This is a genomic window from Sorangium sp. So ce145, from assembly GCF_051525985.1.
Classification (GTDB): Bacteria; Myxococcota_A; Polyangia; order Polyangiales; family Polyangiaceae; genus Sorangium; species Sorangium cellulosum_B.
Window position 1 is genome coordinate 11,378,913 of the sequence record NZ_CP150315.1, and the last position, 57,671, is coordinate 11,436,583.

Genomic DNA, 57,671 nt, shown 5'->3' on the forward strand with positions numbered 1-57,671 from the left:
CCCGGTGCGGTACAGCCGGCCCCCGGGGACGCCCCCGAACGGATCCGGCACGAAGCGCTCCGCCGTCAGCTCGGGGCGCGCATGGTAGCCGCGGGTCACGCCAGCCCCGCCCAGGTAGAGCTCCCCGGGCACACCCACGGGCACCGGTTCGAAATTTACACCAAGGACATACGACTGGGTGTTGGGGAGCGGACGGCCGATGGGCACGGTCGCTCCTGAGCGGCTGGCCGCCGGGTCGACCTGCCATGTGAGCGAGCCAACGGTCGTCTCGGTGGGGCCGTAGTGGTTCACGACGGTGCAGCCCGGCGCGAGCGTCCGGATCCGCTCGATGAGCTCCCAGCTCGACGCCTCCCCGCCGACCACGAGGCAGCGCGCCGGCAGCACGCGCTCGGGGCGCGCGGCCTCGAGGAGCGCGCCGAGGTGGCTGGGGACGATCTTGAGCGCGTCGACCCCGTGGCGGCTCATGTACTCGGCGGTCGCGTCGGGATCGAAGATCCGCGCCTCGGACAGGACGTGCAGCGCGCGGCCCGAGCAGAGCGCCCCGAAGAGCGACGTGTGCCCGAGGTCCGCGGCCACGGTCGAGACGAGCGCCATGCCGCCGCCCTCGGCGAGGGGCAGCCGCGCGAGCACGCCGCGCACGTAGTTCACGAGGTGCCGGTGCTCGACGGCCACGCCCTTCGGGCGCCCGGTCGAGCCCGAGGTGTAGATGAGGTAGGCGAGGTTGTCGGTCCGGGCCGTCTGTCCAAGCGGCGCGCCGGGCTCGGCCGCGAGGGCGCCCGCGTCGCGGTCCAGGAAGAGCAGCGCGGGCCCCGGCCCGTCGAACGCGCCGGCCCACCGCTCCTGCGTGACAACGACGCGCGCGCCGCTGTCCTCGACGACGGCGCGGAGCCGATCGCGCGGGAACTTCGGGTCGACGGGCACGTACGCGGCGCCGGCCTTGAGCGCGCCGAGCAGCGCGAGGACCATCTCCGCCGAGCGCTCGATGCACAGGACGACCCGGTCCTCGGGCCCCACGCCGAGCGCCCGCAGCCTCCGCGCCAGCTGGTTCGCCTTCCGGTCGAGCTCCCCGTAGGTCAGCGCGGTCTCCTCGCAGGCGACCGCGAGCGCGCCGGGCCTCGCGGCGGCGTGCGCCTCGAAGAGCTCGTGGACGCAGGCGGTCGGCGGGGAGGCCGTGGCCGTCGCGTTCAGGTCGGTGACCAGGCGCCGCCGCTCGGCGGCGCCCACGAGGGGCAGCTCGGCCAGGCGGGCGTGCGGCCGCGCCACGATCGCCTCGAGCAGCGCGCGGCACTGGCCGAGCAGGCTGGCCGCGGCCTCGTGCGTGAGGCGGCGGCGCTCGTAGCACAGGATGAGCCCGAGCTCGCGCGACGGATCGACGATGAGCGACAGCGGGTAGTTGTTGCGCCCGACGGTGAGCAGGGCGCCGGCCTCACGCCCGCCGCTGGGCTGGGGCAGGGCGCGGACGCGCACGTCGCGCACGTCGCGCAGCGCGTCGCCCACGCCCCCCTCGGGATAGCTGTCGAACACCACGAGCGTCTCGAAGAGCGAGCGGCCGCCCGGCACCTCGCTCCAGCGCTGGACGAGCGACAGGGGGGCCCACTCGCGCTGGCGCAGCTCGCTGTTCCGGTCCTGCAGCCGCGAGAGCCACGCGGCGAGCGGCTCGTGCTCGTCCACGCGGACCCGCACCGGCAGGGTGTTGATCAGCAGGCCGACGATCGCTTCGGAGCCGGGGAGCTCCGGGGGGCGGCCCGAGACCGTGGAGCCGAAGACCACGTCGGGCTCGCCGCTGTGCCGCGACAGGAGGAGCGCCCACGCGCCCTGCACGAGCGTGTTCACCGTGACGCGCAGCCGGCGCGCGCAGGCCGCGAGCGCGTCGCCCTCGGCCCGCGAGAAGCGCAGCTCCTGCTCGCCGAAGGGGAACGCGCCGCCGCCCGCGGCGGCCGCCCCTGCCGCGGGCGCGGCCTCCAGGGGGAGCGGCGTCGGCGTCCGGAACCCGGCCAGCGCGCCGCGGAAGAACCGCTCGGCCGCCGCTTCGTCCTGGGCCTGCGCCCACGCGAGGTACTCCCGGTACGGGCGCGGCCGCGGCAGCTCGGGGGTCGTGCCCCTCACGAGCGCCCGGTAGATGACAAGGGCCTCTCTCAGCAGGAGGCCGAAGCTCCACCCGTCCAGCAGGAGGTGATGATGGCTGTTGATGAAATAGAACGCGTCCTCCTCGACCCGGACCAGCGTGAGCCGCATGAGCGGGGCCTTCAGCAGATCGAAGCCGCCGCGCCGGTCGGCGGCCAGGAGCTCGGCCAGCGCCGCCTCGCGGTCGCCCGCGGCGAGCCCGCGGAGGTCGTGGTGCGCCACCGGGATCGTCGCCCGCGGGCGGACGACCTGCACCGGCCTGGCGACGCCCTCCCAGACGAAGCCGGTGCGCAGGATCGGGTGCCGCTCCGCGAGCATCTGCCATGAGCGCTCGAAGGTGCCGACGTCGAGCCGCCCCTCCAGCACGAAGGACGTCTGGACGAAGTACGGGTCGGCGGACCGGTCCGAGACCGCGTGAAAGAGCAATCCCTGCTGGAGCGGGGAGAGGTAGTGAATCGACTCAACGTCTTTCTTGTGGTTCGCCATGGTCTCAGTCCAGTCGTTCGAGGATGGAGTCCAGCTCGTCCGCCGCGAGCGCGACATCGGTGAAGTCCGCCGGCGTGTAGCCGCCGGCGCCGGGTGACAGGCAGTGGGCGATCAGCCCTCTCAGCGCGTCGCGCCACATCGCGCCGACCGCCGCGATCGTCTCCTGCCGGTAGCGCGCGGCGCTGTAGCGGAAGGTCGCCTCGAGGCGGCCGCCGTACACCGACGCGTCGATCTCGATCTCGTACGGGAGCAGGCTTCGCGGGTCGTGCTCGGGGCCGGACGACTCCGCGGCCACGGAGACGCGCGCGCCGGCGCCGACCACCTGGTCCCACTGCCCCAGGTAGTTGAAGCAGACGCCGGGCGTCGGCAGGCGGCGCAGCCGGTCCGCGAGCGCCCCCGCGCCGAGCTCCCGCACCGCGCCGTAGGGGAGGCCGCGCCGCGGGATGCGGCGGACCTGCTCCTTCACCGCCTTGAGCACGGCGCCCGGCGCCGCGTCCGGCGCGACCTCGAGCAGCACGGGATAGACGCTCGTGAACCAGCCGACGGTGCGCGACAGGTCGAGGTCCTCGCCGTCGAGCTCCTCGCGCCCGTGGCCCTCGACGTCGATCGCCACCGCGCCGCCGCCGGTCCATCGCGCGAGGGCCAGCGAGAGCGCCGTCAGCAAGACCTCCTCGATCCGCGTCCGGTACACCTCGGGGACGTCCTCGAGGAGCGCGCGCGTCTCCACGTCGCCGAGCGCGATCGCGACGCTGGACATGACCGCCTCGGACCGCTCGCCCGAAGGATCGTCCGGGACCGGCGAGGCCACGCGATCCCACGGCAGATCGAGCCAGAACGCCGCCTCGCGCTCGAGCGCCGGGCCCTTCGCCGCGGCCTCCAGGCGCTCGGCCCACCGCTTGTACGAGCTCGTCTTGGCGGGCAGGCGGATCGGCTCGCCTCGCCGCGCCTGCTCGCAGGCGGTCTCCAGATCCTGGAGGAGGATCCGCCACGAGACGCCGTCGACGACGAGGTGATGCGCGATGAGCAGCAGCCGCCCCGGGCGGCGGGGTCCAAGGTCGAACCCGATCACACGGAAGAGCGGGCCGCCCGTCAGGCTCAGGTCGGCCTGCCACCGGGCGGCGCGCTCCGCGATGGCCGCCGGCAGCTCCGCGTCGGGCACCGCGGAGAGGTCCTCGCGCTGCGCGACCTGGGCGAGCTCTTCAGACGCATGGACCTGCCGCCACCCCGCCCCGTCCCGCAGGAAGCGCAGGCGGAGGGCGTCGTGGTGGTCGAGCAACGCCGGCACCGCCGCCGCCACGGGCGCCCAGTCGAGCGGCCCCAGCAGCGCGAGCAGGACGGACTGGTTCCAGTGGTGCGGGTTGGGGAACGGCTGCGCGAAGAACCAGCGCTGGATGGGCGTGAGCGGCGCCTGGCCGGTCACGCGCCCCTGCTCCGCGGTCGGGCCCGTGGCCGCGCGCCCCGCGACGGGGGCCAGCGCCGCGATGGTCTGGTGCAGGAAGATCTGCCGCGGGGTGATCTGCAGCCCGGCCTCGCGGGCGCGCGCCACGACCTGGAGGCTCAGGATGGAGTCGCCGCCGACCTCGAAGAAGTTGTCGTGGATGCCGACCGTGTCGTGTCCGAGCACGTCGGCCCAGATCCGCGCGAGCTCTGCCTCCACGGCCTCGCGGGGCGCGGCGCGCTCGGCCTCGTTGCGCGCCGGCGCCGGGAGCGCGCGCCGGTTCACCTTGCCGTTCGTCGTGTGGGGGAGCGCCGGCAAGAAGACGAAGGCCGACGGCACCATGTAGTCGGGCAGCCGCGCCTGCAGGAAGGCGCGCAGCTCGTCCGCGGCCGGGGCCGGATCGGAGGGGACCACGTAGGCCACGAGCCGCTTCGCGCCCGGCTCGTCCTCGCGGGCCAGCACCGCGACCTCGCTCGCCGCGGCGTGCTCCGCGAGCCGCGCCTCGATCTCGCCGAGCTCGATGCGGATGCCGCGCAGCTTGACCTGGTGATCGACGCGCCCGCCGAACTCGAGCTGGCCGTCGGCGCGCCAGCGGGCGAGGTCGCCGGTGCGGTAGAGCCGAGTGCCGGGGCGGTCCGAGAACGGATCGGGGACGAAGCGCTCCGCGGTCAGCTCCGGGCGCGCCCAGTACCCGCGCGCGAGCCCCTCGCCCCCGAGGTACAGCTCTCCGACCACGCCGGCCGGCGCCGGCTGCCCCGTGTGATCGAGCACGTACGCGCGCGTGTTCGCGAGCGGCCGGCCGATGGGGACCGCCCACGCGTCGCGCGGGTCCGCGGCGGCCGACAGGTCGCTGACCGTCGCGGTCACCGTGGTCTCGGTCGGGCCGTAGGCGTTCAGGAGGCGGACGCGCGAGGCCTCGGGCGACGCCCGCCAGGCGCTCACCCGCTCGGGCAAGGCCGCCTCGCCGGTGATGACGATCTGCCGGAGGCACGGCGGCAGGGCCGCGCCCGCGCCGAGCTCCGCGACGACGCGGTGCCAGTACATGGTCGGCAGCACCGCCGCGGTCACGCCCCACGCGCCGCACGACGCGAGGAACCCGGCCACGGACTCGAGCATCGCGTCGGTGCGCAGCACGAGCGTCGCGCCTCGGGCGAAGCACGGGAAGATCTCCTCCGCGCTCGCGTCGAAGCTCAGCGACGCGAACTGCAGCACCCGGTCGCTCGACGAGATCTCGTAATCGACCGCCGCGACGTCGACGAAGCTCGCGAGCGCCCGGTGCGGGATCACGACGCCCTTCGGCGTCCCCGTCGACCCGGAGGTGTAGAGGATGTAGGCCGTCTGCTCGGGCGCCGCCTCGCCCGGAGGCGGCGTCGCGGGCTCGCCCTCCAGGCATGCCCAGCCGGGATCGAGGCGGACGAGCTCCAGACCGCCGGGCAGGTCGCCGGCCGTCTCCTGCCCGGCGAGGACGACGCGGATGCCCGCGTCGGCGACCATCACGGCGACGCGCTCGTCCGGGGTGCTGGGGTCGATCGGGACGTAGGCGCCGCCGGCCTTGAGCACCCCGAGGACGGCGGCGATCATCTCGGCCGAGCGCGGCAGGCACACGCCCACGCGGACCTCCGGCCCGACGCCGCGGCGCCGCAGGACGTGCGCGAGCTGGTTGGCGCGCCGATCGAGCTCCGCGTATGAGACGGACCGCTGCTCGTGGACGACGGCCACGGCCTCGGGCGCGCGCGCCGCCTGCTCCTCGAACCGCCGGTGCACGGGGCGCGGCGCCCGGTCCGGCGCCGCGGCGCTGCCCCACTCGAGCACGCGCGCGCGCTCCGCCGGCGCGAGCATCGACAGCTCGGAGAGGCGCGCCGCCGGGCGCGCGGCCGCCGCCGCGAGCAGCCGCTCGAGGTGCTGGGCCATCCGCTCGATCGTCGACCGATCGAACAGGTCCGTGCTGTACTCGAACGAGCCGCTCAGCTCGCCCGACGCCAGCGTCATGTCGAGCGAGAGATCGAACTGAGCGCTCCCGGGATCCACCTCGAGGGGCCGGACCTCGAGGCCGGCGATCGGCGCCGCCTGCGGCGGCGGCTGATGGAGCGTGAACATGACCTGGAACAGCGGGCTCCGGCCGAGATCCCGGGCCGGGCGCAGCGCCCTCACGAGGTGCTCGAACGGCAGGTCCTGGTGCGCCTGCGCGCCCAGCACCTCCTCGCGGACGCGCGGGAGCAGGTCCGTGAGCCGCGGGTCGTCGGACAGGTCGGCGCGCAGCACGAGCGTGTTGACGAAGAAGCCGATCAGGTCCTGGACCTCGAGGCGGGCGCGGTTGGCCACCGGCGTCCCGAGCCACAGGTCGGTCCGGCCGCTGTACTTCGCCAGCAGCGCCTGGAACACGGCCAGGAGCAGCACGAACGGCGTGACGCCTTGCTGCCGCGCGAGCGCGAGGAGCTGGGCCGAGAGCTCGGTGGGGAGCGCGAAGGCGTACCTGGCCCCCCGGTAGGACTGCGCCGCGGGCGGCGGCCGGTCGGTGGGGAGCGACAGCGCGGCCGGCTCGCTCCCGAGCCGCTGCAGGAAGTAGGCGAGCTGCTGGTCGAGCGCGGGCCCGTCGAGCCACTCGCGCTGCCAGCGCGTGTAGTCGCCGTACTGGACCGGGAGCTCCGGGAGCGCCGCGGCCCGGCCCTCCGCGCCGGCGGCGTAGAGCTCCATCACCTCGTCGACCAGGAGGCTCAAGGACCACCCGTCCGACACGATGTGGTGGAGGACGACGAGCAGCGTGTGCTCGCGCTCGCCGAGGCGGAGCAGCGTGATCCGGAACAGCGGCCCCTCGGTCAGGTCGAAGGCGCGGCTGGCTTCCGCCTCGAGCGCTCGCCGCGCCGCTGCCTCCCGCTCCTCGGCGGGCAGGGCGCGGAGGTCCGTGATCGAGAGCGCGACAGGCTGCTCCGCGCGGACGATCATCACGGGCCCGCCGTCGATCTCCGCGAACGTCGTGCGCATCGACGCGTGCCGGCGGACCACCGCCCCGAACCCGCGCCTCAGCCGGTCCACGTCGAGCGGGCCGGTGAGGCGCACGGCCGCCGGGATGTTGTACGAGGCCGCGGTCGGCTCGAGCTGGGCCAGGAACCACAGGCGCTGCTGGGCGAACGAGAGCGGCGGCGCGCCGTCATCCGGCTGCCCCGTGAGCTGCGCGGTGATCGGCGGCAGCGCCACGCCCTGCTGCTGCCGTACGGCCTCGTCCACCGCGCGGGCGAGCGCGGCGACGGTCGGGTGATCGAAGAGGGACCTGAGCGGCAGCTCCACCTGGAAAGCGGCGCGGACGCGGGAGATCACGCGCGTCGCGAGGAGCGAGTGCCCTCCGATCTCGAAGAAGCTCTCGTCCACGCCGACGGCCTGCTGGCCGAGCACGTCGGCCCAGATCCCCGCGACGGTCTCCTCCGTCGCCGTGCGGGGCCGATCGCCCGCCGCGCGCGCGGCGGCCCCCGGTGCGGGCCCGGCCTTCCGGCGCCGCTCGCCGTCCGGCGACAGCGCCGGATCGCCGGCCTGCCGCGCCGCGCGCCACGCCGCGGCGAGCCGCTCCTGCTCCCCGTCCCCGAGGGCCGCGACCTCCAGGAGCCGCGCCTCGGGGTGACCGGCGATGCGCTCGAGCAGGCCGCACATGTCCGCGGCCAGGCGGGCGACGGTCCCCTCGTCGAGGCGCCGCGTGTCGAACGAGAGCGACAGCGCGAGCTCGTCGCCGGGGACGACGGCGACGGTGAGCGGGTAGTTCGTCCAGGCCTCCGCCGTGCTCACCTCGATCCCGAGGGCGCGCCGGTGCTCGTCGACGGCCTCGTCGATGGGGTAGTTCTGGAACACGAGCAGCGACTCGAAGAGCGGCGCGCCCCGCGCCACGTCGCTCCATTGCTGCACCTTCACGAGCGGGCTGTGCTCGTGCTGGCGCAGCTCGAGGTTGAGCTCCTGGATCCCGCGGAGCCACGCGGCGAGCCCCGCCTCCGGGTCGACGCGGAGGCGCAGGGGGAGCGAGTTGATGAACACGCCCATGATGGATCCGGCCTCGGGCAGATCGGCGGGGCGGCCGGCCACGGTGACGCCGAAGAGCACGTCCGGCGCGCCGCTCTCGCGGGCCAGGAGCAGCGCCCACGCGGCCTGTACGGCGGTGTTGAGCGTCACCCCCTGCGCCTGCGCGAGGCCCTGGAGCGCCCTCGTCGCGCCGGGCGTGAGCCGCGCGCGGTGCTCGCGGAACCCGGGCGCCGCGGCGTCGGCCCGCTCGACGTGACCCGCCGGCAGCGGGGTCGGCGCCGTCAGCCCCTTCAGGTGAGCCCGGAAGAAGGCCTCGGCGGCCGCCATGTCCTGCCGCTCGAGCCACGCGACGTAGCGCTTGTAGGGCGGCGCTTCCTCCCGCGCGCGGAGCGCGCCGCGGCGCGCCTCGTCGTAGCAGGTCAGCCACTCCTCGAGGATCAGCCCCTGACACCAGCCGTCGAGCAGCGCGTGGTGGACGCTCCACACGATCTGGTCGACGCGCTCCGGGAGGCGCAGCACCGAGACCCGCAGGAGCGGCGGCTCCTCGAAGCAGAGGCCCCGCCGGCGATCGTCCCGGAGGAAGCGCTCGAGCGCCGCCGCCTGCTCGGCCTCCGGGATCTCGCGCCAGTCGAGGACCTCGAGGGGCAGGCGCGCGGCGCGCCGCACGACCTGGTGCGGCTCCTCGACGCCGGTGAGGAAGCCCGTCCGCAGGATGGCGTGGCGCGCGCCGAGGACCTCGAAGGCCCGCGAGAAGGCCTCGACGTCCAGGCCCTGCGTGAACCGGCAGACGATCTGGTTGAAGTACGGGCTGTCCTCCGGCGTGAGGAGCGAGTGGAAGAGCATGCCCTGCTGCACCGGGGACGCGGGGACCACGTCCTCGATGCCGTCGTCGGCCTGCAGCAAGGCGTCGAGCTGCGCCCGCTCCAGCCGGGCGAGGCTGAACGGCGCGATCTCGACGGGCGGGGCGGGCGGCAGGGGCGCGACCTGCGCCGCGGCGAGATCGCCGGCGAGCGCGGCGATCGTGCGGCGCGTGAAGATCTGCTTGGGCGTCAGCCGCAGCCCGCGCTGGGCGGCGCGCGCGATGATCTGCAGCGTGACGATGGAGTCCCCGCCGAGCTCGAAGAAGTCGTCTTCGACGCCGACCTGCTCGCGGCGCAGCACCTCGGCCCAGACCTCCGCGAGGAAGCGCTCCGGCTCGGTCCGCGGCGCGACGTGGGGGCGATGGGCCGGCGCGTCGAGCTGCTCGGGGGCGGGGAGGGCGCGGCGGTCGACCTTGCCGTTGGGCGACAGCGGCAGCCGCTCGAGCACGAGGATCGGCGCGGGCACCATGTAGGCCGGGAGGGCCTCGGCGAGCCAGGCCCGGAGCGACTTCGGATCGAGCGCCGCGCCGTCGCGGCCGGCGACGTAGGCGACGAGGCGCTTTCCGCCGTGGGCCTCGTCGCGGGCGAGGACGACGGCCTCGCCGACGCCGGGGTGCTGGAGCAGGCGCGCCTCGATCTCGCCGAGCTCGATGCGCAGGCCGCGGATCTTGACCTGGTGATCGAGGCGGCCGAGGAACTCGATGGCTCCATCGGGCCTGTGGCGAGCGAGATCGCCTGTCCTGTACAGGCGCCCTCCGGGGGCGGAGCCGAACGGATCGGGCACGAAGCGCTCCGCGGTCAGGTCGGGCCGCCGGTGATAGCCGCGGGCGAGGCCGACGCCGCCGATGTGGAGCTCGCCGGCGACGCCCGCGGGCACGGGCTGGCCATGGCGGTCGAGCAGGTAAATCTGCGTGTTGGCGATGGGGTACCCGATGGGCACCGAGGCGGAGGTGTCCTCCCGCTGGCAGGCCCAGAAGGTGACATCGATGGACGCCTCGGTGGGCCCGTAGAGGTTGTGGATCTCGGCGTCCGGCAGCCGCTCGAAGCACCGCCGCGCGAGCTCCGCCGGCAGCGCCTCGCCGCTGCAGATGATCCTGCGCAGCGACCGGCACGAGGCCACGTCGGGCGTCTCCAGGAAGGCCTGGAGCATGGGCGGGACGAAGTGCAGCGTGGTGACGCCGTTCCGCGTGATCAGCTCGACGAGCCGCTCGCCGTCGCGGTGATCGCCGGGCCTGGCGACGACGAGGCCGGCGCCGATCATCAAGGGCCAGAAGAACTCCCAGACCGAGACATCGAAGCTGAAGGGCGTCTTCTGCAACACCCGATCGTGCGGGGTGAGGCCGTAGCGCTCCTGCATCCAGTGCAGGCGGTTCAGCAGGCCACGGTGGCTGTTGCCGGCGCCCTTGGGCCTGCCGGTCGAGCCCGAGGTGTAGATGGTGTAAGCGAGGTTGTCCGGCGAGACGGCCACGGCGGGATTGGTGGCCGGCTCCTTGTCGATCTTGGCGCGATCCGCGTCCAGGCACAGCACCTGGGCGCGGTGGGGCGGCAGGCGCGAGGCCACGGGCCGCTGGCTCAGCAGGACCGGCGCGGCCGCGTCCTCGAGCATGTAGGCGATACGATCGGCCGGGTAATCGGGATCGATGGGCACGTAAGCCCCGCCGGCCTTGAGGATGCCGAGCAGCCCGACGACGAGCTCGACGGAGCGCTCCGCGGCGATGGCGACGAGCACGTCCGGCCCCACGCCGCGCTTCCCGAGCGCGTGCGCCACCCGGTTGGCGCGCGCGTTGAGCTCTCGATAGCTGAGCCGCCGCTCGCCGAAGATCACGGCCGCCGCGTCGGGCGTCCGCGCCGCCTGCGCCTCGAAGAGCTCGTGGACGTGCCGCTCGCCCGGATACGCGCGCTCGGTCGCGTTCCATTCCGTCACGACGCGCCGCGACTCCAGCTCGCCGACGAGCGACAGCTCGCCGACCCGCGCCTCGGGGCGGCTGACGATCTGCCGGAGCGCCACCTCCACGAGGCCGAGGAGGCGTGAGGCGACCTCCTCGTCGAACCGCCGCCGATCGTAGGACAGGCGCAGCTGGAGCCGAGCCCCCGGCAGGGCGGCCAGGGTGAGCGGGTAGTTGGTCTGGTCCGCGAACGCGACGTCGCGGACCGCGAGCCCGGGCAACCCCTGCTGGGTCCGAGGATCGGTGGGATAGTTCTCGAACACGACGAGGCTCTCGAAGAGCGGTTGTCCCGCCGGCACCGCGCTGAAGCCCCGCGCCTGGGCCAGCGGCGTGTGCTCGTGCGGGCCGAGATCGGTGGTCGTCCTCAGGAGATCGCGCAGCCAGTCGGCGACGGTCGCCGCCTGCGGCACCGCCACGCGCAGCGGCAGCGTGTTGATGAAGATCCCGACCATCGCGTCGATGCCGGCGAGCGGGGCCGACCGCCCTGCCACCGTGACGCCGAAGACAACGTCGTCGGTGCGGGCAGCTCGGCTGAGCAGGAGCGCCCAGGCGGCCTGGACCAGCGTGCTCAGCGTCACGCGGTGCTGCTGCGCGAAGCGCTGGAGGCGCGCCGTGACCGGCTCCGGCAGCGACACGATCGTCGCCCCGTGGCCGCTCGCCTCCTCGGCCTCCGGGACGCGCTCCAGGGGGAGCGGCGTCGCCGCGCTGAAGCCTGCGAGCGCGCCCCGCCAGAACCCCTCGTCGGCGCTCGCGTCCCGCTCGCGCAGCCAGCCGATGTACTCGCGGTAACGCGGGCGAGGCGACAGCGCGGCCGGCCGGCCGGCGCGCAGGGCCTCGTACGCGGCGAAGGCGTCCTGCAAGACGAGGGACGCCGCCCACCCGTCGAGGAGGAGGTGATGGTGGCTCCAGAGGAACTGGTAGGCCTCGTCGGCCACGCGCAGGAGCGCGACGCGCATCAGCGGGCCCCGGGCGAGATCGAAGCCCCTCGCGCGATCCGCTTCGATCCGGGCCTCCAGGCGCGCCCGCTGCGCCTCGGCTCCGACGTTACGCGCGCCGCGCCAGTCCTCGATCTCGACCGCCACCGCCGCCCCGCGCCGCACGACCTGGAGCGGCTCGTCGGCGCCTTCCCACGCGAAGGTCGTGCGCAGGACGCCGTGGTGCAGGGCCACGGCCTGCCAGGCCTCGCGGAACGCATCGACGTCGAGCGCCCCCTCCAGCCTGCACGTCACCTGCTCGACGTAGACGCCGGAGCCGGGCTCCCACAGGCTATGGAACAGCAGCCCTTGCTGGAGCGGGCTCAGGGGATAGACGTCCTCGACGTCGTGGCCGGGCCCCAGCAGGCGGTCCAGCCTGGCCTGATCGAGCCGCGCGAGGGGGAAGTCCGAGGGGCTATAGGCGCCGGCCTCGGGGGCGGCGCCGCGCGCGACGAGGGCGCGCAGCCGCGCCGCGAAGTCCTCGAAGAGGCGCGCCACCGTCTCGGGCCGGTAGCGGGCGCCGCTATGGCTCCACATCACCCGGAGGCGCCCGCCGACGATGGCCGCGTCGACCTCCAGCTCGTAGCCCCGCGGCGCGCGCGGATCCTGGTTGCGCCCCACGTCGCCCTCCGCGTGCGCGAACAGCGGGCTCGACGCGAAGAGATCGTCCCAGCGGCCGAGGTAGTTGAAGCGCACCTGCGCCGCCGCGCGCTCCCGGAGCGGCGCCGCCTGCGCGTCCTCGCTCAGGTACCGGACCATCCCGTACGTGGCGCCGCCCTGCGGGGCCGCGCGGAGCTGCTCCTTCAGCGCCTCGAGCGCGCGCTCGGGCGCCGCGCCGGCCGGGATCTCCAGCCGGACGGGGAAGATGCTCGTGAACCACCCCACCGTGCGGGAGAGATCCAGGTCGTCGAGCGCGTCGCGCCCGTGCCCCTCCAGATCGAGGAGCACCGCGGGATCACCCGTCCACTGCGCGAGCGCTCCGGCGAACGCCGCGAGCAGCACCTCGTCCACGCGGAGCCGGTACGCGGCCGCGGTCTGCAGCAGCGCGCGCGTGTCCTCGGCGTCGAGGAACCGGGTCAGCGAGACGGTGTCCGCTTCGAGCGACGCGCCGGCCGGATCGTCGGCGGGCAGCGCCCTCGCGGGGCGGCTCGCGGCGAGCCACGCCTCTGCCTGTCGGGTCACCTCCTCGGACTGGGCCTGCGTGAACAGGCGCCAGGCCCATTCACCGAACGAGACGACCTCCTCGGGGAGCCGGATCGCTTCGCCGCGCGCGTGCTGCTGGCAGGCGGTCTGGAGATCCTCGATCAGGATCCGCCAGGAGACCGCGTCGATCACGAGGTGATGGGCGACGAGGAGGAGCCGGCCGGGGCGCTCCGCGCCCAGATCGAACAGCACCGCGCGGAGGACCGGCCCGTCGGCCAGGTGGAGGCGCGCCTGGTGCTCCGCTGCAGCGCGGGCCAGCGCCGCGGGTTGCGCCTCGGCGGGCAGGTCCGAGAGATCGACCCGCGCGACGGCCGCGGGGGGCGAGTCCGCGAAGTACTGGCTCCACCCGCCCTCCTCGCGCGTGAACCGCAGCCGGAGCGCGCCGTGATGCTCGACCGCCGCCTCGATCGCGGCCGTGAGCGCCTCGACGGAGACCCGCTGCCGCAGCTCGAGCAGCACCGTCTGGTTCCAGTGGTGCGGGTTCGGCCCGCCGAGCTCGAAAAACCAGCGCTGGACGGGCGTGAGCGGCGCGTCGCCGGGGAGCGGCGTCGCGGTCCGCGCGTCCGCGGCCGGCGCCGAGCCCGACGCCGCGGCAGCGGCCAGACCGGCGATCGTCTGGTGCTGGAAGACCTGCCGGGGCGTGAGCGAGAGGCCCGCGGCCCGCGCGCGCGAGACGACCTGGAGCGCGAGGATCGAGTCGCCGCCCAGCTCGAAGAAGTTCTCCTGGACCCCGACGGCCTGCTTTCCCAGGAGCTCCGCCCAGATCCCCGCGAGCGTCGCCTCGGCCTCCGTGCGCGGCGCCGTGGCCTCGCCGCTCGCCTCGATCGGCGCCGGCAGCGCGCGCCGGTCGATCTTGCCGCGCGGCGTGCGGGGCAGCTCCTTCAGCGCCACGAGCGCCGAGGGCGCCATGTAGTCCGGCAGCCGCTCCTTCAGCGCGCGCCGGAGCTCCTCCGGCGCCACGTCCGCGCCGGCCGTGACGTACGCCACGAGCCGCCGCTCCTCCGGCCGGTCCTGCCGCGCGATCACGACCGCCTCGCGCACCCCGGGCAGCTCGGCGAGGCGCGCCTCGACCTCCCCGGGGTCGATCCGGAAGCCGCGCAGGCTCACCTGGTGATCCACGCGGCCGGCGAGCTCGAGCTGCCCGTCGGCCCGCCACCGCGCCCGGTCCCCGGTCCGGTACAGCCGCTCTCCCGGCTGATCCGCGAACGGATCGGGGACGAAGCGCTCCGCGGTCAGATCCGGGCGCGCCCAGTACCCGCGCGCGAGCCCCTGGCCTCCGAGGTACAGCTCTCCGACGACGCCGGCCGGCACCGGCTGACCGGCGGGGTCGAGCACGTAGGCTCGCACGCCCGCGAGCGGCCGGCCGACGGCGACCGCCCACCCATCGCGCGGGTCCGCGGCCGTCAGATCACACGCCGCCGCCGTCGCCGTGGTCTCCGCCGCGCCGTAGGCGTTCAAGAGCCGGACCCGCGCGGCCCCCGGCGACGCGCGGAAGGCGCGCACGCGCGCGGGCAAGGCCGCCTCGCCGGTGATGACGACCTGCCGGAGGCACGACGGCAGCGCCAGGCCCTCGTCGAGCCCCGCGACGACGCGGTGCCAGACAAGGGTCGGCAGCACCGCCACGGTCACGCGAGACGCTCCGCACGCCGCGAGGAGCCCGGCCGCGGACCCGAGCGCGGCCGCCGTGGGCAGCACGAGCGTCGCGCCCCGCGCGAGGCACGCAAACATCTCCACCGCGCTCGCGTCGAGGCTCGGCGACGCGAGCTCCAGCACGCGGTCGTCCTGCGAGATCTCGTAGGCCGCCGCCGCGGCATCGGCGAAGCCCGCGATCGCCCGGTGCGGCACCACGACCGCCGCGCCGGAGGTCGCGCGCACGCACGCCGCCTGCTCGGGCGCCGGCTCGCCGGCCGGCGGTGTGGACGGCTCGTGGAGCACGCACGTCCAGGCCGCGTCCAGGTGGACGATGTCGACGCCGGGGGGCGGCTCGGCCGCCGCGTCGCCCTGCGCGATCACCACGCGGACCCCGGCGCTGCCGATCGCCTCGGCGATCCGCTCCCGGGGGAGGTCCGGGTCGAGCGGGACGAAGGCGCCGCCCGACTTCAGCGCGCCCAGCACGGCGGCGATCCTCCCGATCGAGCGCGGCAGGCAGATGCCCACGCGGACCTCCGGCCCCACCCCGCGCCGCCGGAGGAGCTGCGCCAGCTGGTTGGCCGTCCGATCGAGCTCGCCGTACGTGATCTGCTGCGCCTCGTGGACCACGGCCGTCGCCCCGGGCGCCCGCGCGGCCTGCTCCTCGAAGCTCCGGTGTGCAGCGTGCGCGGCGCGCGCCGCCCGCGGGGTTTCGCCGGGCGCCCCCGCCGTGCCCCACTCGAGCACCTGCCGCCGCTCTTCGGTCGCGACCAGCGGCAGCTCCGACAGGCGCGTCGCCGGGCTCGCCGCCGCGCCTGCGAGCAGGCGCAGCAGCTCATCGGCCATCCGCGCGATCGTGCCCGCGTCGAACAGGTCCGTGTCGTATTCGAGGGCGCCTGCCAGCCCGTCCTCGTCGGGCGCGAGGTTGAGCGAGAGATCGAACTGGGCGCCGCCCACGTCCAGATCGAGCAGGCGCACCTCGAGGCCCGGTATCGCGAGGGGCCGCCTGAGCGCCGGCTGGAGCGCGAACATCACCTGGCAGAGCGGCGCGTGGCTCAGGTCCCGGACCGGGCTCACGGCCTCCACCACCTGATCGAACGGCACCTCCTGGTGCGCCTGCGCCTCGCGCACGGCCCCCGTGACCCGGGCGAGCAGCGCCGCGAACGGCGGATCCCCGGAGAGGTCGGCGCGGACCACGGCGGTGTTGGCGAAGCAGCCGACCAGCCCTTCCAGCTCGGCCCGGCTCCGGTTCGTCACCGGCGTGCCCACGCTGATATCGAACGTCCCCGCGCGGCGGGCGAGGAGGGCCTGGAACCCCGCCATCAGCACAGCGAACAGGGTCGTCTCCTCGCGCCGCGCGAGGGCGCCGAGCGCCGCGGCGAGCGCGCCCGGCACGCGGAAGAAGCGCCGCGCCCCCCGGAAGCGCTGGATCGCGGGCCGCGGCCGATCCGCGGGCAGCGCCAGCAGCCCGGGCTGCCCCCCGAGCTGCCTCTTCCAGTAGGCGACCTGGGCCTCGAGCAGCCCGCCTTCCACGCGCTCGCGCTGCCAGTGCGCGAAGTCCGCGTACTGCAGCGGCAGGTCGCCGAGCGGGGCGGGCCGGCCCGCGGAGAACGCCGTGTACAGCGCGGCGAACTCCGCGAGGACGAGGCTCGTGGACCACCCGTCGAAGACGAGGTGGTGCACGACCCAGAGGAGGATGTGTTCTTCCGATCCGAGCCGCAGGAGCGTGAGCCGGAGGAGCGGGCCGCTCGCCGTGTCGAACGGCCGCCGCGCCTCGCGCTCGATCAGGCGCCGGACCTCGGCGTCCCGCTGCGCCGCGGGCAGGGCGCCGAGGTCGATCCGCTCGATCCGCGGCGCCCCGTCGGCGTGGACGATCTGCGAGGGCTGCCCGTCGACGACGTCGAACGTCGTGCGCAGGACCTCGTGCCGGCGCACGATCTCGGAGACGCACCGCTCTACCAGGGAGACGTCGAGCGACCCGGCGAGCCGCACGGCGGTGGCCAGGTTGTAAGAGGCGCTCTCCGGCTCGAGCTGGGCGAGAAACCACAGCCGCTCCTGGACGAAGCTCATCGGAAAAACGAAGACATCCTCACGCATGAAAGAACCTCAGGAGGCTTTGGCCCGGTACGGCTCGGCCATGGCTACAAGGACCTTGCGCGGGCCGCGGTAGGGCGCGCGCCCGTGGGCGACCAGCATGTTGTCCGCGAGGAGCACGTCCCCCTCTTGCCAGGCGAACTCCACGGCGAGCTGCCTGTACACCTCGCGGATCTCGTCGAGCGCGGCGCCCTCGATGGGCGATCCGTCTCCGTACATGGCGTTGCGGGGCAGGTCTTCCTCGGCGAAGATCGAGAGGAGCGCCTCCCGCGCGGCCGGGTCCAGGTTGGAGACGTGGAACAGGTGAGCCTGGTTGAACCACACCTGCTCTCCGGTGCGCGGGTGGGTGGCCACGGCCTGGCACACCTGGCGTGTGCGCAGCTCGCCGTCGGCCTTCCACACGCACTCGATGCCTGCCGCCCGGCAGAAGCGCTCGACCTCGGCCCGGTCGTCGGTGCCAAAGACCTTCTGCCACGGCAGGTCCAGGCCGTTACCGTAGTTGCGGACGTACATCACCTTCTTCGCCGCGAACCGCTCCCGTATCCGGGGAGGGATGCGCCGGAAGACCTCGCGGCTGTCCGCGATCGGGGTGCTCCCCCCCTCGGGCGCGGCCTGCGCGCAGTGAAACCAGATCTTGAGCGGCCAATCGAGCGTGTACGACTGCTCGTTGTGGAGGGGGATGTGCTGGTGAGCCGGGTACTCCGTCGACGTGTAGATCCGGTCCTGCACGTGGGAGCGCGGCGTCGACCCGAACGTGTAATCGAGGAGCTCCGGCGTCACGATCCGGACGAAGGCGTGGAAATCGGCGAGCGACTGGACAGGGAAGCCGCGGAACAGCACAGCTCCGTGCCGGATCAGCTCCTCTTCCGCGCACGCCCGGATGGCCGCGGCCAGCGCGGGCACGCCCGCCGCGTCGCCGCGGCCGAGCGGGCTAACGACGAGCGGCAGGGCGTTGCCCGGGAAGAACGATCGCGACAGGCCTGCCGCCTCGCTCCGCGCCGCGCCCTCGGGCGCCTCGCGCTGTGGCAGAGCGCTCGAGGCGGTCACGACGGCCGGCCCTCCTCCCTCTGCTTGCGCAGGCTGAGCGGCCGCATGTCGGTCCAGACCTCCTTGATGTGCTCGAGGCACTCGGCCTTCGTGCCGGTCTTGCCCGCGTCGCGCCAGCCGAGGGGGTTTTCGCGGTACTCGGGCCATATCGAGTACTGCTCCTCGTGGTTCACGACGACTTTGTAAATGGTGTTGTCTTCGCGTTCATCGTTGGCCATGGACTCCTCCGTTTCGAGATGTCGTGATGACGTCAGCGTCGCTCGGGAACGAGCGTGATCGTGTGTTCGGCCGGCCCCGCCAGGAGCGGCAGCGGGCGCCCGTCGACCCAGGCGCGCTGCTGATCGCGGTAGTGGGGCGACAGCGGGTCGCCTGACTGGCCTGCTGGCATGTGCAGGATGCCGTCCTGCTCGTGGCCCGGCGAGACGACGAGCCGCTCGCTCGCGGCGACCGTGCGGCTCGAGAGGCGCACGCAGACGCTGCACCCCGGGAGCGGCTCGTCAGGCATGTTGAGGAGCGCGGCGAGCTCCGGGCTCGCGCCGAGCGGGTGCGCGATCCGCACCCGGCTCACCGCGCCCCACTCGAGCTGGTCGAGGGGCCGCCCGCCGTTCTCCTGCTTCACCGCCATCATGGCCTTCTCCAGCGCCCCGAGGACGAACGCGTCCCAGCCGCCCGCCGGCGCAGGCACCAGATCCGCTGAACGCGCCTCGAGGGCGCGCTGGAGGGGCGTGTCGATGTCGGGCGGCGCGAGCGTGAGGTCCGGCTCGGCGGCGCGGCTCGCGCCGAGCCACGCGGCGAACACGTCGTCGGTCAGGACGCGCCGGAACCGCGCCAGGAGCGGCAGCCCGACGCTGGACGCGTCCGCCCGGCCGTCCCACGCGGCCGCCGCGCGCCGCGCCTCGGCGAGCGCCGGCCGCCTCGACACGGCCTCTTCGGTGAGCACGCGCAGCGCGAGGTCGCGGTAGAAGCCGAAGAACTCGGCCCGCGTATCGAGCTGCAGCTGGAACATGTCCGCCTCGGCGACCGGGTGCGTTTCGCGCAGGCGCTCGGTGATGCGGTAGGCGCGGTAGCCGTTCGCGTGGTCGTGAGCGAGCACCGGCGCGCCCTGGGCGAGCGGCATGCGGTGGTTTGCGTTGACGACGAACCCCGACGGCGGATCGACGATGCGCGGCAGCGCGGCGGGGGCCAGGTAGCCGTCCCAGCCGGCGCGCCCGTCCGCCCAGGAGACGCTGACCGAGCCGTCGAACCCGCGGCGCCGGGGCATGCGCCCTGTCACCGTCCACGCCACGCGGCCGTCCCGATCGGCCAAGAGGACGTTGCACCCGGGCCCGCCGGCGGCGCTCATCACGGCGACGGCCTCGTCGACGCTCCGGACCCGATCCATCTCGAGGATCCCGAGGTCGACGCCCTCGGGATCGAGCGCCGTCCAGCGGATCGCGACCGGCGCTCCGAGGAGCGGCCGCGCCGCGACAGGCCCCCAGATCGTCCTGCGGACGGTGACGATCGCGTCGGGCCCGCCGCGGACCTTGATCGTCTCCTGCGCGACGTCGAACCGCTTCCACCCGGAGGGCGTCCGGTACTCGCCCGGGCGCTCGGGCAGGGTCTCGAGCCGGACGAGGTCCATCACGTCGCCGAGGAGGCTGGTCAGCCCCCAGGCGACATGGCGGTTCGTCCCCACGATGACCACGGGCACGCCGGGCAGCACGACGCCCGCGACGTCGCGCTCGCCGTAACGGAGCTCGGCGCGGTACCAGATGTTGGGGACGCCGAGCTCGAGGTGCATGTCGTTGGCGAGGATGGCGCGGCCGTCCCGCGTCCTCTGGCCGGCCACCGCCCAGCCGTTCGAGCCGATCGGCGCCTCGCCGGCGTCCTCGCCGAGCACGCGCTGGCTCGGCGGGCTCGGCAGGCGCTGATTCCGGCGATGCGCCACCAGCGCGCGCAGCTCCTCGGCCGGCAGCGGCGGAGGCGCGGTGTCCTGCGCGCCGAGCAGCGCCCTCGTGTACGGATCGACGCTCTCGAGCAGGAAGGACATCACCCCTCTCGGGAGGCTGTGTGTCAGGACCGTTTGTGTCCGCTCGCTGTCCTCGCTCTCGCTGAGGGCGTTGAACATCCCCAGCACCACGAGGACGCTGTCCTCGGGGCGCCACGGCTCGGGCCGGTAGCCCAGCTTCTGGAACTCGATCGGCAGCGCCTCCGCGCTCCGGAGGTACGCGTTGACGCCCTCGGCGTACGCGTCGAGCGCGGCGCGCTGGCTCGCCGGAAGGCGCGCGAGGATCGCCCTCGCGGCCTGCGGGACGCCGTGCTCGCGCTGCCGGGTATCGGCCTCCAAGAGGCCGCGTCCGAGGATCTCCGCGAGCCGTCCTCCGTTGCTGCGGCGGAGCAGGTCCAGCTGGAACATCCTGTCGCGCGCCGTGATCAGGCCGAGGGCGCGGAGGGCGTCCTGCCGCGAGGCGGCGCTGATCGTGGGGATCCCCAGCCGATCGGACGTGACCGTCACGGGGCCCTCCAGGCCGGGCAACGTCGTCGCGTTGCCGGCGCGCGGCGCCGGGGCTCGGGTCCCGCCCTGGGCGCCCTCCGCGCAGCCGGCGGCCGTCAGCGCGACGAGCGCCGAGAGGAGGAGTGATCGGATGTCCTGCTTCATGCCTCTTGCTCCGTTGCTCTGATCGCCTCGTGGCCGTGGGCGCCGGGCTCCAGCGCGGCCTGCCGCTCGACGGCGAGGCGGTGGACCTGCGCCGATCGAGCGCGACTGCCCTCATCGACACGGGCGCTCGCGCCGTTCTCTCTCGGCGCCGATCGCGGCTCGGCGGCGGTGGCGGGCAGCTGCGACAGGCGGCCGAAGTCGAGCCGCAGGCAGCGATCCGCGAGCGCGAAGTACTGGTCGTCGTGCGTGATGACGAGGGCTGTCTTGCCTCTCGCCCGGAGCTCGGGGAGCAGCTCGGTGTAGAAGAACCTCCGGAACTGCGGGTCCTGATCGGACGCCCACTCGTCGAACACGTAGAACGGCCGGTCCTCGAGGTAGGCGGTGATGAGGGCGAGGCGCTTGCGCTGCCCCTGCGACAGCCCGGTCACGTGGAGCGCGCCCTGCTCGACGCGCACCCGGTGATCGAGCTGCAGCCGCTCGAGGTAGCGCCGGGCGCGCTCGTCGAGGTCGGGGCCGTGCAGGCCGAGCAGGTGCTCGAAGAGGTGGAAGTCCGCGAAGACGACCGAGAAGAGCTGTCGATACCGCTCGCGGCTCGCGTCGTCGACGGCCGCGCCGTCGAGCCGGATCTCGCCGGACTCCGGCGCGTAGAGCCCGAGCAGCAGGAGGGACAGCGTCGTCTTGCCGCTGCCGTTGCCGCCGACGAGGTACACGATCTCGCCGGGCCGGAACGTCAGATCGATGGGCCCGAGCTGGAAGCTGCCCTCTTCCTTCTCGCGGTAATAGCGGTGCGTGACGCCGGCCAGCTCGATGCGCTCCCACGTCGCGCGCGCGCCCTCCGCGCCGGCTCCGCGCTGCGGCGCCTCGGCCTCGGGCGCCAGCGAGAGGCCGAGCTGGCTCGCCTTCTCGAGCGCGATGCTGGCCCGCCCGACGGACGGCATCAGCTCGACGAGCTGAGCGAACGGCGTCATCAGGAACAGCATCGCCAGCACCACGCCGGACCGCGCAGGCGTCGTCAGGCCCGCCCAGGCGGGGAGGGCGAACAGCGCGATCCCGAGGACGGCGTAGAAGAGCAGCGTGCCCCAGCCCATCGCGATGGCGTACTCGGTCGTGCCCGCCACGAACGCCCGCCGGTACGTCGTGACGCTGCCGCCGAGGACATCGGACACGAACGCCCTGCCGCGCCCGCTGTGCATCTTGAGCTCCTTGATCCCGCCCGTGAGCCCGCGGAAGTGCTTGAACAGGGCGTCGCTCGTCTCGCGGGCGCGCGTGAACGCGCGCATCGCGCGCCGCTGGTGCGTCCGGAAGAGCAGGGCGCCGAGCGCCATCGCGCCCAGCACGATCGCCAGGGCCGACCACGCGATCCGCCCGATATAGGCCAGGCAACCGAGGACGGTGGCCAGGTTCACGCACAGGAGGGGCAAGTGGATGTAGGCCTCCGAGATGACGGCCGGATCGTCGTTGAGCGTCGCGAGCAGCCGGTGGGCGCCGAGCTGCTCGATGTGGCGCAGCGGCGCTTCGAGGATGCGCTGGCTGAGCTGCACGCGGAGCTCGGCGATCAGCGCCTGTCCCAGCCGGGTCAGGAGCACCTGGGAGACGGCCCTGCTCAGCACGCCGACGACGGCGAGCCCCGCGAAGGCCCACGCGATCTGCGCCGCGGGGCGGCCCTCCGCGGAGAGCGCCTCATGGACGAGCGCGATGACGCCGGCGGCCGTGAGGCCGCTGATCACGCCGGCGGCGATGGCGAGCAGGAGGGACCGGCGCGACCGGCGCACGAGGAAGCCGAGCACGCTCATTTTCGTTCCTTCGCCTTCGAGCCGCCCGGCTCGCCGTCCGGGCGCGCCGGCGCCTCCGGGCCTCCGGCGCCGGGGAGCCGCCGCGCGGTCCGCGGCAGCGCGACCAGCGCCGGCTCGGGCCTCGGGCCCGCGGGCGCCTGGCCGCGCGCCTCGTGGATGCGCTCCGCGAGCGCGGCCACGGTCGGCCGCTCGAAGAACGCGCGGAGCGGCACCTCCACCTGGAACGCCTCGCGGACGCGGTTGAGGATCTGCAGGGCGAGGAGCGACTCGCCGCCGAGGGCGAAGAAGTCCTTCCTGGGATCGATGGGATCGATGCCGAACGCCCGCGCCCAGATCGCGGTCACCTGCGCTGTGATCGCCTCGGGCGACAGGCCCTCGGCTGCGCTGGCGGCCGCTGCCCCGGCGCGCCGGGGCGGCTCGTGGCTGCGGCCTGCCGCGGCGGCGCCGCCGGCGCCGAGCCGCCGCGCCAGGGCGGCGCCCTCGTCGTCGCTGGGCAGGCCGTGGAGTGGGCGTACCGAGACGATCACCTGCGGCAGCGCCGCCTGGCTCAGGACGCGGTGGAAGACCTGCAGGCCTTCTTCCGGGCTCATCCCGTCGCGGATCACGTCGTCGATCCCGAGCGCGAGGAGGCGCGCCTCGGCGCGGGCCGCCATGCCGACGTTGCGCCACCGATCGAGGTTGACGGAGACCGTGTACGGCCCGGCCCTGCGCGCGCAGGCCTGCGCGTACGCGTCGAGGAACGCGTTGGCGGCCGCGTAGCCTGCGTGGGCGAGGCCGCCGCTCAGCGCGGTGATCGAGGAGCAGAGCAGGACGAAATCCGGCTTGAGGGCGCGGGCGATCTCGTCGATCGCCAGCGCGCCGAGCGCCTTGGGGCTGAGCTCCGCGTCCAGCGTGTCCGCGGTCAGCCGGTCGATGAGCCCGCCGGCGGCGACCCCGGCCGCGTGGATCACGCCGTGCAGGGCGCCGAACCGGTCGATCGCCTCGCGCGCGGCGGCGCGCATCTGCGAGGCGTCGGCGGCGTCGGCGCGCAGCGCGATCACCTCGGCGCCGGCCTTCTCGAGCGCGAGGAGCCGCGCGCGTTGCTCGTCGGTCGGGGCCGAGCGACCCGTGAGGATGAGCCGCGCGCGCGCCGTGCGGGCGAGGTGGTCCGCGAGCCGGAGGCCGATGCCTCCCAGCCCACCCGTGATGAGGTAGACGCCGCGCTCTCGCAGCAAGGGGGGCGCCGCCTGGGCTGGCCTCAGCGCGACGGGCTCGACGGCCGGCGCCCAGCGGTGGTGGCCGCGGTAGACGGCGACGGTGTCGGCGGCGTCGGAGCGCGCCTCCGCGAGGATCCGCTCGACGACGCGATCGGCCTCGGAGGCGTCCGGGACGGGGGCCTCGAGGTCGATCACGCGGCAGCGCAGGTGGGGGTACTCCAGCGGAACGCTCCTGCAGACGCCGAGGAGCGGGGCGTGCTCGGGGCGCAGGGATTCCCGGCCGGTCAGGTCGTGCAGGCCGCTGGCGAGGGCGATTAGGTGGGCGGCTCCGGGCTGCTGGCCGAACGCCCGTGCCAGCCAGAGCAGGCTGGCCGAGCCGCGGCGCTGCGCTTCGCGGAACGCGCCCGGGTCGAGCTGCGCCTCTCGTGTGGCGTCGTGGTGGCCGCGCGGATCGCCGAGGCTGAAGGCGTGCACGACGCGCGTGGGCGGCCCCGCGCTTGCGCCGAGGTCGCGGAGGAGCGCGGCGTAGTCCTCGGGCTGGTCCAGGCGGAGCGTGAAGGAGCGCTCCGCGGCGCGCTCGAAGCGCTCGCCGCTCCGGACACGGGTGACCCGCCGGCCGGCGCGCTCGATCCGCTCGACGAGCCGGGAGCCAATCGCCTCCTCGTCCGTGAAGACGAGCCAGTGCGCCTCGTCGGCGTCCGCCGCGGGTGCGAGCGGTTCCAGGGGGGAGCGCTTCCACGATGGGACGTAGAAAATTCCATCCAGATCGGACGATGCCCGCACCGAGGTTGAGGTCGAACCGACCGAGGTTGAGGTCGAACCGACCGGGGTTGAGGTCGAACCGACCGAGGTTGAGGTCGAATCGACCGAGGTTGAGGTCCCGACCGAGGTTGAGGTCCCGACCGAGGTTGAGGTCCCGACCGAGGTTGAGGTCGAACCGACCGGGGTTGAGGTCGAACCGACCGAGGTTGAGGTCGAACCGACCGAGGTTGAGGTCCCGACCGAGGTTGAGGTCCCGACCGAGGTTGAGGTCCCGACCGAGGTTGAGGTCGAACCGACCGAGGTTGAGGTCGCCCCCCTCCCCTCGGGCCGCTCCAGCCAGTACCGCTTTCGCTCGAACGGGGTCCCCGGCAGCGCGACGCGCCGCCGGCGTCGCCCCGCCTGCAGGCCTGCCCAGTCCACCGCAGCGCCGGCCGCCCAGACCTGCCCGACCGCGTCGAGCAGCGCCGCCCCCGCCGCGCCCTGGTTTGCAGGCTCGCGCCCCATGGGCATCGACGCGAGCGCCAGCGACTCCCCCGCGAGCTGCCGGCTCAGCGCCGTCAGCGTCTGCCCCGGCCCGACCTCCAGAAAGATCCGCTCCGACTGCTCCCGCAGGGCCCGCACGCCATCGGCGAAGCGGACCGTGCTGCGGAGGTGCCGGACCCAGTACGCGGGGTCCTGCGCCTCGGCCGCGGTGATCCAGCTCCCGCTGACGTTCGAGACCCACGGGATGCGCGGCGTCCTCAGCGTGACCCTGCCCACCGCCTCACGGAACGCCGCGAGGGCGCCGTCCATCAGGTGCGAGTGGAAGGCGCGCGCCGTGCGCAGCCGGCGCGCCTCGATCCCCCGGCCCGCGAGCTCCTGCTCGACCCGCTGGATCGCCGCAGCCCTCCCGGACAGCACGCACTGCCGCGGCCCGTTGACGGCGGCCAGCGCGACCTCGTCGCCGAGCCAGCCCGCGACCTCCGCCTCGGCCGCGGACACCGCGAGCATCGCCCCGTCCGGCGTCGCCTCCATCAGCCGCCCCCGCGCCGCCACCAGCGCCACGGCGTCCTCGAGCGACAGGCACCCCGCGAGGCAGGCGGCCACGTACTCGCCCACGCTGTGCCCCAGCATCGCGTCGGGCGTCACGCCCCACGCCATCCACAGCTTGGCGAGCGCGTACTCCACGACGAACAGCGCCGGCTGCGTCATCGACGTCCGATCGAGCCGCCTCGCCGCGTCCTCGACGTCCGCGGGCGCCGGGAACAGCAGCGCCCGCAGGTCGGCGCCCAGGTGGCGCTGGAGCAGCGCAGCGCAGGCGTCGACCTCAGCCCGGAACACGGGCTCGGTCTCGTAGAGATCGCGTCCCATGTTGGGCCGCTGGGTGCCTTGCCCGGGGAACAGGAACGCGACCGGCCGCGGCCCCGTCACCGGCCCGCCGGTGCGCACCGCGTCGCTGCGATCGCGCAGCGCGCGTGCCCCCTCCTCCCGCGAGCGGCACACCACCGCGCGGCGGTGATCGAACGCCCGGCGCCCGAACTGCTGCGTGAACGCCACGTCGCCGAGCTCGAGGTCGGCGCGGGTCTCCAGGTGCTCCGCCAGCGCGTCGGTCAGGCGCTCGAGCGACGCGCTCGACCGGGCCGACAGCACGAGCAGCTCGCACGGCCTGGGCGGGTCTGCCTCCGGCGGGGGCGGCGCCTCCTCGAGGACGACGTGCGCGTTCGTGCCGCCGATGCCGAAGGAGCTCACGCCGGCGCGGCGCGGCGCGCCGGGGGTCGACCACGCCTCGAGCTCGCCGGCCACGCGGAAGGGGCTGTTCTCGAGGTCGAGCGCCGGGTTCGGCGCGCGGAAGTGCAGGCTCGGCGGGATGTTCCCGTGGGCCACGGCGAGCGCCGCCTTGATCAGCCCGGTCACGCCCGCGGCCGCGTCCAGGTGCCCGACGTTGGTCTTCACCGAGCCGATCGCGCAGAAGCCCTTCCGGTCGGTCGTCGCGCGGAACACCTGGGTCAGCGCGGCGATCTCGATCGGATCGCCGAGCGGCGTCCCGGTGCCGTGCGCCTCCACGTACGTGATGGAGCCCGCGTCCACGCCCGCGGCCGCGTGCGCCGCGCGGATCGCGCGCGCCTGGCCGTCGACGCGCGGCGCGGTGTACCCGACCTTGGCCCGGCCGTCGTTGTTGATGGCCGATCCCTTGATGACCGCGATGATCGCGTCCCGATCCGCGATGGCGTCGTCGAGCCGCTTCAGGAGGACCACGCCGACGCCGCTGCCGCCGACGGTGCCGCGGGCGCCCGCGTCGAACGCGCGGCAGTGCCCGTCGGGCGACGCGATCGCGCCTTCCTGGTAGAGGTACCCGCTCTTCTGCGGGACGCTCACGGAGGCGCCGCCCGCCAGCGCCAGATCGCACTCGCCGCCGAGCAGCCCCTGGCAGGCCAGGTGCACGGCGACGAGCGACGTGGAGCACGCCGTCTGCACGGCGATGCTCGGCCCTTCCAGGTTCAGCTTGTACGACACGCGGGTCGTGAGGAAGTCCTTGTCGAGCGCGAGGAGCGCCGCGACGTCCGCCGCCGATTGCAGGCGCGGCCCGTCGGGGAAGAGGTGGGCCAGGTACCCGCTCAGGCTCGATCCGGCGTACACGCCGACAGGGCCGCCCGCGCGCTCGGGGTCGATCCCGGCGCTCTCGAACGCCTCCCACGCGCACTCCAGGAACAGCCGGTGCTGCGGATCCAGCGCCGCGGCCTCGCGCGGCGTGAACCCGAAGAGCTCCGCGTCGAACAGCTCGATGTCGTCGAGCACCCCGCGCGCCCGCACGTACTCGGGCCGCGCGATCAGCGCGGGGTCCACGCCCGCGCCGAGGAGCTCCTCGTCGGTGAAGATCGAGACGGACTCGACGCCCGCGCAGAGGTTTCGCCAGAACGTCGCCACGTCCGGCGCGCCAGGGAAGCGCCCGGCCATGCCGATGATCGCGATGTCCAGGCCCGGGCGGGGCTCGCCGCTGGTCGGTGTGGTCATTTCTTGGTCTCCAGTCCGCCGCGCCGGCGCGCGAAGATCTCTCCGCGCCGCTGCTGCGCGGCCCTCGCCCGCTCGCCCTCCGTCGCTCCGCCCTGCGGCGCCGTCTCGGCGCTGGGATCCCGGCTCAACGCCGCCGCGAGCGAGGCGATGGTCGGGTGCTGGAACAGGACAAGCAGCCGCAGATCACGGTCCACCGTGTCGCGCAGCCGGCTGTGGACCTTGGCCAGCGAGAGCGAGTGTCCGCCCAGATCGAAGAAGTTGTCGTGAATGCCGACCTGCGGGACCGACAGCACCTCTCGCCAGAGCGCCGCGATGGTGCGCTCGAGGTCGGTTCGCGGCGGCGTCACGGCCCTGGCGGGCGCGTCGAGCTGCTCGGGGGCGGGGAGGGCGCGGCGGTCGACCTTGCCGTTGGGCGACAGCGGCAGCCGCTCGAGCACGAGGATCGGCGCTGGCACCATGTAGGCCGGGAGCGCCTCGGCGAGCCAGGCGCGCAGCGCTTCGGGCTCCAGCGCCGCGCCGTCGCGGCCGGCGACGTAGGCGACGAGGCGCTTTCCGCCGTGGGCCTCGTCGCGGGCGAGGACGACGGCCTCGCCGACGCCGGGGTGCTGGAGCAGGCGCGCCTCGATCTCGCCGAGCTCGACGCGCAGGCCGCGGATCTTGACCTGGAAGTCGAGGCGGCCGAGGAACTCGATGGCTCCGTCGGGGCGATGGCGCGCCAGATCGCCAGTCCGGTACAGGCGCCCTCCCGGGGCGGAGCCGAACGGATCGGGCACGAAGCGCTCCGCTGTCAGGTCGGGCCGCCGGTGATAGCCGCGGGCGAGGCCGACGCCGCCGATGTGGAGCTCGCCGGCGACGCCGGCGGGCACGGGCTGGCCGTGGCGGTCGAGCAGGTAAATCTGCGTGTTGGCGATCGGGTACCCGATGGGCACCGAGGCGGAGGTGTCCCCTCGCTGGCAGGCCCAGTACGTCACATCGATGGACGCCTCGGTGGGCCCGTAGAGGTTGTGGATCTCGGCGTCCGGCAGCCGCTCGAAGCACCGCCGCGCGAGCTCCGCCGGCAGCGCCTCGCCGCTGCAGATGATCCTGCGCAGCGACGGGCACGAGGCCGCGCCCGGCGTCTCCAGGAAGGCCTGGAGCATGGGCGGGACGAAGTGCAGCGTGGTGACGCCGTTCCGCGTGATCAGCTCGACGAGCCGCTCGCCGTCGCGGTGATCGCCGGGCTTCGCGACGACGAGGCCGGCGCCGGTGATCAAGGGCCAGAAGAGCTCCCAGACCGAGACATCGAAGCTGAAGGGCGTCTTCTGCAACACCCGATCTTGCGGGGTGAGGCCGTAACGCTCCTGCATCCAGTGCAGGCGGTTGAGCAGGCCCCGGTGGCTGTTGCCGGCGCCCTTGGGCCTGCCGGTCGAGCCCGAGGTGTAGATGGTATAAGCGAGGTTGTCCGGCGACAGCGGGGTCGCGAGGTTGCCAGTCGGCTCGCTGTCGATCTCGGCGCGATCCGCGTCCAGGCACAGCACCTGGGCGCGGTGGGGCGGCAGGCGCGAGGCCACGGGCCGCTGGCTCAGCAGGACCGGCGCTCCCGCGTCCTCGAGCATGAACGCGATGCGGTCCGCGGGATACTCCGGGTCGATCGGCACGTAGGCGCCGCCGGCCTTGAGGATGCCGAGCAGCCCGACGACCAGCTCGACGGAGCGCTCTGCGGCGACGGCCACGAGCACGTCCGGCCCCACGCCGCGCTTCCTGAGCGCGTGAGCCACCTGGTTGGCGCGCTCGTCGAGCTCTCGATAGCTCAGCCGCTCCTCATCGAAGATCACCGCCACGGCGTCCGGCGCCCGCTCCACCTGCGCCTCGAAGAGCTCGTGGACGCGCCGCTCGTCCGGAGTCGCGCGCTCGGTCGCGTTCCAGCCGGCGAGGACCTGCCTTCGTTCGGCCGCATCCATCATCGGCAGATCGGCCAGCCGGATCTCCGGCGTGGCGACGAAGCCCTCGAGGAGGGCGAGCAGGTGCCGTGTCATCCGCGCGACCGTCGCGCCGTCGAAGAGATCGGTGTTGTATTCCCAGGCGCCGCGCGCTCCCTGGCCGTCGGGGACCAGGTTGAGCGCCAGATCGAACTGGGCCGTCCCCGTGTCCACCCGCTGCGCGCCGATCGAGAGGCCGGGGATCTCCGGCGCCTTCTCGGGCGCGGGATCCATGGTGATCATCACGTTGAACAGGGGCGTGTGGCTGAGGTTCCGCTCGAGGGACAGCGCCTCGAGGACGCGCTCGAACGGCACCTCCTGGTGCGCCTGCCCCTCGAGGACCGCCGCGCGGACGCGGGCGAGGAGCTCGGTGACGCTGGGATTCCCCGAGAGGTCGACGCGCAGCGCCAGCGTGTTGAGCAGGCACCCGACGACGCCCTCCAGCGCCGCCCGCGGCCGCGCGGTCACCGGCGTCCCGATGCACACATCACTCTGGCCCGTGTACCGGTGCAGCAGCGAGAAGAGCCCCGCCGCCACGATCGTGAACAGCGTGGCGCCCGTCCGCCGCCCGAGCGCGCTCAGCCGCGCCACGAGCTCCGGCGGCAGCGCGAGCTCCTCGCGCGCCCCTGCGTAGGTCTGGACCGCGGGCCGCGGCCGATCGGTGGGGAGCTCGAGGGGAGGCACGGGCCCCTTCAGCCGGTCGCGCCAGTACGAGAGCTCCCGTTCGCGCGCCGCCGTCTGTTCGTTCCGGCGCTGCCACAGCGCGTGATCCGCCTGCTGCAGCGCGAGCGGCGCGAGCGCCGGGGGCCGCCCCGCGGCGAACGCGCCGTAGAGCAGCGAGAGCTCCCGCAGGAGCACGTTCATCGACCAGCCGTCCGCGATGAGGTGATGGCAAGTGACCGAGAGCACGTGCTCTCGCTCGCTCGTGCGGAGGAGCGTCCAGCGCACGGGCGGCGCCTCGGCGAGGTCGAACGCGCGCCGCGCCTCGTCGCGCAGGCGCGCTTGCAGGGCGGACTCCCGCGCTTCCTCTGCAAGAGCGCTCATGTCCTCCAGCGGCAGCGCGACCGGCGCGGGCTGTGCGATCCGCTGGACGGGCCTCCCATCGACGGCGGGAAAGCTCGTGCGCAGGGCCTCGTGGCGGGCCGCGAGCGCCGTCACCGCCTCCTCGAGCGCCCCCGCATCGAGGGCCCCGGTGAGCCGCACGGCCGCCGCGATGTGATAGACCGGCGCCCCCGCGACCAGCTGCTCCAGGAACCAGAGGCGCTCCTGCACGAGGGACAGCGGCAGCCGCTCCGGCCGCTCCACCGGCGTGAGCGCCGCGGGGCCGCCCATCGATCCGCCCGTCGATCCGCCCGTCGACGCGCCGGCCTGCCTCGCCTCGATCCAGGCCGCGAGCGCCGCGACCGTCGTCGACTCGAAGAGCTGCGCCGGCCCCACGTCGACGCCGAGCGCCTCGCTCACCCGGCCGCTCACCTGCATGGCCCGCAGCGAATCGCCGCCCAGGCTCAGGAACTCCTCGCTCCGGCCGACCCGCCCGCGCCCCAGCACCTCGGCCCAGATGCCTGCCAGCGTGCTCTCCAGCGCCGTCTGCGGCGGCTCCGCGCTCTCGGCCTCCACGCGCGCGCCGGCCGCCGACTGCCACACGGCGTCCAGGGAGCCGTCCAGGAACCGGGCGCGGCACGCCCTCCGCTGCACCTTGCCGCTCGTGGTCCGAGGCAGGCTCCCCGGCTTGATGAGCACGACCGCGTGGACCGCGACCTCGTGCCGGTCGGCCACGGCGCGCTCGATCGCCGCCCCGAGCTCCGCCGGCTCCGACGTGGGCGCGCGCCGCCCGAGCTCCTGGACGATGACGATGCGCTCCTCGCCGTCGACGTCCACCGAGAACGCCGCGCCGCCGCCGGCGCGGAGGCCCGGGTGGCTCTCCTCCGAGGTGAGCTCGATGTCCTGCGGGTAGAGGTTGCGCCCGCGGACGATGATCAGGTCCTTGAGCCGGCCCGTCACATACAGCTCGCCGCGCGAGGAGAACCCGAGATCGCCGGTCCGCAGGAACGGCCCTTCTCCCGTGGAGAGCCGGGCCTCGAACGTCAGCGCCGTCTCCTCCGGCCGCTCCCAGTAGCCCTGGGCCACGCTCGCTCCGGCGACCCAGATCTCCCCGACGCGCTCGTCCTTGCAGGGCCTCAGCGTCTCTGGATCGACGATCCGCACCTCGTCGCCCGCGGGTGATCCCCCGCAGCCCACGAGGGAGACGCCGTCCTCTGGCCTTCGCGGCTCGAACACCGCGTGTCCCTGGGCCAGACCCGCGCGGTCGACGGCGCGCACGACGGGCGGCGCGCCGGCCGCTCCGCCGGTCACGAGCAGCGTCGCCTCGGCCAGCCCGTAGCAGGGATAGAACGCGTCGCGCCGGAACCCCGCGGGCGCGAACGCCTCGGCGAAGCGGTCGAGCGTCGCCGCCCGGATCGGCTCGGCCCCGTTGAACGCCACCTGCCATGAGCCGAGGTCGAGCCCTTCCCGCTGCTCCGGGGGGATCTTCCGGAGGCACAGCTCGTAGGCGAAGTTCGGCCCGCCGCTCGTCGTGGCCCGGTAGCGCGAGATCGCCTCCAGCCAGCGCCGCGGCCTCATCAGGAAGTGCTCGGGCGCGAGCTGGATGCACGGCACGCCCACGTAGAGCGGCTGGAGGATGTTGCCGATGAGCCCCATGTCGTGGTGCGGCGGCAGCCACCCGACGATCACGCTCTCCTCGGTGTGCGCGAACGCTCGCTGGATCATGAGCTCGTTGCGCAGCAGGTTGCCGTGCGTGAGCACCACGCCCTTGGGCGTCCCGGTCGAGCCCGACGTGTACTGGAGGAACGCCACGGTCTCGGCGGTCACGCGCGGCGCTCGCCACGCGTCTTCCTGGCCGTCCCGGATCGTGTCGACGGCCATGCAGCGCAGGTGGCTCAGCTCGGCGAAGCTCGGGTCGTCGCGGAGCATCGTCACCGCGCCGAGGAACGCCTCGGTGGTGAGCACGACGCTCGGCCGGCAGTCGCGCACGATGGCCAGCACGCGCATCAGCCCGCTCTTGCGCTGCGGCAGCGGGACGGGCACCGCGACGAGCCCCGCGTAAAGGCAGCCGAAGAAGGCAGCGATGAAGTCGAGCCCCGGCGGCACCAGCAGGAGCGCGCGGTCACCCGCCCGCGCGCCGGCCTGGAGCTCCGCCGCGAGCGCGCGCGCCCGCCGATCGAGCTCGCCGTACGCCATCGAGCGGGCGTCCGCCTCCCCGTCGACCAGGAAGGTGTAGCCCTGCCCCGACGGGCGCTGCTCCGCGCGACGCCGGAGCAGCGCGACCAGCGTCGCAGGCTCGCCCGCGCCGCGATCGCTGATCGCACGCCCAGAGGATCGGTTCGACTCCATCGCCACCTCAGCTCCCGACGAAGAAAGCCCGACAAAAAAGAGGTCCCGCTCACCAGGCTCTGGGCTCCGAGCCTGATGACGCAAAGCGTTGTGAGCGAAGGCGCCGGACAGCTCCCTCGGCGACCGCGTCACGCGCCTGTTGTTGCAATGTTGAAAATGAAAATGATGATCAACTTCTGAACGACGGTTCTATGGAATACAGATCCGAGTGCTGTCAAGGCAAAAACCGACACTGGTCCGCGAGGATGCGCGACGAGGGCGAGCGGAGCGGCGGGACGGGGGGCTGGGGGCGCTGAGGGAGGTCTGGCGGGGCGTGGCCGGAGGGGGGGAGCGGTCCGGTCAGCGAGGTGCTCCAGGTCCACGCTCGGGGGGACCAGGGCGCGGTTCAGAGGCGCGCGGACAATCCATCAAAGCTGGAATCTTGGGTTCTGGACGATGCGACCCATCGACGAATGAAATTGAATTCTGTTTTCATCTTGGGTACCGGAAGTTCCGGACATGTTTGTCAGTTCGGTTCCCCCGTCGCCGCGTCCCGACCCGCGGGCCGGGTCCAAGGTGGACGCGGCTGCGCGAGGTGCTCTCGCGCTTCGAGGCCCGCTTGCAGGCGTGTTGACCTTCCTGCTGCTTGGCCTGCAGACACCAGCGCACGCGCAGGACGAAGGCATGCCCGAGCGCGCCGCGGGGGACCGGGGGCCGACCGCGAGCGCGCCTGTCGCTGGCTCGCCGGGCCTCGATCGCTCACCGACCGGCGCGGGAGGCCCCCGGATCGAGCCGCCGCAGCTCCTCGAGCGCGCCGAGGCCGAGTACCCGAAGGCGGCCCGAGCGGCACGACGGGAGGGCACGGTCGAGCTGAAGCTCCTGATCGACGCGGCGGGGCGCGTGACCGAGGCCGAGGTCACGCGCCCGCTGGGCGACGGCTTCGACGAGGCCGCCCGCGCGGCGGCGCTCCGCTCCCGCTTCACGCCGGCGCGCCGGGACGGCACGCCGATCGCTGCACGGATCCTCTACGGCTACGAGTTCCGGCTCCCCGAGGAGCCCCCGGCCGAGCCCACCTCCCCGGCGACGGGTGGAAGCGCGGTCGCGGCCACGGGCGCGGCGGCGACCACGCCCCCGCCGGCCAAGAGGTCTGACCAGGCCAACAACGCAGCTCCTCCGCCGGCGAAGGGGCCCGACCCGGCGAACGACGCAGCGCCTGCCGAGGTGACCGTGCGCGGCGCCGCGATGGCCGAGCGCCTCCGGCAGTCCGCGCAGGCGATCACGGTCATCGAGACCGAGGAGGCGCAGCGCAGGACCGCCGACATGGGCGAGGTGCTCGCCCGCACCCAGGGCGTCGGCGTGCGGAAGAGCGCGGGGCTCGGCTCCTGGGCGCGCTTCTCGCTGAACGGCCTGACGGACGAACAGATCCGCTTCTTCGTCGACGGCGTGCCGCTCGATCTCGCGGGGTACCCGTTCGGCGTCTCGAACGTGCCCGTGAACCTGGTCGAGCGCGTCGAGATCTACCGCGGCGTGGTCCCGGTGCGCTTCGGCGCCGACGCGCTGGGCGGGGCCGTCAACCTGGTCACGAATCGGGACGTCCGCGGCACCCATGGCGCGGCGTCCTACGAGGTCGGCTCGTACGACACCCACCGGCTCACGCTCTCGGCGCGGCACCTGCACGAGCCGAGCGGCTTCTTCACCCGCGTGAGCGGCTTCTTCGACTACGCGAAGAACGACTATCCGGTGGATGTCCGGGTGGTGGACTTCAAGACCGGGCGCAAAGACTCCGAGTTCACCCGCGTCCGCCGCTTCCACGACGCCTACCGGGCGGCGGGCGGGAGCGCCGAGGTCGGCTTCGTGAATCGGCCCTGGGCGCGGCGGCTGCTCCTGCGCGCCTTCGTCACCGATTACGACAAGGAGCATCAGCACAAGTTCGGCGTCATGGAGACGCCTTATGGCGAGGTCACGAACGGCGAGACGGCGCCGGGGGCGACGCTCCAGTACGAGCAAGGGCTCGGCCGCGGCGTCGCGCTCGAAGCGCTCGTGGGGTACACGTACGGGCGCGCCACCTTCCTCGATGTCAGCGAGTGCAATTACGACTGGTTCGGTCGTTGCCGCAGCAAGCGCCCCAATCCAGGCGAGGACGAGACGTCCCCCCGGGATCGGGTGTTCCGGGAGCACAGCGGCCTGGGCCGCCTGAGCCTCCGCTACCGGCCTCACCCGGAGCACGCGCTGCAGCTCTCCGTGTCTCCCACGTTCATCACGCGCACGGCCGAAGAGCGCAGGCTGGACAATGACGCCCGCGAGCAGCTCAGGGGCGCGCACAGCCTGTTCACCTGGGTGCACGGCGTCGAGCATCAGCTCAACCTGTTCGACGATCGCCTGGAGAACAGCCTCTTCGTGAAGGACTACGTGCAGCTGCTCCGCATGAAGGGGCGCCTCCCGGGGCTCCACGGTTTCTTCGAGCAGCGGGAGCGCGACACCCATCGCCTCGGCTTCGGCGACGGGCTCCGCTATCGCTTCGCGGAGTGGCTCTACGCCAAGGCGTCGTACGAGTGGACGACGCGGCTCCCGCGGCCCGTCGAGGTGTTCGGCGACGGGGCGATGATCGTCGCCAACCTCGCGCTCAAACCCGAGACGAGCCACAACGGAAACGTCGGCTTCACGATCGACGCGCGCGACACCGCGTCGGGCGCGTGGCGGCTCGACGCGAACGGCTTCGTCCGCGCGGTCGAGCGGCTCATCGTGCTGAACAACCGCACGGACTCCATCCAGTACATCCATGTCTCGGGGGCACGGTCGCTGGGCATCGAGGCCGCCGCCGGCTGGACGTCGCCGGGGGAGCACCTCGCCCTCGACGGCAACATCACCTACGACGATTTTCGCAAGACGTCCGACGAAGGGAACTTCGCTGGCTCCAAGGGCCAACGGATGCCGAACCGGCCGTGGCTCTTCGCCAACGGTTCGGCGCGCGTGCAGCTCCAGGAGGTCGTCGCGCCGCGCGACGCGATCTCGCTCACCTGGGATACGCGCTACGTGCACGAGTTCTACCTCGGCTTCGAGAACTGGGGGCAGCTCGACTCCAAGGCCAAGGTGGACTCGCAGCTCCTGCACTCGCTCGCGCTCACCTATGTCGCGCGCGACGAGCCGCGCACGGTGAGCTTCACCATCGAGGCTCACAACCTCACCAACGAGCGGGCCTCCGATTTCTACGGTGTCCAGCGACCCGGGCGGACGCTGTTCTCCAAGGCGACGCTGGAGATGTGATGACGACGATGTCGAGGTGAGCCGCCTCGCTCGCACGACAGAAGGAGACGCAGATGAGTGTGATTGAGCGGAAGCAGCGGTCATCGAACCGAACGGGCGCGACGGCCTTTGCGCTCGCGCTCTTGACCGGCGTGCTCGGCAGCGGCTGCGGCGACGACGGGACGTCGAACCCCGCCGGTCAGAGCGGCGGCGCCGGGCAGGGCGGTGGTGGCGGCGGGCAGGACGGCGGCGACGCGTTCATCGTCGCCACGCGCGTCTGGGACGACACCGCGACCAACTCCTACTTTCACGTGCTGCCGTCGATCGAGCCAGGCACGGAGGTCGACCCGTCCCAGGCGCTCGAGATCCCCGGATCGGCGCGGCTGTTCGCGTTCGGGGGGCTGGGCTGGTTCGGCATCGGTGAGGCCGAGGCGCCGACGATCTCGCGTTACACGCTCGATGGTTCCAACAAGCTGGTCAAGGGAGACTCGATCAGCTTCCAGCCCTTCGGCGTGCAGTCCCTCTGGCCCACGAATTACATCATCTCGTCGACGAAGGTCTATCATCCGGATCGCGCGGGCGAGCAGATCGTCGTGTGGAACCCCACGACGATGGAGGTGGAAGGGACGATCCCGCTGCCGGACACGCACCGCGAGGGCTACCTGGCGCTGTACGCGTACGGGTCTGTTCTGCGCGGCAAGACGCTGCTCATCTCGGTGGGGTGGTTCGACTGGAAGACGACCGACACCATTCTTCCGGAGACCGGGCTCATCGCGATCGACACCGAGACGGACACCGTCGTGCGGTTCGACGTCGACGACCGGTGCGGCGGGATCACGCAGCCCGTCGAGACGGCCTCTGGCGACGCCTACTTCGTGAGCTCGGCGCTCGCGGGGGCGGCCTATCACCTCGATCGTCTGGAGTCCGAGCCCTGCGCGCTGCGCATCCTGAAGGACGCGGACGCCTTCGATCCGGACTTCCATCTGCTCCTGAGCGAGCTTTCGGACGGCGCGATCATGGGCGATCCCATCCCTGCGGGCGGGGACGGCCTCTTCCTCCGGGTGTTCGAACCGGATCTCGCCACGATCGAGGAGGAGACCAAGACGTCGGGCGTCACGAGCCAGCCGGCGTGGCACTGGTGGCGGTGGGACACCGCGACGAACGAGGCCGCGGCGATCGGGGAGCTGGCCCCCTCGCCGGCGAACGTCTCCTTCTTCGAGGTCGACGGCCGGGTCTTCACGATCGATGAGGGGAGCGGCTCCACGGAGAGCACGCTGATCGAGCTCACGGCCGAGGGGGGCCCGAAGCTCGGCCTGAAGACGCCGGGGTACCTGCACGGGCTGGCGAAGGTGAGATAGATTCGCGCGGCGCGCGGCGCTCCGCGCGAGGGGACAGGGTGACTCGCGATGGCCAAGAAGCTCTCCCGCCATGCCTTCACGACCTTCTGGAGCGTGCACGCATGGGCAGGCGTGATAGGTGGGCTCTTGCTCTACGTGATGTTCCTGTCCGGGGGAATCACGCTCTTCCGCAGGCAGCTCGCGGTGTGGGAGGAGCCCCTGACCCAGCAGCGCTCCTCCGTCGAGCAGGTGGGGCTCCAGGCCACGCTCGATGAGGGGCTCGCCGCCGCGGGGACGACGCCGGAGGAGCTCTGGTTCGACGTGCCGGAAGGTGGGCTGGGCGCCGCGCGGCTGCTCTACTACTCGCAGGGCGAGGCGGTCACGGCGTGGGTCCACGAGGGGCTCGTGCCCGAGCGAGAGCGGCTGTCCGACTTCCTCTACGACCTGCACTACCTCTGGCACCGAGCGACCGGAGTGTGGCTGTTCTACGTGGCCGGCCTCCTCTGCGTCGCGCTCCTGCTCGCGCTGGCGACCGGCGTGCTCATCCACCTGAAGGACATCGTCCGGCAGTTTCATCAGTTCCGGCCGGACAAGACGCGCCGTGTCCTGTGGTCGGACATGCACAAGGTGCTTGGCGTGATAGGCCTTCCGTTTCAGCTCCTGTACGCATACACCGGCGCGTTCATCGTGTTCCTGGGGGTGCTCGTCGGGGTGTTCACGGGCCCCGTGTTCGGCGGCGACGCCGCGCGGGCGGACCTCTCGGCCTGGGGGGCGTCCTTCGCGGACGAGCCGGCGCGGGGGACGCCCGCTCGCGGCCTGACGCTGGACGAGCTCATGGCCCGCGCCCGCGCCGCGGAGCCCCGGCTCGTGCCCGAGAGATTGCGTATCTCGCACCTCGGCCTCGATAGCGGGACCGTCGATATCCGCGGCTCGCTCGAGGGCGCCCCGTTCACGCGTGGCAGCGTGCGCATGCGGCTGCGGGCGATCGACGGCGCGGTCCTCTCGCTCGACGCGCCCGGCGCCGAGGGCGCGCGCAGCGACGCATTTCGCTGGATCTACGGCCTCCATTACGCTGATTTCGGCGGCGCCACGCTTCGTATCCTGTTCTTCGTGCTCGCCCTGGCGACGTGCGCCACGATCCTCACCGGCAACTGGATCTGGCTCGCTCGACGGGAGGCGCGGCAAGAGCGCCTCGGCAACCGCCTCCTCGCGCGGCTCACCGTGGGCTTCGGCGCGGGGACCGTCGTCGCGACCGCTGCGCTGTTCCTGGTGAGCCGGGCGTTTCCGTTCGACTGGGGCGGCCGCGGGGCGGCCGAGGAAATGACGTTCCTGGGGGTGCTCGTGCTCTGCATCGCCTGGGCGCTCGCCGCGCGTGACGGCGGGCGCCTCTGGTCGCGGCAGCTCGGGCTCGCCGGGCTCTTGCTGCTGCCGGTCCCCGCGCTCGCGGCGCGCTGGTCGGGGGCGGGGCTCTTCGGCGCGGGGCCGAAGCTCGGAGCCGTCGTCGCCGTCGACGTCGCGCTCCTGCTGGCGGCCGCGGCGCTCTGCGCCTCGGCCTGGGCGCTCCGCCGGGCGACCTCGCGACCCGAGGCGCGGCTCCTGATGGCGCGGCGCGCGCCGCCTTCGTTGGCTCACGGCGGGGCAGGGCTCGTGGCCCGGCGGCAGACGGCGTCCCATGGTTGAGACCGCGTCGGTCCTCTCGGCGTACCTCGCCTTCGCGCTGCTCCACGGGGCGCGGCCCGAGCGCCTGCCGTTCGGCGTCGCGGCGCGGCTGCGTGCGAGGCGCGGATGGCGCGCCTCGGCCCGGGTCCTCTCCATTGTCGTCTTCTCGCTGTCGGTGTGGCTGTGGAGCCGGGCCGAGGCCGGCGCGGCGGCGCTCCTCGTCCCCTTCGCGGCGCTCCTCTGCGCCGCGAGCGCGTTCGTCCTGCTCGCGCCGGTCTGGCCGCGCGCCGTCTGGGGCCTCGCCCTCCTGTGTCCGCCGGCCATCGCCGCGCTCTCGCTCCTCGGAGCGCGCCATGGCTAGCCACCGCCTCGCCCGGCTCGACGCCGCGCTGCGCGTGCTCGCGGCGCTCGTCGGGACCCTGCCGCTCGCCGTCTTGACGAGCGTGTGCCTCGCGCGATTCGCGCCGCTCGCGGAGAGCACGCGGTCCGCGCTCGGCTTTTCGCTCGTGGTACCGCTCTGGCTCGCGGCGATGTGCTTCGCCTTCCTGGCCCGCAGCGCGGCCCGCGCGTGGGGGGTCTGCGCGGCGCTCGGCGCCGTGTTGCTCGCCCTGGCCTACGTGGTGCCGCAATGACGGGCGCGCGGTCCTGGCGACCGGCGCTGGCCCGGCGCCTTCCGCGCTCCTCGTCCGTTCGACGGTGATCGGCCGATCCGAGCGCTCACGGACGAGCATGTCAGCCCGCTTTCCGGGCCGTCCGTCCCGCCCCCTCGGGATCCGTCGCTACCGGCGTCCCCCTGCACGATCTTTTGTGCACGGCGACAACCTCTTTGGTATGTTGCCGCTCCCTCGCCGCCGCGACGAGCGTCGGACGAGCCAGCGTTCTTTCTATCGTCATGCATCGAGGTCCGCGCTGCTCCTGCGCCGAGCACGGGGCGGGTGGACCATCCTGGGTACCAGGAGAGGTGGCCGAGTGGCTGAAGGCACACGCTTGCTAAGCGTGCGATCGGGAAACTGATCCGCGGGTTCGAATCCCGCCCTCTCCGCCGCGAGAACGCTCAGCGCTACGCCCGTCATGCGGCGGCCTGAGCACCGCGAACACGACGCGAGCACAACGCGAGCACAACCAGACGACCCGCTGGCTGTGGGGGGCCGCGCTCGAGCGCGCCGCTGCGGCGAGCAGCGCGTGGTTGGTCATCGCGCCGTCGTGGCCTCACGCGGGACCGCGTGGCCTCGCGGCCGCGCCGCTCAGGCCGCCCTGGTCCTCAGCACCCGCGACTGGAGGAACTGGTAGATCGTCTTGATCGCGTCGAACGAGCCGACCGCGCTCTCCTTGATCACCTCGTTCACCGTGCGCGAGCCGTTGACCGCGCCGAGCACGAGCTGCTCGATGCGCGTCAGCTTGCCGGAGCCCACGCCGTCGAGCGCGACCTGGTCGACGACCACCACCTGGTCGAAGTTGATCGTCCCCTCCATGAGCCGCCACTCGTCGACGCGCCGGAACCCCTCGAGGACCAGCGCGGACACCGGGAGGCCGAGGTGCGCCTGCTCGACCTCGGGGCGGAACGGCTCGCGCGTGAACGAGAAGCGCCCGTACGGCCAGCGCAGCACCTCGTAGATGAGCTCGCTCGACTGCCGCTCCAGCACGGCGATGAGGTCGTCGTTCGTCGCGACGCCGGCCTCCACGAGCACCTGCCCGAGCAGGGCGTGCGGCCGCTTCGCGCGGAGCAGCGCCTCGAGCCGCTCCCGCGTCAGGAGCCCGCGCTCGATGAAGTAGCGGCCCAGCTTGAACTCGTCCGACGAGTTGCGCGCCTGCACCAGATCGATGAGCCCCTGGCGGAGCGAGATCGTGATCGACGCGCGGTTCGTGGTCACCCGGAGCACGCCCGTCTGCCGCTGCATCTGGAGCAGCTGGAGGATCTCGGCGAGCGGGATCGCGGAGACGTCGCCGCTCATCACCTCCTTCGCGTCCGCGGGCGTATCGTCGAGGTCGCGGAGCGTCAGCGTCAGCTTGGAGACGACCTCGCTCGTCATCACGCGGGCGACCGCCTGCATCACCGCGGCCTCGTTGGTCCGCGCCTCGGGCGAGAGGCTCATGATCGCCGGCGTCATCACCGTCGACAGCTGCTGCGCGAACTCCGCGCCGGTGCGCTGGCGCATGTTCCTGGCGAGGAGGCTCGGCCGCACGCTCTCGGCGATCGTGTCCTCGTCGGGCATCTTCGCGCCCTCGGGCACGGGCCGCGCGCGCCCCTCCGCCGCCTTCGAGAGCGCGCCCTCGATCACCGCGACCAGCGCGCGCGCGTCGAACGGCTTGGTGATCGCGTCGACGGCGCCGGTCTGCTGGACGAACTGCCCCCTGAGCTTGTCGCCCTTGGCGCTCATCAGGACCACGGGCACGTTGCGGTGCGACGGGTTCGAGCGGAGCTCCCGGCAGAAGGCGTAGCCGTTCATCCTCGGCATCACGAAATCGAGGAGGACGAGGTCGTATTTCGGCCCCTTCTTGACCAGCTCGATCCCCGCGAGCCCGTCGCGCGCCACGGTCGGGTCGAACCCATTGCGAGCGAGGATGGCGCTGACGACCTTCAGGATGGTCGGGCTGTCATCGACAACGAGGACTCGCGCCGGGGAGGCCATGGCGAAGGATACAGGCCCTACCCTACCAGAAGTGCGCGGCCTGCAAACATAAAGGCCAACCCCAACGGCCACGCGCGGCGAGGCAGAGCACACCGAGCGCGGTCGCGGTCTCCGCCGCGCGCGCGGCGAGGGGCCCGCCGCGCCGCCTCACCGCCGCCGCCGCACCACCGCCGCCGCCGCCGGAGGTGCATCCGATCGCGCGCGCGCCCCCCGGGCTGGCATCAGGCGCCGGCGCTGCCGGTGCCCGTCGCGCCCTGCCGGGTGTCCGCGCCCGCGACCGCCGTCTTCACGTGGAGCTCGGCGAGCTGCGCGGCGTCGACGAGCACGGGCGCGCCCGTCATCTGATCCGTGCCCTGGTTGGTCTTCGGGAACGGGATGACGTCCCTGAGCGTCGGCGCGCCGCTGAGCAGCATCGCGAGCCGGTCCATGCCGAGCGCGATGCCGCCGTGCGGGGGCGCCCCGCTGCGGAGCGCGTCCAGGAGGAACCCGAACTTGTCGCGCGCGTCGTTCTCGTCGATGCCCAGCGTCTTGAAGACGCGCGCCTGCACCTCGGGATCGTGCAGCCGGATCGAGCCGCCGCCGATCTCGAACCCGTTCAGCACGAGATCGTAACGGTAACACTCCACGCGCGCCGGATCGCTCTCGAGGAGCGCGACGTGCTCGTCGATCGGCCGCGTGAACGCGTGGTGCGCGGCGGCCCAGCGCCCCGTTTCCTCGTCGAACTCGAACAGAGGTGGGTTCGTCACCCAGAGGAACCTCCACTGGTCACCATGCCCGTACTCCGGGATGAGCCCCATCTTCTTGGCGACGTCGATGCGGAGCTTCGCCATCACGGTGTGCACAACGGCTTCCTTGCCGAACTGGAAGCAGAGGACGTCGCCCGGCTTGGCGCCGAGCGCCTCGTTCAGCTTCTGCCGGAGCTCCGGCGTGATCGACTTCGTGAGCGGCGACTGCGTCCAGGAGCCGTCCTCGGCGAGCTTGGCGCGCGCGAGGCCGCGGAAGCCCTTCACGTCGCGGAGCCCGCGCTCGAGGTCCTCGGTCTGCTGGCGCGACAGGTTGGCGCTCGCCGGGATCACGAGCCCCTTCACGATCTCGGCCGGCAGGTCGCGCCGCAGCTTGCCCGACTTGAACTTCTCGGCGAGCTCGACCCAGAACGGCACCCCGCCGCCGTTGTGCTCGACGATGAGGTCCGTGAGGTCGGTGTGCTCGATCCCGAAGCGGAGGTCGGGCTTGTCGTTGCCGAAGCGGCGCATCGACTCGGCGTACGGCATGCGCGGGAAGCGGCCGGTCGGGTAGAGCTCGGTGAGGTCCTTGCCGAGGGCGGCCTTGAACACCGCGAAGACGAGCCCCTCCATCAGCCCGAAGACGTCGTCCTGGTTCACGAACGACAGCTCGACGTCGATCTGGGTGAACTCCGGCTGCCGGTCGATGCGCAGGTCCTCGTCCCGGAAGCACTTCACGATCTGGAAGTAGCGGTCGAAGCCCGCGACCATGAAGAGCTGCTTGTAGAGCTGCGGGCTCTCGGCGAGCGCGTAGAACTTGCCAGCCGAGATCCTCGAGGGGACGAGGAAGTTGCGCGCCCCTCCCGGCGTGTACTTCACGAGGAAGGGCGTCTCGAGCTCGAGGCAGCCCTTGTCCGACAGGTAATTCCGCGTCGCCCGGTTGATCTCGTGGCGCATCCGCAGCGCCCGCTGGAGCGGGGCGCGGCGCAGGTCGAGGTACCGGTGCTGCAGGCGGATCTCCTCGCGCGTCTCGATCTCGTCCGCGATCTCGAACGGCGGCGTCTCCGCCCTGTTGAAGATCGTCGCCTCGGCGACCCAGACCTCGATGGCCCCCGTGTCGATCTTGTCGTTCACGTTGCCTTCGCGGCTGACCACGACGCCCCGGACGCCGATGACCCACTCGGACCGGGCGCGCTCGGCGGCGGCGTGCGCGTCGACGAGATCCTTCTCCTCCACCTTCAGGCCGTGCTTCTTGATCGCCTCGAGGTAGCTGCGATCGAAGACGATCTGCGTCACGCCGGTGCGGTCGCGGAGGTCGATGAAGATGCAACCGCCGTGATCGCGGCGCCGCGCGACCCAGCCGAACAGCACGACCTCCTTGCCGATGTCCGCCTCGCGCAGATCGCCGCAGCGGTGCGTCCTCTTGAGCTCATCGATGAAACGGGACACGAGACGACCTCCGATTTTCCGTGGGAGGGGCGACTCTAGCCCAGGTCGCCGCCCACCGCCTCTCCGTATCCTCCGCGCCCCGCGCGCGGCTCGGCGGCGCATCGGCGCCGCGCGCGCCGCGCCGCCGCCGGACCGCGCGCGGCGCCGGGGTGCGCCGGAACTTGGCCCGGCCGCGGCCGATCTGGCATGGCCGCTCGGTGGGCTCCGGAGAGAAACGCTGCTGGCTCGATCGGTCGCTCGCCTTGCTGTCGGCCGCGCTGCCCTTCGGGCTGTCGCTGGCCCGCGCCGCCTCTTCCGGGCAATGGCGGGAAGATCTCACGGCCGTCCGGGATCTCGGCCTCGTCGCGGTCGGCGTGGGCGGCGGCCTGTCGACGGCGCTCTCGCAGGCGCTGAGCCTGCTCCCGCTGGGCTCCCGCACCTTCCGCACCGCCCTCGGATCGGCGCTCGCGCTCGCGCTCGCGTCGCGCCTGCTCTACGGGATGGTCCGCCGCCTCCTCCTGGAGTCCGCGCGGCCTGCGCCCCTCCCGGGGCTCTCGCTCTGGCGCAAGCTCCGCGGCGGCGCAGCCGAGCCGACCCCCGCCGGCGCGCGATCAACGCCCGCCGCGCCGGACGCGCCCGGCGGCGCCGTGAGCCCGCGGCTCGCCTCGGTGCTCTCCGCGATCGCCGTCCTCACGGCGGCCCTGTCGCCGACCTGGCAGCGCGAGGCGACGGTCGGCGGCGGCGCCATGATCGCCACCTGCTGCGCGCTCGTGACGCTCGCGCTCGCGTCGACGTGCGCCGAGCAGGCGCGGCACGCCGGGCGCGCGTGGATCGCGCTCGGCGCGCTCCTCGGGGCCACGTTCGCCGAGAGCCCCCCCGCCGGCCTCGCCGCTCTCGCGGCGTCGTACGCGATGTTCCTCGCGCGCGGCGGCGCCCAGCGCGCGGGCGGGCGCCCCGACGAGGCCTCGGTCGGCGGCCCGCCCCGGCGCATGCTGGGCGCCGCCGCCGGCGCCGGGGCGCTCACGGCCGCGCTCCTGCTCGCGCCGCTCGTGCTCAGGCCGCTCGCGCCGCGCGCCTGGGCCGACATCGGCCGCGCGCTCACGGCCGGCAGCCTCGCCGCCCTCGACGTCGCGAGCGCCCGCACCACGGCGCTCGCCGCGTGGAGCCGCGAGATCGGCGTCGTCTCCCTGCTCATCGCCGCGGCAGGGCTCTCGCTCTCGCTCCTGCGCCCGCGCGCGCGGTGGCTCGTCGCGCCCTTCCTCGTCCTGCTCGCGCTCGACACCCTCCTGCCCGCGCGGGCCGCCGGCGTGCTCTCCGCGGATCCGCTCACCCCCCTGCGCTCGCTCGCGGTCGCGGCGATCGCCGTCGGCTCGGCGCTCGGGGCGCACGCCGCGGTGCGGGCGCTGCTCCACACGCGCGTGCCGTTCTCGCGGAGCGGCGCGGCGCTGCTCGTCGTCTTCCAGCTGACGCTCGTCGCGCTGACGAGCGAGGAGGCAGGCTTCGCCGCCGATCGGAGCGAGCAGACGGCCGCCGAGGTCTGGACGGACGAGGCGTACGGGAGCCTCGATCCCGGGTCCGCGATCCTCGTGCGATCCCCGGCGATCACGTGGCGGGTGTGGGCGGCGCGGATCACGCGCGGCGAGCGGCCGGACGTCCTCGTGGTCCCGATCCCGCTGCTCGATCGCGGCCACGTCGCCGCGAGCCTGCTCGCCGACGAGCGCAAGCTCGCGCCGCTCCTGCGCGACTTCGCGCTCGCGGGCGAGCCCGGCGAGTTCGCCCTCTCCACGCTGGCCGACGTCCGGCCGCTCCACGTGGAGCTCGATCCGCGCTGGTCGAAGAAGCTGCTCAGCCACCTGAACGTCGCCGGCATCTGGCTCGAGTACGCCCCGCAGCCGCTCGGCGCCTCGGATCGCAAGCTCGCGACCGCGCAGTCGATCGTGCCGCTCCGGCGCGTGCTGGAGTCGCTCTCGATCGCCGCGGTGCCGGACACGTCGACGGCGGCCGTCCTCGCGTCCACGATGCGAAGCCAGTCGGACGTCGTGAGCCTGCTCGGCGAGCGCGTCGTGGCGCAGTCGTTCCTCGACCGGCTGGGCGAGCTCGCGCCCCAGGATCCGTTCATCTCCGGCGGCCCGAGCCGCCGCGCCGTCGCCGGCATCCGGCAGGCGTTCATCGCGAAGCGACCTCTGCGCCGCCGTTGATGCGGCCCGCGCGTCTTCCCCTCGTCTTCCCGCTCCCCGGCCGCGGTCAGGGCGACGCGGCCAGCCCGCTCTCGCTCGCGGCGCGCGCTCGCCGCTCCGCCCCGCGCAGCGCCTTGACCCGCCGCTCGAAGTCGCGGCTGTCGTCCTCCGAGAGCGTCGCCCCGCCGAAGCGGGCGCGCAGGTAGACCTGCGTGAGCGTCAGGATCTCGCGCGCCAGCGGGTGCTCTGCGAGCTCCAGCGCCTCGGCGTGGCGCAGCGGCGGCAGGCTGGGCGGGCGCGGCACGCCCTGGACGAGCATGGCGGCCTCCAGGCTCTCGTAGAGCGCCGTCGCCAGGATCGCGCTCGGGGTGCGCCCGGCGTCCGCGCGGCGCTCCTCGCGCCCGCGGCGCGTGCGGCGGAAGCGCCAGTAGAGCACGCCGCCGCCCAGCGCGAGCGCGACGGCGGCGACGGTGAGGATCCGCGGGCGCGACAGCGAGAGGTCGCCGCTCGATCCGGACCTCCGGTAGCGCGACGTCAGCGTCTGGAGCAGGCCCACCTGCTGGTTCAGGTCGTAGCCGACGACGTGCCTGTCCCAGCGCTGGCTCGTCGCCTCGATGAAATCGCGGAGGTACGCCCAGGCCCCGACCAGCTCGCTCTTCGGCGCCGCGTCGGCCGGCGGCGTCGGGTCGAACGTCATCCACCCCTCGCCGTCGAGGTACACCTCGACCCACGAGTGGGCGTCGCCCTGGCGCACCGCATAGAACCGGCCGAAGCGGTTGTAGGTGCCGCCGACGAAGCCGGTCACGTTGCGCGTCGGGACGTCCACCGCGCGCAGCAGGATGGCCATCGCGGTCGAGTAGAACTCGCAGTGCCCGCGCTTCGACTCGAACAGGAAATGATCGAGCGGCTGCGGGTCCGCGCCCGACGGCGACGCAAGGTCGTACCGGTACTCCGTGCGCAGGTGCTCCTGGATCACGCGCGCCCGATCGGCCGGGCGATCCACGCCTTGCGTCCACTGTTGCGCGAGATCGACGACGCGCGACGGCAGATCCCTCGGGAGCTCCAGGTAGCGCCTCCGCTCGGCGCCCGGGAGGCGCTGGAAGGTCGGCGCCCGCTTCCGCGACAGGAACACGTCGTAGACCAGCCCGCGCTCGTCCGTGGGCTGGTACCTGAGCTCCCCCTCCGGCCCGCGGTGGGCCATCGTGCCTGCGTCGACCCCGAGCTGCCCGCGGTGCTTGAGCCGGAGCCCCGTCGCGTTCGGCGGGAGGAAGATCACGGGCGGATCGATCGGCTCGAGATCGATGCGCATCACCGGGTCGACCGCCGGGTCCGGGTACCGCTCGATCGGCACCAGCCCCCCGTCGCTCTCCGTGGGGCGCTTGAACGTCTCGCTCTGGGTCCAGGTGCGGCCGTCGTACGCGTCGAGCGCGGTGCCGCGCAGGTGCATGGTGAGGCGCGGGGGCGGCGGATCCGGGAGCTCGGGGATCTCGACCCGCATCGCCAGCTTGGGGTCGCTGCGCAGCACGCCGACCGCGCCGAGGTCGACCTTGCCCGAGAAGCCGATCATCCGGCCGGTGTGGCCGCGGTTGAGCAGGAGCAGCGAGAGGCCGACGCGCGGGAAGATGACGAACAGGAGCGCGGTGAAGGCGAAGATCGGGACCGAGAGCAGGCAGGTGACGGCCAGGAACGAGCGCCCGACGACCCGCCTCGAGCGCAGGATGCGCGGCACGTCCACGGGCAGCCCCGTCCGGTCGCGCGCCCCCTGCCGGTAGTTGCCCTCGACCTCGCGCCGCAGGTGGCTGAGCACGAGCGCGCCTGGGGCGACGACGAGCACCCCCAGGAAGCACAGCCCGTAGCCGATGCCGCCGCCGAGGACGGTCCCGGCGATGAGGTGCAGCAGCGCGAGCACGATGACCTGCTGGTCGTGCGCCGCCCCTTTGCGCGTCGCGAGCCGGATGATCTGCAGCGCGGCGGCGAACTCCACGAGCACGTCGAGCACGCTCGCGTCGGTGGCGACGATGCGGACCACCTGGACGGCGATGACGACCAGCAGGATGCCCGTGTCGAGGTGGCGGAGCGCCGGGTGCCGCTGCCACGACTCGCGCACGACGAGCGCGAGCCCGAGGCTGATGAGGATCGCCCAGCTCACGTAGCGGTTGAACTGCCCGCTCGCGACGAGGGCGATGACGCCGAGCGCCGCGAGCGCGTCGGTCATCACCCGGTGCACCATCCCGAACCTCACGACGCGCTCCTCGGCGCGCCGGCGCGGCGCTCACCGCTGCTCGGGCTCGGGCTCGATCCCTGGCGCAGCGGCGCGCGGGCGCCGCGCTCGGGCGCCCGGACGTCGTCGACCGCATCGAGCAGCGCCAGGAAGCGGAGGATCGCGTCGGATCCGATGTTGCGATCGCCGCGCACCCGCTCGCCCAGCGTCGTCGCGACGACCACGGCGTCGCCGCGCTTGATGTGGGCGACGGCGCGCGACGCCGCCTCGCGGATCCTGCGCTCGAAGGTCGGCGCGAACGCGTCGCCCTCCCCGGCGGGGCGCACCGTGTCGACGACGATCTGCACGTCCGGCCGCGTCTCGCGGGTGCGCTCGCGCAGCACCAGCTGATCGCGCATCGTGCTCTTCTTCCAGTAGATGTCGCGCGGATCGTCCCCGTCGCGCATCGGCCGGAGGCCGAAGGTCTCGTCGCCGCCCCCGCGCCCGCTGAGGCTCGCGCCGCCCTCGCGCCGGCCCGCGTCCTCGACGGGGAGCCGGACCGGATCGACCGCGGGGTAGATGATGAGGTCGCCCTCGGCCTCGACCTCCCTCGATTTCTCGAACAGCCCGAAGGGAAAGCGGGTCGCGATGCGGAACCCGGTGTGCCGGTCGCGGCCGCGCCTCGCCGGCGTCCGCCGGTACGCGGCCACCTGCGCGCTGGAGGGGCTGATCTTCAGGAAGAAGCAGCGCTTGTCGGCCGGCTGGCCGGCGCGCAGATCCTCGACCTCGATCGCGTACGACGGCACGCGCTTCTTGTGGTTGTAGACCTCGATCTCGACGAGGTGAGCCCGCCCCACCTGGGCGCGGGCCGGGAGCCGCCGGGTCACCGTGAGGTGCTGCAGCGACAGGTCGCTCATCACGCCGGAGACGACGATCAGCGACAGCAGCATCCCGAGCAGCAGGTAGAGGAGGTTGTTGCCCGTGTTGATCGCCGCGAAGCCGACGCCCAGCGTGATCCCGAGGTAGTACTTTCCTTCCCGGGTGAACTTGAGCTTCCGGGGCGGCCTCAGGAAGAGCAGGACCCTCGTCCAGAACGACGCCTTGTCCCCGCGCGGGGGCAGCAGCGGGCGCTGCTCGACCAGCGGCCTTTCGCGCCTCGGCTTGCTCGGCCGGACGGCGCTCCGCGCCGCTGCGCCGGCGCGCTCTGCGCCGCGGGAGCTGCCGCTGAGAGATCCCCGCTCCCTGTCCTCTGCGCCCATCGCCCACCCCTCAGAGGGGCACCGGCACCCGCGCCACGAGGTCGCGCACCGCCGCCTCGCACTCGTCGCGGGTCGGCATGTAGCCCTCCGCGTGGGCCGAGAGCCGGACCCGGTGCGCCAGCACGGCCACCGCAAGGTTGTGGATGTCGTCCGCGATACAGTACGAGCGTCCGTAGAGGACCGCGCGCCCCCGGGCCGCGCGCGCCAGGTTCATGCCGGCGCGCGGCGATGCGCCCAGCGAGAGGGTCGGGCTCGACCGCGTGGCCGTGAGCACCGCCTGCAGGTAGGTCGCGAGCGACGAGTCGAGCTCGACGCGATCGACCTCGCGCTGCAGGGCGACGAGCTGGGCCGGATCGATGATCTGCGGCACGTTCCGCGCCCGGTCGGGCTCGCCGCCCTGGAGGAGCAGCCGCATCTCCACCTGCGGCGGCGGGTACCCGATCCGGATCCGCACCATGAACCGGTCGAGCTGCGACTCCGGCAGCGGGAACGTGCCCGCGAAATCCTGCGGGTTCTGGGTCGCGAGCACGAAGAAGGGGTACGGCAGCGGCGTCGCCGTCCCCTCGATGGACACCTGCCCCTCGTTCATCGCCTCGAGCAGCGCCGACTGCGTCCGGGGGCTCGCCCGGTTGATCTCGTCGGCGAGCAGCACGTTCGCGAAGATCGGCCCCTGCCGGAAGACGAACTGCCCGAGCCGCTGGTCGAAGACGCTGACCCCGAGCACGTCGCTCGGCAGGAGATCGCTGGTGAACTGAACGCGACGGAGCTCGCCCCCCACGGCCTTGGCCAGCGCTCGGGCCAGCGTCGTCTTGCCGACGCCGGGGACGTCCTCGATGAGGACATGACCCCGGGCGAGCAGCGCGATGAGCGCCAGCTCGACCGCCTCTGGCTTCCCTTCGAGGGCCTGCTCGACGGCAGAGCGAAGCTTCAGGAGCAGAGGCGAAGCTTCACGCGCGACCGAGAGCGCTGATGTCATCGGGGGCGATGGTAGCACGAGGTCACGGCGCGCCTGCGGGGATGCGCATTTTGCGTTCCACGAGCCGGGCTGGCGGGTGCGAACCCAGATTCGCGACCTCACCGCGAGGCCGCCGGCCCGGGTGCGCTGCGCCACGTTCTTCCCGGTTCGTGGCCTGGAGGGGCTTCGGCGCTGCCGCTGGCGCTCGGTTTCGCCGGTTTCGTCGGTCTCGGGCGCCGGCGCCCCCCGTGCTTTTAACTTGCCGCGGAATGGCCGGGACCAGGGCGCCCGAGTATGCTCCGCGCGCCGTGACCGCCTCGGGGCCCCTTTTTCGCAACAGTGCCGCAGGCTTCCCTGATCAGGAGGCGCCCGGCGCCGAGGCTCGCCCCGACGCGGGCGCGCCGGACGCGCCGGCGCCTGCCGAGCAGGGCGGCTCGCCCGCTTCGGTGAGCTCCGTCCCCGCCGGCAAGCCTCCGTCGTCGCCGCCGCGGAGCGCCGGCGTGCCGAGCTCCCGTCCGCCGGAGAGCGGGCCCCCCTCGGGCGGCTTGATAGCGCAGCCGCCCCTGTTGCCCGACTCGCCGAGGGGGACGCTGCTCTGGCGTGTGCGCGGGATGGTCCGCGCGATGCGGCCCCACCAGTGGGTGAAGAACCTCTTCGTCCTCGCCCCCGTGGTGTTCGCCAAGCACCTGACCCACCCCTCGATCATCACGAGCGCGATCGGGGCCTTCGCGATCTTCTGCCTGCTCGCCGGCGCCGTCTACATCCTGAACGACATCGTCGACGTCGAGGCCGATCGGGTCCACCCGGTCAAGCGCTTCCGGCCGATCGCCTCGGGCCGCGTGCCGATCCCGGTCGCCAAGGCGATGGCGGTCGGCCTCGCGGTCATCGCGCTCGGCGCGAGCCTGCTCGGCCCGCCGCTCTTCGCGGTCGTCGCCGCCAGCTACTACGTCCTCAACGTCGCCTATTCGTTCCGGCTCAAGAAGATCGCCTACCTCGACGTCGGCTGCATCGCGATCTTCTTCGTGCTGCGCGTGCTCGCGGGCGGCTTCGCGACGAGGACGCCGCTCTCCGGCTTCATGATCGCCTGCACGGCGCTGCTCGCGCTCTTCCTCGGCTTCGGCAAGCGCCGCCACGAGCTCGCCTCGGTCAACGCCTCGAAGCAGCGCGCGGCGCTCGACGGCTACTCGCCTTCCGCCCTGACGGCGGCGCTCGCCGTGACGGGCCTCGCCACCTTCGCCACCTACCTGGCGTACACGCTCGATCACGACACGCAGCGGTTCTTCCAGAACCCGTACCTCTGGCTCACGGCGATCCACCCGCTCTTCGGCGGGATCCGGTTCCTCCAGCTCGTGGCCGGCAGCGCGAGGTCGGAGAGCCCCACCCAGGAGATCCTCCGGGACACGCCCTTCGTGCTGAACGTCGTCCTGTGGTCGGCCGAGGTGCTGGTGATCGTGTACCGCCTGAGGCCGTCCTGATGCTCGGCGCCGGACCGGAGCTCGCCCGGCCGGGGGCGGCCCCTGCCGGCGACAAGCCCACCGCGAAGAGCGACGCGCTGACCGATCTCGCGCTGACGATGCCGATCTTCGTCCTCTATCACCTCGGCGTCGCCTTCCTCCCCATCCGCAACGCGGCGGATCCGGTCACCGCCGAGCTCCGCGCGCTGGCCAAGCACAGCCTCCCGCTCTACGCGGGCCTCACCGTCGCCGTCGGGGCCGCGTTCGTCCTCGTCCTTTCCATCCTCGGCCGCGGCCACGCCCTCCAGACGAAGCGCTTCGCGCTGCTCGCCGTCGAGGGCGCGCTCTACGCCATCCTGATGCGCTTCGCCGGCGCCTACGTGGTCGGCTCCCTCCGGCTCGGCCCGCCCGCCGCGTCGAACGACATCTTCACCGGGGTCGTGATGTCGCTCGGCGCGGGCTTCTACGAGGAGATCGCCTTCCGCGTCGGCCTCTACGGGCTGGGCGCGCTCGGGATCAAGTTCTTCTTCGGCAGGGGGGTCCAGGGGGTGGTCCTGATGGTCGGCTGGGCGGTCGTGGCCGCCGCCGTCTTCTCCGGCTGGCACTATGTCGGGTCGCTGGGCGATCCCTGGAACCTCCCCTCCTTCGTTTTCCGCATGGTGTGCGGGCTCGTCCTCACGGCGATCTACGTCTTCCGCGGCTTCGCGCCGGCCGTCTGGACCCACGCGCTCTACGACGTCTGGGTCCTCGTGCTCCGCTGAGCCCGAGGCCGCCCCGGGCGCGGGGGGCGAGCGCGGGGACGAGGCGCATCGCGATCGGCGGCCGTTTGGCGCTATGCTTTGCGCCTCGACGCATGCGGCTACCTCCCTTCCCGAAGCTCGCTCTCAAGCTGGTCCGGACGATCCCCTCGCTGGACGGCCCTGGTTTCCTCAACCTGCGACGCCAGGTGTTCCGCGTCGAATTCCCGGACGGCTCGCTGAGCGACCCGTTCACCTACGACAGCGTCGATCGCGCGCGCCTCGACGCGGTGGTGATCGCCCCGCACTACCGCGGCGCGGACGGGCGCCGTCGCGTCTTCCTCCGCTCGGCGTTCCGGCCTCCGGCCGCGACCCGCCCGCCCGAGGCGTGGCCCATCCCGGAGGCGCCGACGCTCGGCGCGATCTGGGAGCTGCCCGCCGGGCTCGTCGAGCTCGACGAGCGGAGCCCGGAGGGCCTGCAGCGCTCCGCCGCGCGCGAGCTGCTTGAGGAGGTCGGCTTCGACGTGCCGCCGTCGGACCTCCACCCGCTCGGCCCGTCGACGTTCCCGGCGCCGGGCATGGTGGGCGAGCGGCACTTCTTCTTTCATGTCGAGGTCGACCCGGCTCGCCAGGGGACGCCGCTCGAGGACGGCTCTCCCCTCGAGCGGTTCGCGGCCATCGCGGCGGTCCCGCTCGACGAGGCGATCGAGCTCACCCGGCGCGGCGTGATCGAGGACGCGAAGACGGAGGTGGCGCTCCGGCGCCTCGCGGAGCTCTGATGGCGGAACGATCCCCCGCGCCCGCGCCGCGGCGTCCACCCCGCGTCGCGCTCGTCGTGAAGCGCTCCGCCTGGAAGATTTACCGCGAGGAGCGGAAGGATCCGCGCATCACGCGGCTCATCGAGGCCGGCGACTCCGCGGTCGCGCGCCTCAAGGCGTCGCACGAGGCGCACGAGCAGACCGTGCGCGAGGTCAAGGCGGCGCTCGACGACCTCGGGGTCCAGATCGATGTCGTCGCCAGCGCGGCGCAGTCCTTCGACGCGGGCGAGCTCGACCTCGTGATCACGGTCGGCGGCGACGGGACGCTCCTCAGCGCGTCCCACAACGTCGGCGACGTGCCGATCCTCGGCATCAACAGCGCGCCGGGCCACTCCGTCGGCTTCTTCTGCGGCGCGACGAGCCGCGACGCGGCCGACGCCATCGCGGGGGCGCTGAGCGGCTCGCTCCGCAGCACCGTGCTCACCCGCATGCAGGTCACGGTGAACGACAAGCTCGCCACGGGGCGCGTCCTGAACGACGCGCTCTTCTGCCACGTCTCCCCCGCGGCCACGTCGCGTTACGTGCTCCGGCTCGGCCGGGCCGAGGAGGAGCAGAAGTCGAGCGGCTTCTGGATCGGCCCTGCGGCCGGGTCCACGGCCGCGCAGCGCTCGGCGGGCGGGCGCGTCCTGCCGCTCACGTCGAAGCGGCTCCAGCTCGTCGTCCGCGAGCCCTACACCCCCCACGGCGAGGAGTACCGCCTCCGCCACGCCCTGATCCAGCCGGGCGCCTCGCTCGTCGTGCGCAGCAAGACGCACGACGCGAAGCTCTTCTTCGACGGGCCGATCCACTCGGTCAGCGTCGGCTTCGGCGACGTCATCGAGTTCACGCAGGCGCCCCAGTCGCTGACGATCCTGGGCCTCTCCGCCAAGAGGAAGTGGGGCGCGGGCTCGGCGGCGAGCCGCCGCTAGGGCCGCCCGGGCGACCAGGATCGCCTTCAACGGAAGGGATTCGGGTGATCTCCTACGTCGAGCGCCCGGCGTGCGACCTCCCTCGCGGCGGGCGCGTGAGGCCTGAAGAAGGGGCGATTGGGGCTGTTTTCCCGCGGATTTGACGGCCCGCGCCAGGGCCCCCCGGCCCTCCTCCCGGCGGAGCGGCGCGCCCCCCGGGGCATGAAACCCCTTCTTTTGTAGCTCCGATCGACGATTCGACACTGGATCTGCGGCGGCCGTTGTGGTTCCTTTGGCCCGCAAGAGGGCACAAACCTCAGGAGGAATGAACATGGCGGCCAAGAAGGCGGATGGGAAGAAGAGCACGTCGCTCAGCAAGAGCGCGCTGATCAACGCGGTGGTCGAGGCCAACGAGAACGAGATCTCGCGCAAGCAGGTCAAGGCGATCCTCGAGTCGCTGACCGACATCGCGTACAAGGAGCTCAAGAAGAACGGCATCTTCACGATGCCCGGCTTCGCGAAGTTCCGCGTCGTCAAGAAGCCCGCGACGAAGGCGCGCGAGGGGATCAACCCCTTCACGAAGCAGCCGATGACGTTCGCGGCCAAGCCGGCCAGCAAGTCCGTCCGCGCCCGCCCCATCAAGGCGATCAAGGACTCGCTCTCCTGAGCCTGCCCGGCTCGCCGGAGGGCTCCGCTGCGCGGCGGAGGTCCGCGGCGGCCCCCTCGCCGGGATTCACCCATCGCTGAAGGGCGAGGGCGAGGGCGAGCGCCGCTGGCCCCGCGCGGCCCCTGCGGTAGCATGGTGCGGCTGCTTTGCCGCACATGACGCTCGCCGTCCGACTCTTCCGCGCGCTGCTCGCGTTCTCGGTCATCCTGACGAGCTACCTCATCCAGCTGGGGCTCGTGCGGGTGTTCGTGAGGCGCCTCGGGCGCGGCTCGCCCGCGGGTGAGCCGCCTCGCTGGCTCGTCGCGCGCCGCGCCCGCGTCGATCAGAACAACGCCCGGCGCCTGCTGCGCGTCATGCTCCAGCTGCGGGGCGTCTTCATCAAGCTCGGCCAGGTGCTGTCCATCATGGGCGGCTTCTTGCCTCGCGCTTACGGCAAGGAGCTCGAGCAGCTCCAGGACCAGGTGCCGCCGCACCCGTTCAGCGATCTCGAGGCCGCGCTGCGCGCGAGCTTCGGCCGCTCCGCGGGCGAGCTGTTCGCGTCGATCGAGCGCGCGCCGCTCGCGGCCGCGTCGCTGGGGCAGGTCCACGTCGCGCGCCTCCGCGACGGCCGCAAGGTCGCGGTCAAGTTCCTCTACCCCGGCATCCGCGGGATCATCGCCGTCGACCTGCGCGTCCTGCGCCTCGCGATCCTCGTCTACAAGCGGTTCGTCCCGGTGGGGCACATCGAGCGCGTGCACGAGTCGCTGGTCGACCTGCTCCGCCGGGAGACCGACTACCTGCACGAGGCCGCTTGCATGGAGCGGATGGCGCAGAACTTCGAGGGGGACGCGGGCATCGCGTTCCCGGAGGTCGTCCACGAGCTCACGACGCGCGACGTGCTCACGATGACCTTCATGGAAGGCATCAAGATCACCCGCCTCGACGCGCTCCGGAGCGCGGGCGTCGAGCCCTCGGACGTCGCGCTCAGGCTCGTGCAGGCCTTCTACAAGATGCTCTTCGCGGATCGCTTCTTCCACGCCGATCCGCACCCGGGGAACTTCCTCGTCGCCGCGCGGAGCGCGGAGGAGGGCGGCGGCTTTCGCCTCGTCGTCCTCGACTTCGGCGCGAGCTGCGAGGCCCGGGACGAGCTCATCGACGGGCTGCTCGACATCCTGAAGGGCATCTTCGCGCAGGACGACGCGGCGGTCGTGCGCGGCTTCCGGAGGATGGGCTTCGTCGCGCCCGGGGGCAACGACGCGCTCCTCGAGAGGACCGTGAAGACCTACTTCGCGAAGCTGCTCAAGATCCGGGATCGCACGCCGGCGGCGCTGATGCGCGCCCGCCCCGAGCAGCTGGAGCGGCTCGCGGACCCCGAGCTGGAGCGCGGTGAGCTCCAGGAGCTGATGCGGTCGTTCGAGTACCCGGAGGACTGGTTCTATGTCGAGCGCGCTTGCGTGCTCCTCTTCTGGCTGGCCGCCCAGATCGATCCCCACCTCGATACGATGGCCGCGGGCTTCCCGTACCTGATGCCCCTGATGGCGCAGCGCGAGGCCAAGACCGGGGCCGGCTCCGACGGGTCGGACCCGGCGCCGCGACGCTCGCCTGCGGAGTGAGCCGAGGGCCATCACCACGCTCAACACGCGTTTCGCGCGCGTTTCGCGGGTGTTTCATTTGCGCTCTTCGCCCGTTCGCTACCGTGTTGGGAGCGGGCTGAAGCGCGGGCCGGGGCGGGTGAGCCCGAGCTGCGCGAAGAAGGGCGCATAACTCGAGTCCCGATCAGCCATGATCTCCGCGAGCCTCATCTTGACTGCGGCGATCCCTGCCCCTTCAAGGCGTCGGTAATTGTCCTCGGCGGGGTCGACCGCGGGCTCGACGCCTGCCCCCGCGAGGACGGTCCCAGTATGGTTCAGCCCCTCTGGAATCGTTTGTACAAACGGATCTGGCGCGTGTCGGAGGAGACCGACGAGCCTGTGCGAGTTCGTCTCGTCCCCCGCCATCTCGGGGTGGAACGCGGCCAGCACCGGCGCGGGGCTGAAGCGCCGCCGCAGCTGTTCACCCAGGCGCGACGCGAAGCGCTCGAACTGGGGCGACGGAGCATGGATGCACGGGAAAACCAGGTGCACCACCGCGGAGTCGGCCTCCTCCATGACCGCCAGCGCCGTCTCCAGGACCGGCTCGCGATCGAGCAGGACGTAAAAGCGTCCGAATCCGGTTGCGGCGTCGCGCATGAACGGGCAGAGCCGGTAGCGAGCGACAACCTCGTCGGCGTAACGCCCGTGGACTCGCCGCACCTCGGCCGCAAACCGAGGCGCCTCCGGGTGGTGGGCCAGCTCCCCCCGCACGACCGGCTCGCTCAAATGCATCACCTCATTTTCTCGGGGAAGCATTCTTCCCTCGGCCCGTGATAGCTTACGCCGCGCTGCGGCGGAAGGAGGAGGCGTGCAGGAGACCGCGAAGTTAACGCTGAAGAAGAACGGTGGGGAGCAGACGATCGAGTTGCCTGTGATCACGGGCACCGAGGGGGAGAAGGCGATCGACGTCGCGTCCCTTCGTTCGAAGACCGGGTACGTTTGCATCGACCCGGCCTTCGTCAACACGGCCTCGACAACGAGCTCCATCACGTTCCTCGATGGGGAGAAGGGCATCCTCCGCTACCGCGGCATCCCGATCGAGCAGCTCGGCGAGAAGTCGACCTTCGTGGAGACCTCGTACCTCCTGATCTACGGCAAGCTGCCGAGCAAGAGCGAGCTGTCCCGGTTCTCCACGCTGCTCACCCGGCACTCGCTGATCCACGAGGACATGAAGCGCTTCTTCGACGGCTACCCGTCGACGGCGCACCCCATGGCGATCCTGTCCGCGATGGTGCTCTCCCTGTCGAGCTACTACCCGGAAGCGATCGACGTGAAGAACACCGAGCACCTCGACATCACCATCGCGAGGCTGCTCTCCAAGGTGCGCACGATCGCGGCGTTCTCGTACAAGAAGTCGATCGGCCAGCCGTTCGTCTAC

The 57,671-nt window shown here is 73.1% G+C and carries 27 protein-coding genes and 1 tRNA gene (2 of these 28 cut by a window edge); 14 read left to right on the top strand and 14 right to left on the bottom strand.

Annotation, left to right across the window (positions count from 1 at the left end; translation table 11 throughout):
- The 8 genes in view from WMF34_RS42335 to WMF34_RS42370 are tightly spaced (at most 32 nt apart) and all read right to left on the bottom strand, a layout consistent with a single transcriptional unit that may run on beyond the window.
- A protein-coding gene (locus WMF34_RS42335) for an amino acid adenylation domain-containing protein (RefSeq protein ID WP_437991365.1) crosses the window boundary here: on the bottom strand, nt 1-2,610 show its start. Its footprint begins 6,438 nt before the window's first position; 2,610 of the gene's 9,048 nt are visible here — the first part of the coding sequence; its start codon is at nt 2,608-2,610; its stop codon lies beyond the left edge, outside the window.
- Between the two features lie 4 nt (nt 2,611-2,614).
- Nucleotides 2,615-16,759 carry a non-ribosomal peptide synthase/polyketide synthase gene (locus WMF34_RS42340; RefSeq protein ID WP_437991366.1) on the bottom strand — a complete coding sequence of 4,715 codons (14,145 nt, stop codon included), beginning with the start codon at nt 16,757-16,759 and terminating at the stop codon, nt 2,615-2,617.
- Between the two features lie 9 nt (nt 16,760-16,768).
- Nucleotides 16,769-17,803, bottom strand: a complete 1,035-nt coding sequence (locus tag WMF34_RS42345; RefSeq protein WP_437991367.1) for a TauD/TfdA family dioxygenase — start codon at nt 17,801-17,803, stop codon at nt 16,769-16,771.
- Nucleotides 17,800-18,021, bottom strand: coding sequence for an MbtH family protein (locus tag WMF34_RS42350; protein ID WP_437991368.1), 222 nt, complete (start codon nt 18,019-18,021; stop codon nt 17,800-17,802). Before WMF34_RS42350 ends, WMF34_RS42345 begins: the two co-directional genes overlap by 4 nt.
- Nucleotides 18,022-18,053: 32 nt before the next feature.
- A complete protein-coding gene (locus WMF34_RS42355; RefSeq protein WP_437991369.1) occupies nt 18,054-20,441 on the bottom strand; it encodes a penicillin acylase family protein in 2,388 nt (795 codons plus the stop codon).
- The gene (locus WMF34_RS42360; protein WP_437991370.1) at nt 20,438-22,234 is read right to left on the bottom strand and encodes a cyclic peptide export ABC transporter; all 1,797 of its coding nucleotides are present in this window, start codon (nt 22,232-22,234) and stop codon (nt 20,438-20,440) included. The genes WMF34_RS42355 and WMF34_RS42360 overlap by 4 nt, the downstream gene beginning before the upstream one ends.
- Nucleotides 22,231-27,183, bottom strand: a complete 4,953-nt coding sequence (locus WMF34_RS42365; RefSeq protein ID WP_437991371.1) for a type I polyketide synthase — start codon at nt 27,181-27,183, stop codon at nt 22,231-22,233. Before WMF34_RS42365 ends, WMF34_RS42360 begins: the two co-directional genes overlap by 4 nt.
- Nucleotides 27,180-32,531, bottom strand: a complete 5,352-nt coding sequence (locus WMF34_RS42370; protein ID WP_437991372.1) for an amino acid adenylation domain-containing protein — start codon at nt 32,529-32,531, stop codon at nt 27,180-27,182. Before WMF34_RS42370 ends, WMF34_RS42365 begins: the two co-directional genes overlap by 4 nt.
- 606 nt (nt 32,532-33,137) lie before the next feature.
- On the opposite strand from WMF34_RS42370, the gene mxcH reads away from it, so the two are divergent.
- The 6 genes from mxcH (at nt 33,138) to WMF34_RS42400 (ending at nt 39,791) form a co-directional block, all read left to right on the top strand.
- Nucleotides 33,138-35,774, top strand: a complete 2,637-nt coding sequence (gene mxcH, locus WMF34_RS42375) for a TonB-dependent siderophore myxochelin receptor MxcH (RefSeq protein WP_437991373.1) — start codon at nt 33,138-33,140, stop codon at nt 35,772-35,774.
- Between the two features lie 53 nt (nt 35,775-35,827).
- Nucleotides 35,828-37,111 (top strand): hypothetical protein, encoded by a 1,284-nt coding sequence (locus tag WMF34_RS42380; protein ID WP_012240873.1) that lies wholly within the window; start codon nt 35,828-35,830, stop codon nt 37,109-37,111.
- Nucleotides 37,112-37,159: 48 nt separating this feature from the next.
- Nucleotides 37,160-38,770, top strand: coding sequence for a PepSY-associated TM helix domain-containing protein (locus WMF34_RS42385; protein ID WP_437991374.1), 1,611 nt, complete (start codon nt 37,160-37,162; stop codon nt 38,768-38,770).
- Nucleotides 38,763-39,110: a hypothetical protein gene (locus WMF34_RS42390; RefSeq protein ID WP_012240875.1), complete on the top strand. Its 348-nt coding sequence runs from the start codon at nt 38,763-38,765 to the stop codon at nt 39,108-39,110. The genes WMF34_RS42385 and WMF34_RS42390 overlap by 8 nt, the downstream gene beginning before the upstream one ends.
- Complete coding sequence (locus tag WMF34_RS42395; protein WP_437991375.1) at nt 39,103-39,381, top strand: hypothetical protein; 279 nt, start codon at nt 39,103-39,105, stop codon at nt 39,379-39,381. Before WMF34_RS42390 ends, WMF34_RS42395 begins: the two co-directional genes overlap by 8 nt.
- A 323-nt stretch (nt 39,382-39,704) precedes the next feature.
- Nucleotides 39,705-39,791: transfer RNA gene (locus WMF34_RS42400), tRNA-Ser, on the top strand.
- Nucleotides 39,792-39,993: 202 nt separating this feature from the next.
- On the opposite strand, the gene WMF34_RS42405 is transcribed toward WMF34_RS42400, so the two are convergent.
- Together WMF34_RS42405 and aspS are read right to left on the bottom strand one after the other, a co-directional pair.
- Nucleotides 39,994-41,379: a DUF4388 domain-containing protein gene (locus WMF34_RS42405; protein WP_012240877.1), complete on the bottom strand. Its 1,386-nt coding sequence runs from the start codon at nt 41,377-41,379 to the stop codon at nt 39,994-39,996.
- Between the two features lie 221 nt (nt 41,380-41,600).
- Nucleotides 41,601-43,550, bottom strand: a complete 1,950-nt coding sequence (aspS, locus tag WMF34_RS42410; RefSeq protein ID WP_437991376.1) for an aspartate--tRNA ligase — start codon at nt 43,548-43,550, stop codon at nt 41,601-41,603.
- 197 nt (nt 43,551-43,747) lie between these two features.
- Here aspS and WMF34_RS42415 point away from each other — a divergent pair, with 197 nt between their 5' ends.
- Nucleotides 43,748-45,727: a hypothetical protein gene (locus tag WMF34_RS42415; protein WP_231864532.1), complete on the top strand. Its 1,980-nt coding sequence runs from the start codon at nt 43,748-43,750 to the stop codon at nt 45,725-45,727.
- A gap of 46 nt (nt 45,728-45,773) precedes the next feature.
- Here WMF34_RS42415 and WMF34_RS42420 read toward each other — a convergent pair whose 3' ends face one another.
- Genes WMF34_RS42420 through WMF34_RS42430 form a run of 3 tightly spaced genes read right to left on the bottom strand, consistent with a single transcriptional unit; the run spans nt 45,774 to nt 50,141 of the window.
- Nucleotides 45,774-47,948 (bottom strand): transglutaminaseTgpA domain-containing protein, encoded by a 2,175-nt coding sequence (locus WMF34_RS42420; protein ID WP_044967112.1) that lies wholly within the window; start codon nt 47,946-47,948, stop codon nt 45,774-45,776.
- Complete coding sequence (locus WMF34_RS42425) at nt 47,945-49,165, bottom strand: DUF58 domain-containing protein (protein WP_012240881.1); 1,221 nt, start codon at nt 49,163-49,165, stop codon at nt 47,945-47,947. The genes WMF34_RS42420 and WMF34_RS42425 overlap by 4 nt, the downstream gene beginning before the upstream one ends.
- 10 nt (nt 49,166-49,175) lie before the next feature.
- Nucleotides 49,176-50,141: an AAA family ATPase gene (locus tag WMF34_RS42430; protein WP_044967114.1), complete on the bottom strand. Its 966-nt coding sequence runs from the start codon at nt 50,139-50,141 to the stop codon at nt 49,176-49,178.
- A 479-nt stretch (nt 50,142-50,620) separates the two neighbouring features.
- On the opposite strand from WMF34_RS42430, the gene WMF34_RS42435 reads away from it, so the two are divergent.
- From WMF34_RS42435 to WMF34_RS42460, 6 genes are all read left to right on the top strand, one after another.
- Nucleotides 50,621-51,595, top strand: coding sequence for a decaprenyl-phosphate phosphoribosyltransferase (locus WMF34_RS42435; protein ID WP_437991377.1), 975 nt, complete (start codon nt 50,621-50,623; stop codon nt 51,593-51,595).
- On the top strand, nt 51,595-52,335 hold the full coding sequence (locus WMF34_RS42440) for a CPBP family glutamic-type intramembrane protease (RefSeq protein WP_437991378.1): 741 nt from the start codon (nt 51,595-51,597) through the stop codon (nt 52,333-52,335). Before WMF34_RS42435 ends, WMF34_RS42440 begins: the two co-directional genes overlap by 1 nt.
- A gap of 92 nt (nt 52,336-52,427) precedes the next feature.
- On the top strand, nt 52,428-53,090 hold the full coding sequence (locus WMF34_RS42445) for an NUDIX hydrolase (protein WP_049876537.1): 663 nt from the start codon (nt 52,428-52,430) through the stop codon (nt 53,088-53,090).
- The gene (locus WMF34_RS42450; protein WP_437991379.1) at nt 53,090-54,037 is read left to right on the top strand and encodes an NAD(+)/NADH kinase; all 948 of its coding nucleotides are present in this window, start codon (nt 53,090-53,092) and stop codon (nt 54,035-54,037) included. Before WMF34_RS42445 ends, WMF34_RS42450 begins: the two co-directional genes overlap by 1 nt.
- Before the next feature lie 310 nt (nt 54,038-54,347).
- Complete coding sequence (locus WMF34_RS42455) at nt 54,348-54,683, top strand: HU family DNA-binding protein (protein WP_012240887.1); 336 nt, start codon at nt 54,348-54,350, stop codon at nt 54,681-54,683.
- Between the two features lie 155 nt (nt 54,684-54,838).
- Nucleotides 54,839-56,275 (top strand): ABC1 kinase family protein, encoded by a 1,437-nt coding sequence (locus WMF34_RS42460; RefSeq protein WP_044967116.1) that lies wholly within the window; start codon nt 54,839-54,841, stop codon nt 56,273-56,275.
- Nucleotides 56,276-56,353: 78 nt separating this feature from the next.
- Here WMF34_RS42460 and WMF34_RS42465 read toward each other — a convergent pair whose 3' ends face one another.
- Complete coding sequence (locus WMF34_RS42465) at nt 56,354-57,025, bottom strand: hypothetical protein (protein WP_437991380.1); 672 nt, start codon at nt 57,023-57,025, stop codon at nt 56,354-56,356.
- Nucleotides 57,026-57,101: 76 nt separating this feature from the next.
- Here WMF34_RS42465 and WMF34_RS42470 point away from each other — a divergent pair, with 76 nt between their 5' ends.
- On the top strand, nt 57,102-57,671 hold the 5' end (the start) of the coding sequence (locus WMF34_RS42470) for a citrate synthase (protein WP_012240890.1). The gene runs 732 nt beyond the window's last position; only the first 570 of its 1,302 coding nucleotides appear in the window; its start codon is at nt 57,102-57,104; its stop codon lies beyond the right edge, outside the window.

Coding starts and splice junctions, on each gene's coding strand:
- WMF34_RS42370 (WP_437991372.1), bottom strand. CDS start 32,531: ATGGAGTCGAACCGATCCTCTGGGCGTGCGATCAGCGATCGCGGCGCG.
- WMF34_RS42455 (WP_012240887.1), top strand. CDS start 54,348: ATGGCGGCCAAGAAGGCGGATGGGAAGAAGAGCACGTCGCTCAGCAAG.
- WMF34_RS42460 (WP_044967116.1), top strand. CDS start 54,839: ATGACGCTCGCCGTCCGACTCTTCCGCGCGCTGCTCGCGTTCTCGGTC.
- WMF34_RS42360 (WP_437991370.1), bottom strand. CDS start 22,234: ATGAGCGTGCTCGGCTTCCTCGTGCGCCGGTCGCGCCGGTCCCTCCTG.
- WMF34_RS42365 (WP_437991371.1), bottom strand. CDS start 27,183: ATGACCACACCGACCAGCGGCGAGCCCCGCCCGGGCCTGGACATCGCG.
- WMF34_RS42445 (WP_049876537.1), top strand. CDS start 52,428: ATGCGGCTACCTCCCTTCCCGAAGCTCGCTCTCAAGCTGGTCCGGACG.
- WMF34_RS42380 (WP_012240873.1), top strand. CDS start 35,828: ATGAGTGTGATTGAGCGGAAGCAGCGGTCATCGAACCGAACGGGCGCG.
- WMF34_RS42440 (WP_437991378.1), top strand. CDS start 51,595: ATGCTCGGCGCCGGACCGGAGCTCGCCCGGCCGGGGGCGGCCCCTGCC.
- WMF34_RS42390 (WP_012240875.1), top strand. CDS start 38,763: ATGGTTGAGACCGCGTCGGTCCTCTCGGCGTACCTCGCCTTCGCGCTG.
- WMF34_RS42395 (WP_437991375.1), top strand. CDS start 39,103: ATGGCTAGCCACCGCCTCGCCCGGCTCGACGCCGCGCTGCGCGTGCTC.
- WMF34_RS42425 (WP_012240881.1), bottom strand. CDS start 49,165: ATGGGCGCAGAGGACAGGGAGCGGGGATCTCTCAGCGGCAGCTCCCGC.
- WMF34_RS42350 (WP_437991368.1), bottom strand. CDS start 18,021: ATGGCCAACGATGAACGCGAAGACAACACCATTTACAAAGTCGTCGTG.
- WMF34_RS42385 (WP_437991374.1), top strand. CDS start 37,160: ATGGCCAAGAAGCTCTCCCGCCATGCCTTCACGACCTTCTGGAGCGTG.
- WMF34_RS42405 (WP_012240877.1), bottom strand. CDS start 41,379: ATGGCCTCCCCGGCGCGAGTCCTCGTTGTCGATGACAGCCCGACCATC.
- WMF34_RS42340 (WP_437991366.1), bottom strand. CDS start 16,759: ATGCGTGAGGATGTCTTCGTTTTTCCGATGAGCTTCGTCCAGGAGCGG.
- WMF34_RS42450 (WP_437991379.1), top strand. CDS start 53,090: ATGGCGGAACGATCCCCCGCGCCCGCGCCGCGGCGTCCACCCCGCGTC.
- WMF34_RS42465 (WP_437991380.1), bottom strand. CDS start 57,025: ATGCATTTGAGCGAGCCGGTCGTGCGGGGGGAGCTGGCCCACCACCCG.
- WMF34_RS42430 (WP_044967114.1), bottom strand. CDS start 50,141: ATGACATCAGCGCTCTCGGTCGCGCGTGAAGCTTCGCCTCTGCTCCTG.
- WMF34_RS42355 (WP_437991369.1), bottom strand. CDS start 20,441: ATGAAGCAGGACATCCGATCACTCCTCCTCTCGGCGCTCGTCGCGCTG.